Genomic DNA, 57,671 nt, shown 5'->3' with positions numbered 1-57,671 from the left:
TGACACAGGCGGGATTTACGAATCTTATGGGCGTGGTTGGCTTATTAAGCCCGAAAAGGAAAAAGATAAATATTTAGCGTATGGAGATTGGAACAAAATGAAAATCCGAGTAGAAGGCAATCATGTTACCACTTGGTTGAACGGGCATGAGATGATTAGCTTTACCGATGATAAAATTGGACAGGCCAATGGAAAAATTGCATTGCAGATACACGATGGGGGCGGTATAAAAGTATATTGGAAGGATATAAAAATAAAAGAGCTTTAAAGGCTTAAAGAAGCAATTTGTTAATTAATGCGATAGGGCCGGCATAGAAGTGAAAACTTGTATGTCCGGCCCTTGAGCTTTTTATGATTGCCTTTATTTATTCATCCCCAAAAAAAGATTTCATAATAATTTTTAAACTGTAAAATCCCATGATAATAGCTGCAATGGCCAATAACAGCCCCAAAATTAAAACGGGCCAGTACCATGGGTGCGTTTGATTTTTAAATGCTTGATATATAACGGTGGGCGCCATAAACATTAAAAGTACTGTATAGGCAAAATATTTAAGGCTTTTAAAGAAAAGTTCTCTATTGGTTCTTTTCATCTTTATAGGCATTTATGGCATTTCTAACACTTCCGTATTTTTCAAGTAAATTTGCAGCTGTGGTTTTGTCTACATTTATTTCGTCCATAATCATTTTAATTCCCCTGTTTACCAATTTATGATTGCTTAATTGCATATCTACCATTTTGTTGCCGACCACGCGGCCCAATTGTATCATTACAGAGGTGGAAATCATGTTCAATACCAGTTTTTGGGCTGTTCCAGCTTTCATGCGGGAGCTTCCCGTAACAAATTCCGGACCTACAATTACTTCTATAGGAAACTGCGCTTCCCGGGCCATTGGACTATGTAGGTTGCAGGTAATGCATCCGGTAACGATGCCGTTTTTATTGCATTTTTTTAGGGCTCCGATTACGTAAGGGGTAGAACCGGATGCGGCAATGCCAATTACAACATCTTTTTTGGAAATATTGTATTCTTGGAGGTCTTCCCAACCTTGGGTTAAAGAATCTTCGGCAAATTCTACAGCTTTTCTTATGGCTATATCGCCACCAGCAATAATGCCAATAACCATGTCGTAAGGAACGCCAAATGTTGGTGGGCACTCAGAAGCATCTACAACACCTAAGCGTCCACTGGTGCCTGCTCCCATATAAAATAAGCGTCCGCCATTTTTAAGTTTTGGCACAATTTCCTGTACCAAAGTTTCAATGGCGGGAATTACTTTTTCTACTGCTTGAGGTACACTTTTATCTTCTTGGTTTATATTGGTCAATAGTTCTTTAACCGTCATTTTTTCAAGGTGATTATATTTAGACGGTTCTTCTGTGGTTTTAGTAAAATTCATGCTTCAAAAGTAAAAATAATTACTCAATAGTATAGGTATATTTATCGGTTTCCGACAATCTAAAGTAGCCGAACGCAAAATTATCGGGATTGGTTGTATTTATAATGTTTCCCCTAACGGTAGCCGGTTGGGTTTCAAATGGGCCACCGCCTTCATTTGCCTGGGCGAGCAATGTATACATATAATTGTAATATTGTTTGGATATTCCGCTAAGGGAAATGTCCACATCTTCGCCAGACTGGATGTCTTCACTAACAAAAAATGCAAAAACCTCGTTTCCATTAACCAAACGGTCTTCTATTACGTCGATGGTATTGTCTTTTTCGGCATCAAAAGTATACATATAATAGTTTTCTTCATCGGCGGGATCGTTAAAATATGCTTTTATCTCTATGTATTCTTCTGAAAAAACATCACCGCTATTTTGTGTAACATACGTAAGGTCCGAAACCGGCAAGAGTGTCTCTTTGGCCATATAGGTTTCTCCGTCATGCACTACGGTAAGGTTATATGTAGTGCTCATTACAGGGATAAAACTATCGGTTGTATAAAATCCGGTATTGTCTTCTTCGATAAAATCAAATTGGTTCCCTTCTTCATCGGTTATATATACCGTGGCGTTATGTACCGGGGGTACTTCATCGGCATAATAAGGCGCGGTAGTGGTTAAATGTATTTGTTGAACATTACCAGAAGTGCTTTTTTCCCATTTAATGGATGCTTCTATTACCAATCTTGGTGGTGCTGTGTCAAGATCTACGTCCACAACTTCTTCACAAGAAATTAGAAACAAGGAAAATAGGAGCATAAGCAAAGGGCTTATCTTTTTTGATATATGAGATGAAAATGTAGCCTTGTTTATTATTTTGTTTAGCGAATGTATAATTGATGGAGATTTCATGACACTAAAATTTAAAATTATAAGTAATTGACGGGACAATGCCAAAAATGGAAAGTTTTACAGCTTCATTTCGTTGTTCTTCCATATTCTCCCTGAAGGTAATAGAAGCGGCATTCTTTCTGTTATAAACATTATAGATGCTAAAAACCCATTCGCCTTGCCATTTTTTATTTGTTTTAGGCTTGGGTATGTACGTGGCCGATAGATCTAAGCGGTTGTAAAAGGGAAGCCTATTGTTGTTTCTTGGGCCGTAACTGGGTATGTTTATCCCTTCGTATTCATACTGTCCGTAAGGAAAAGTAGCGGGTCTTCCGGTCTGGAAAATAAAATTGGCTCCAAAACTCCATTTATTGGTAAGCATATAAGATCCAGTAACCGATATGTCGTGGGTTTTATCATAAGGAGTAAAATACCAATCGCCATTGTTAATACCGGGTTCTGTACTGTTTCTTCCGGGGGTTCGCTGTTTAGATTCAGATAGTGTATAGGCAAGCCAGCCTTGAAGCCTGCCAAGATTTTTTTTAAGTAAGACCTCTATTCCGTAGGCTTTTGCTTCACCGTTTAAAATAACCTGTTCAATGGCATTGTTGGCAATAAGATCGGCCCCATCGATATAATCAATCCTATTTTTAATTTTTTTATAAAACGCTTCGGTTTCCAAAGAGTATGCATTGTTGTTGATATCCTTGAAATATCCAATAGCAACCTGATCCAATATTTGAGGCTTGATAAAGGGACCGCTGGGTGCCCATACATCCAGCGGGGTAGGAGAGCTGGTATTTGAAATGAGATGTAGATATTGTGTCATCCGGTTGTAACTTGCTTTAACCGATTGCGAATCGTCTATGGCATAAGATACCGCAAGCCTGGGTTCAAGGTTGTTAAATGCAGCAATGGATGTACTTTTACTTTTGCTAATGGTATCTATTGGCGTTGCTTTTTCATATATCCCGAGGTCTTGGTTATATGTTACCGGATTGTTGTTTTCATATACATTAATTTCGCTTTGCCCCAACCTGTCGAATCTGCTGAACCTTATTCCGTATTCAACAGAAAGTTTTTCCGTAATATTTTGTTCAATATCTATGTAAGCGGCAGCCTCATTGGCATATTTATCTACCAATTTAAAATAGTTGACCCCAGAGTTTTCTCCTTCCGGTTCTATTTCCCCGGGATTGAACTTGTAATAGATATTATTAACCCCGTAATGCAATTTAAGGGTATTGGATAAGTAATGTTTAAGATCGTATTTAAAGTTGAAGTTTTTAATGCCGCTATTCCAGTTGAAGCCAACAAAATCCAAACTGAGCCCATAATAGTAATCACTATATATTAAAGATAGGTTTGAAAACAGCTTATCTGAAAATAAATGGTTCCACCTTACATTTGCCACCGCGTTTCCATAAACGTTGTTAAAACTGTCGCTAATATTAAAAACGTCCCGACCAAAATAACCCGAGAGGTACAAACTGTTGTTGTCATTAAATTTGTATGAAAGCTTGGTATTGAGATCGTAAAAATAAGCAGAATTTTCATTGTTGGTAAGTTTTAGGAAAAGATGAGCATACGAGCTTCTCCCACCAATTAAAAAAGAGCCTTTGTCTTTTACTATGGGGCCTTCTGCCAAAAGACGGCTGGCAACCACGCCGATACCGCCCGTCATATGAAAATCTTTACTGTTCCCGTCCTTTTGATAAATATCCAGTACCGATGATACCCTGCCGCCATACCTTGAGGGGATTCCGCCTTTATACAGCTTTATGTTTTTTATGGCATCGGGGTTAAAAACGGAAAAAAAGCCAAATAAATGATCTGAATTAAAAATAATGGCCTCGTCCAAGAGGATTAAATTTTGGTCGGCGGCGCCACCGCGCACATTAAACCCGGAAGCTGCTTCACCGGCATTGCTGACCCCGGGGAGCAATAAAATAGATTTTATAACATCGGCTTCCCCAAGAACGGCCGGGATTTTTTTTATGGTGGCCGTTGTAAGCGTGTTTACGCTCATTTGCGGTTCTTTAATGCTAATTTTTTCGATGTCCTCTTCAATAACAACCTCATCAAGTTCTTCGGCATCGTTCATGAGGTAAAAGTCCTTTTTTACATCATCATTAATGGCTATGGTTTCCACTATATTCTTGAAACCTAAATAACTTACCTGCACTTTGTAGGTTCCGGGAGGAATGGTTATAGAATAAAAACCATAAGCGTTTGTAGATGTTCCTACGTTTAGTTCCGGGATAATGATATTTACCCCAAGAAGGGTTTCGTTGCTGGATGCTTCGGCAATGGTCCCGCTCAGCGTTACTTTTTCCTGGGCGTATGCCGATGCAATTCCGAATAAAAAGAAAAGGCAAATTTTTATGTGGTTGGTCATTCTTTTTCTTTTGGTATTAAAAATAGGACGAATAAAGAAGAAACGATAAGAATTTCACACTATTATAACAAAACTCAATAATATTTTCTCAGTTAAAGGCATTTATATTCATATAAAATTGAAAACATCTCATAACGATTTATTAAAAAAACAAGCTTTACATCTCACTATCCAAAAGCATTTTGAAAAAGTTAGAATAATCGAGTTCAGGTTAAAAAGAAAAGGCCCTCAAAAAGAAGGCCTTATATGTACAATATTAAGATGCTATGTTATTAAATTTTATCCAATATGCCATTAAATATAGCACTTGGGCGCATTGCCTTTCTTATTTTTTCAATATTAGGAAGGTAATAACCACCAATGTCTACAGGTTTTCCCTGTGCATTGTTAAGTTCTTCAACAATAGCGGTTTCTTTTTCCGTAAGTTCTTTTGCTATTGGAGAAAAAACATTTTTAAGGTCTTTATCTTCCTTTTGGGTGGCCAATGCCTGCGCCCAGTATAAGCCCAGATAAAAATGGCTTCCCCTTGTGTCGAGTTCACCTACAATCCTTGAGGGCGATCTATCGTTTTCCAAGAATTTTCCAGTAGCATCATCAAGCGTGTTGGCAAGCACAATGGCCTTGTTGTTGTTGTTTACGTTTCCATAATGTTCTAAGGAAACAGCCAGTGCCAAAAATTCTCCTAAAGAATCCCAACGTAAATGGCCTTCTTCCAAAAACTGTTGAACATGTTTTGGGGCAGAGCCGCCGGCACCGGTCTCAAAAAGACCGCCACCGTTCATTAAAGGCACGATGGAAAGCATTTTTGCACTGGTTCCTACTTCTAGGATAGGGAAGAGGTCTGTTAGGTAATCCCTTAACACGTTACCCGTAACCGAAATGGTGTCTTTTCCATCTTTAATCCTATCCAACGTAAAATAGGTTGCTTCTTCAGGCGACATGATTCTAATGTCCAAACCTGAAGTATCATGGTCTTTTAAATAAAGATTTACTTTTTTTATCAGTTCCGCATCATGGGCCCTGTTTTTGTCCAGCCAAAAAACGGCAGGGGTGTTTGTTTCCCTTGCCCTGTTTACAGCAAGTTTTACCCAATCCTGAACAGGGAGATCCTTTACCTGGCACATTCTCCAGATATCACCTTCTTCTACTTGGTGTTCAATAATAACATTTCCGTTTGCATCCAGCACTTGAACAACACCATCTCTTGCAATTTCAAATGTTTTATCGTGCGATCCGTACTCTTCTGCTTTTTGAGCCATTAAGCCTACATTGGGAACGGTACCCATGGTAGTGGGGTCAAAAGCTCCGTGTTCTTTGCAAAAATCTATTGTTGCCTGGTAAATACTGGAATAGCTGCTGTCCGGAATAATGGCTTTGGTGTCCTGGCTTTTGCCTTGAGCATTCCACATCTGACCGGAGTTGCGAATCATGGCAGGCATCGAGGCATCAATAATAATGTCGCTTGGAACATGTAAGTTGGTAATCCCCTTATCAGAATTTACCATTGCCAAATCTGGTTGTTCGGCTAATATTTTGTTAATGGTAGCTTTTACTTCTTTTTTCTCGGTATCGGGTAAAGTTTCTATTTTTTCAAGAAGGTCTCCCAAACCGTTGTTCTCTTCAACATTTATTTTTTTCAGAAGGGCACCATGCTTTTCAAATAGCTCCTTAAAAAATACCTTTACGGTGTGCCCAAAGATAATAGGGTCTGAAACCTTCATCATGGTAGCCTTTAAATGGACCGAAAACAATACATCTTTTTCCTTGGCATCTTTTACTTGTTCTTCCAGAAAATCTACCAATGCTTTCCTGCTCATTACGGTAGCATCTATAATTTCGCCGTCCAACAACTTTATTTGTTCTTTAAGAATGCTTTTATTGTTGTTGTTATCTACAAACTGAATCTTTATGCTTTGCGCATTAGGTATGGTCAACGATTTTTCGTTGGAACGAAAATCGCCACTTTCCATGGTCGCTACATGCGATTTGGAACTTGAGGTCCATGCACCCATGCTGTGCGGGTTTTTCTTGGCGTAATTTTTAACCGCTTTTGGCGCTCTCCTGTCAGAATTACCTTCTCTTAACACCGGATTTACGGCGCTTCCCTTTACACTGTCGAACCGAGCTTTAATCTCTTTTTCTTTGTCGTTTTTAGGTTCGTGCGGGTAATTAGGAATATTAAACCCTTTTGTCTGTAACTCTTCAATGGCGTCTTCAAGTTGCGGGATAGAGGCACTGATATTGGGAAGTTTAATAATATTGGCTTCCGGGGTTTTTGCAATTTCCCCTAATTCCAACAAATCGTCGGGAACTTTTTGGTTTTCTGAAAGCATATCAGAAAAAATAGCCAAAATCCTAGCGGCAAGTGATATATCTTTTGTTTCTATATCGATATTTGATGTTGCAGTAAATGCTTTAACAATCGAAAGCCATGAATAAGTAGCTAATGCTGGCGCTTCGTCTGTTTTGGTATAAAGAATTTTTGGTGTTTGTGACATTTATTTGAAGAACTAATTTTAAATTAAACTTGGCAAATATACAATTTAAAACATTTTTTATGCAATAGAAAGCTAACCAATTAGATAAAATTAGTGATAAAACAAAAGCCATGTCAATACAATGTATGTTTTGACATGGCTTTCTTAGAAATAGTTTCTTATGTGATTATGTAGATTCATTTTGAATTTTCCATAATTTATAATATTCCTATTTCTATTGAAACATCTTCAAGTTTTCTCAACAATGTAATCAAGACCTAACCCAGATGCTTCATTGTTGTTTTCTCATCCTACTTAAGCTTAAAACCTTTGTTTCAACTTTTTCGGCACTGATTTAGCATTTTTACGTGCTAAATTCAAACTTTCTGTCGGTAGTGAGGTCGTAAGACCTTTATCCTTGAGACACTTTAAAAACAACTATTTTTAAGAACATATAATATTCCTTAAAACATTATTGTAAATATAGCACAAAAAGCGAATAGGTTGCAATTTTTTAACTTTTTATTAATCAACAAGATACAAACAGGGGTTATTAACAATTGTTAATAAAAAAAGTCACGCTTTTGGCGTGACTTTGAAATTCTATTTTGAATAGGGTTATGATCTAACCTCTTTAATTCTAGCTTTTTTACCGGTAAGACCTCTAAAGTAGAAGATACGTGCTCTACGTACTTTACCTCTTTTATTGATCTCTATTTTTTGAAGTGCCGGCATGTTGACAGGGAAAATTCTTTCTACGCCTACGGTACCAGACATTTTTCTAATGGTAAAGGTTTCTGAAGCGCCAGCGCCCCTTCTTTGTATAACTACGCCCCTAAAGAACTGTGTACGTGTTTTTTCGCCTTCTTTAATTTCGTAGTAAACCGTAATGGTATCCCCTGCTGAAAATTGAGGAAAATCCTTTTTTTCTATAAATTCGTCTTGTACAAATTTTACTAAAGCTTCCATCGTGCTATGTTTATAAAAGTTGATTCAAACTAACGTTCACGATTATCGTCAGAGGTTAATCTGAAATTGGATGCAAAATTAATTATTATTCCTTAAAAAACAATCTTTTATGATTAATTTTTTATAGCTATTCTCTATAAATGGTTTATGCAGCCGGATACTGAGCATATTATAAGTGTTAATTGGGCGGTTGTAATTGTTGGTGAAAAGAAAAAGGGAATTAGTTATTTGTTAATGGTTAATTGTTGAACTTATGAACCTTTGCAACTTTGCACCTCTGGATTCTCAACAACATAGCATCGTAACAGTATAATAACCTTAAACTCTGAACTTGAAAACTTCCTTTTCTCATTACTTTATGCGACTTCTCCTTCGTCGAAGTGACCGGAACTTTGCTCGTTGATTGTTGTTAGATGAACTTTGAACCTTTGAAACTCTAGACTCTTAACAGTTCAATTAATGCGAATAATGACATAGCTACGTAACAACATAACAACGTAGTACTATAGCATAACAATGAACCTAAAACCTAACAAACTATTTAATAGGTAAAACAATGCTTGCAATAAGCTTTTTATATTCCCAATGTTATTTGTTTTTTCACTTTATGATACCTTAAAGAAGCTTTTATACATTCCTTTAATTCCATTCTAGGGATTTTCTGATTTAGTTGAAAAACTATTGCCCGCTTCCCTTCAAATTGGAATTTTTTGTCAAAAACAAACCTGAACGTATCTACTAATCTACTCGTGCATTGAAAATACATAGCATACTGGTCGGGTGTTTTATTTTTCCAATCTATTCGTAATGTACTATCGTCTTTGGTAACAAAACTTGGCTCTTCCCATTTCAAGGTTTCTTCCAAAACGATTACGTCATCCATTTCTTCTGCCGTTTCTATTATCAATTCTCTTAAATACTGCATTTTAGATCTAACAAAGTCGGGATAATGGGCAAAAACCTTTTCTACTTTTGGATCTGTTTTTAATTTCAACTTGGGCATATCATTTGTTTTTGCATAATGTTCAAAGTTTAACTCGATTATCTAAAAATCGAGCTAATCTAGAAAGCTTCATTAATTAGCTGCTCTTTTGCTGATTAACTTATAAACTTCGTCAGAAACTTTTTTCATTTTCAAGGCCACTTCTTCTTCTTGTATCGGTGTAAAAAGTGCAATGATATATTTAATTTTCCCATCGTCTACAATGCCAACATCGTTTGTATAAATGCTCCACCAGCCCGTTTTGTGGTAATACATGGCATTGTCCGGCAATCCCGCGGCAAGTTTACTTTTATCCAATTGCCCGCCGAGTAGTACTTTTAATTGCATGCTAACCCATGGGTTAACAAGTTGGTCGGTGTTTATTTTGTACATAAAGTCTGCTGCATGCAGGGCAGAGGTTTCTGTTCCCCTAATGGTATCGTACCCGGGGTCTTCAAATTGCCTGCCTAAAAATTTACGGGTAACCTCGCTCCCGTGCCAATTGTAGGCATGCATGGTTTTGTTTATGTGTTTTCGGTTGGCAAGGTCGATTAAACAATTGGCAGCCGAATTATCGCTTCGGGTAATCATTAAGTCCAACAGGTATTTAACGGTAACGGTATCTCCATTTTTGAGCAAAGGGCGGGGGTCGTTGAATATTTCTTTTGCTGTGTCTACGTCGTTTGGTGACTTTATTACATAGGTTCCGTACAGCGAATAATCTTTATTGCTTACTTGTTTCAGGATTTCCATGGCAACATACATTTTGTAAACAGATGCCGGATAAATAAAATTGTCCATATTAACACCGCCAATTACAGGTTGTTTCCCGTTAAGGTCTATTACGGCAAATGATATTTTCTCCATTCCATCCTCGCCAGCATCATAACTGCCGTCCAGTCCGGCATTTGTTATAATTTTTTCAAGGGCGTCCGTAAAGCTTTTTTCTTGCTGATAATAAGCAGGAATTTTAACTTGTGCATGCAGCATAGGCACGATAATCAAAAATAAAAAGAAGGTGAACTTTAGTTTCATGAGGTTGATTTTTATGAATACCTAAAAATAGGAATAAAATATGAGTATAAACCTCAATAGGAAACAGGGGCTAGGGAAATTGTAAATGGTTAATTGTAGAGCTTTGCACCTCTAGACTATCAACTCTCAACAATCAACTAGAAAACCCTTTTCCTCATTAACTTATAAATAGTATGCGACTTCTCCTAGCGTCGAAGTGACTAGAACCTAGAATCTATCAACTCTCAACAACATAGCATCATAACAGCGTAATACCCAATAACCATACAAAAGCACTTTTATTTTTATTCATCCAAAAGGTCCGGTCTTCTTTCTTTGGTACGTTTGTAGGCTTCTTCTTCCCGCCATTGTTCTATTTTAGGGAAATTTCCGCTTAATAAAATCTCCGGAACGGTATGCCCTTTGTAATCGGCTGGCCTTGTATAAACCGGGGGCGCCAGTAAATTATCCTGAAAGGAATCGGTCAGCGCCGAGGTTTCATCGTTTAAAACACCGGGAAGTAGCCTAATAATTGCATCGCACAACACGGCAGCACCAAGTTCTCCACCAGAAAGCACATAATCCCCAATAGAAATCTCCTTGGTTACAAATAAGTCCCTAACGCGTTGGTCGACCCCTTTGTAATGCCCGCACAATACAATTAAATTTCCTTTAAGGGAAAGTTCATTGGCTATTTTTTGGTTAAGTGTTTGTCCATCGGGAGTCATATATATAATATCATCATATGTTCTCTCTGCCTTAAGTTCTGAAATGCACTTGTCTATCGGCTCTATCATCATGACCATTCCCGCACCACCGCCAAATTGGTAATCGTCTATTGTCTTGTAATTATTGGTAGCATAGTTTCTTAAATTATGAAAATGGATTTCTACATGCCCTTTTTCTATGGCCCTTTTTAAAATTGAGGCTTCAAACGGACTTTTAAGCAATTCGGGGAGTACGGTAATAATATCTATTCTCATGGTTATGTGTTGAGTGAAAGTGCTATTTTTCTTTTTCTTTTTCTAAATCATTAAATTCTATAGATTCGTCTACTTCGCCTTTATAGGCTTTGATAAAAGCATTTTTAAAAATGCCTACAATAGTAGTAAAAATGTTTGAACCTACATCGTTTAGGTCGCCCTCAACTGGTATTTTCGTTGCCAGAGTGTCCTGTTTTTGGTTTTTAAAGATGAATTTAAAGAAACCGACAAAGCCTTCCCATGCCTTTTTGAAAATGTTGCTGCCTTCTTTGCCAAAGGCATCTACGATTTTTGTGTCGGTTAAGATGGGTTTAAAATAGCCTTTTAAATATCCGTCGTTAATTACAACTTCACTAAAAAGGTCGAAATTCCCTTTTTCAAAGTCGAACCCGGCATAGGCCAGTGTAAAGGAATTCAATGCCGTAACATTGGCTTTTTCAAGCGAAAAATCAAAGTCTATATCGGGAATTTGCTGGACGAGGTCCATTTTGCCATCCAAATTAATTTTACCTTGCCCAATGCTTATCGCCGTTGCCTTTACAGAAGATGGAAGTTCTTGCTCTTTGTCTACCACATTCCGCAAGTTTGTGGCTGTAAGGGATATTTGGTCGATGTAAAGGTCTACGTCCGGACTTTTGTTAAACTGAAGGAAGCCCACTTTTCCTTGTTCAATGGTGAGTTTGTTAATGTCTATCGGGACCAGATCGGTTAAAGCTTCGCTCCAATCTTCATTGGTAGGCTCTACCGAGTCTTTGACCTGCTCCTCGAAAATATAGGTTACCTTGGGCCTATATAAATTAATTTTGCTTACTATTTTTCCATTGAATAAAGATTTCCATTGAATGGAAATATCCGATTTTTCAAAATCCAGAAAAGGAATATTGCTTTCGCCGTCTATTTTATCCAGTTTTAACTGGTGGATTACATAGGCGCCGCGGTATAAATTAATATCGATGTCTTCCACATGCCCCCAATACCCCGGAATATCCTGAAGTGTATTGTTTACATAGCGTTTAACTATGCCGGGCAGCAATAGCCTAAAGATTATCAATATTATTACAACGGTTAAGACTATATAAGATAACTTTTTTCTTTTGGACATGTATTTTTATTTGAGAAAGTATTAAGATAAAAAAACTCCCCGAAAGGGGAGTCTAATAAAATCTTAAAATCCAAAACCTTATTTAGATTTTGCCAATTTTTGTTTGTTAATTTCGTCCTGAAGCTGCCTTCTTGCTTTTTGTTCCCTTTCAAGGGCTTTTCGTCGGTGCTCTTCGTACTCGTCTTCGAGTTCGGCCAGTGCTTTTCTTGCCTGTTGGGTAACCACATTGGCATTCTTAAACTTGTAAATAAACAACCCGAGAATGAGCGCTAAAATTGCTACAATTCCCCACATAATGCCTTTGTACGCAGGCTTGTTTATTAAAGCACCGAAAAAAGAAATGCTATCTTTTTCTTCGGTTACCGTGGTTAATTGTTGGTTTGTAGATGCCAGTTCTTTGTTTAGGCTTCCAATTTTGCCTTCCTGGGTGCCTGTTAACTGCTTGGAGGCAGCCAACTCTTTTTCGAGCCTTGCAACAGAGTCGAGGGTGTTTTTCTTCAACAGATAAAGCCAATTTTTCTTGACTACCTTATAGTCTTGATAATTGTTGGCCTTTTGGAAAATGTATTCAAACTGGTTGTTGATACTTCCCTTTGTTAAAGACAGTTCTTCCTCTTCTGATTGTTGCTGCGCGTTAACCGAAAAGATTGAAAATAGAAATAATGTGATTGCTGTTAAAAGTGTCTTTCTCGTCATCTTCATTCGTTAAAATGTTAATTTGGGGTTGCAAAGTTACGTTTTTACTGCTAACGAGCACAATATTAAGATATTGTTTTTAATAATAAAAAAATCTTCAAGGATTTTATAAAGTTCCGGGTTTTTTGTCTTTTTTCAATTTAAAGGTTTTGTATACCCTTAACCTAAAAATGATATCGTTTGTCCTTACGAGTTCTTCAAATTCCTGTTTGGTATAATGGTACGATATATTGAACTGGATTTTAAAGGTAGGGTCCACAACATATCCAACTCCCGGGGACAAGCGTATAATGTCGTTAATTTGTTTGGAGCTTTTTATATTAAAGAAAAATTCAACATCTATCGGGATATAAAAACCACGCCCTTTAGAAACGAAAAGCCCTTCAAGGTTAATGTTCCCCGTAATTTTATAGCGCAACCTTAAACCAAAAGACGAGCCATCATCCCTAAAAGGGTTGGTAAAACGTTCTTCCAGCCTAAAATAATGTAAAAAATCTATTCTGTTGGTTAGGTTAAACCCAATTTTATAGCCTTGGTAAATACGTAGCTCGAAAGCGTCGATATCATTAAAATTATGAATGTAATAATAGCCAACCCCGCTAACCAAACGCTGGTCGAAAATAAACTTTCTCAAATTAAACTCGTCCAGGGCATAACTTAGTTCGGCTTTGGTATTAAAACGGTTCCAGCTTTTTGGGCTTACGGTACGGTAGCCTATTTCGGTATTTAATTTAACCCGTTCACTAATTTGCCATCCCGGCTGGAAGGTAAACCATGCCTGCTTGGTTATATCGTGATCGTAAATACTGTCGTTTTCCTGGGCACATAAAAAATTGCCCATTAAGAATATAAAGCCAACAGATATAAAGGTTTTCGAAACAAAGGTTGGTATTATTAGCTTCATACTTAATACGTATAGTAATAAGATACTAAAATTAGCTAATAAATACGTAATATAAAAGGAGCCTTGTTTTTATTCTATGTTAAAAATGTAAGGCTCTCTTTTTATTTATCAATGAATGGAACAATCAAACTCGGGTCGGGTTTAATAGTATGTAAACCTTCTTACTTTGGCTATATATTTTGCCAACCTGATTACTTGGTGGCTATACCCATATTCATTATCGTACCAAATGTAAAGTACAATATTTTTTCCGTCGGAAGATACAATGGTGGCATTGCTGTCGTATATCGCTGGAGCGGAAGTTCCAATGATATCCGAAGAAACCAACTCATTGTTAAGAGAATATTTAATCTGTTCCACCAGATCTCCTTCCAGGGCATATTTTTTTAAGGTTGAGTTGATGGCATTTTTTGAAGTAGGCTTTTCCACTTCCAGGTTTAAAACCACCAAAGAGCCATTTGGAACCGGTACCCTAATTGCATTTGATGTTAATTTACCATCCAAACTGGGCAGCGCTTTTGCAACGGCTTTACCGGCACCTGTTTCAGTTATTACCATATTAAGTGCGGCTGCCCGGCCTCTTCTGTATTTACTGTGCATATTGTCTACCAAATTTTGGTCGTTGGTATAGGCATGTATGGTTTCTAAATGTCCTTTTACAATCCCTAGTGCATCTTCAACAACTTTTAAAATGGGCGTAATGGCATTGGTTGTACATGAAGCGGCCGAAAAAATATCGTATTTATTAGGGCTGTATTCGGCATGGTTGACGCCGTAAACAATATTGGGCACGTTTTTACCGGGGGCGGTAAGCAGGACCTTTTCTACACCTTTGGATTTTAAATGCTTGGCCAGGGATTTATCATCTCTGTAGGCACCCGTATTGTCTATAACCAATGCCTTTTTTATTCCATAAACGGTATAATCTATTTTTTCAGGGGCTGAAGCGTTTATTAAGTATACCGTAGTACCGTTGATTACAAGTGCTTTTTTGGCAATATCTATGGTTACGGTTCCCGGGAAGAAGCCGTGAATGGAGTCATTTTCGAGTAGCGAAGCTCTTTTTTGTAATATTTCTTCGGTAATTTCGCCACGGGTAACAATTGCCCTTAACCGTAGTTGGGAGCCTATGCCCGTTTTTGCCATAAGTTCTCTGGCCAAGAGCCTACCAATTCTTCCAAAACCATACAGAATTACATCTTTTGGTTCTATCTCCTTGGTTTTGTGGGCATCTTTTAACTTATTAATCACAAAAGAAACCGCATCAGAGTGATTGGTGTCTTCCAAATGGTATTCATAGGTGAGCTTCCCGATGTCTATTTTGGAAGAAGGAAGGTTCATGTTTTTTATTGCTTGGGCAATATCTACCGAATCGAAGATGGAAATGGGTTTTTGAACAAATTCCCCGGCATACTTATGCAGGTTCATAATCTCGCTCACGCTTTTATCAATCAACTGATTTCTAAAAAGAACGAGCTCAATGGCATTGTCGTACCAAAGGTCGCTTACAATTTTTATAAATTCAATAGTTGCCCGTCTACGGTCTGCTTGAAAAGCCAGTTCTTTTTCGTAGGTGTCATTTTTAATTGCCATATGGTATTTTAGTTTGTAGTGTTTTAATTTTTTTGCAAAAGTATATATTTCAAACGTTTTCGTAAAGGAAATTTCATAAAAAAAAGAGCCCTGTACAAGAAGCTCTTTTTTCATAAATTTTTAAAAAATTAAATGTTGTTGTAATTTTAATTTACTCACGAAAAACCAAACGTTCGCGTTCCCCATATTCGTTAATGTATACAATGCTCATCATTCCGTATGATTTTGCTTTGGCAACAGCTTTTTTTACATCGTCTACATTTTTAATTTTATCGTCGTTAATACCAATCAAGAGTTTTCCGTCCAATCCCAACCTTCTATTGTATTCATTCGAACCGTATATAACAACGCCATTTTGTCCATCAAAACGATCTTTGTCGGTTTTTGTCTGTTCCTGTACCGAAATCCCAATTTCATCAATGGTGTACACATAAGAGCTATTATCTAGCAAGGTAACGGGCAGCTCCATGGTATTGTTGTCTCGTAAAATGGTTAATTGTACGTTATCGTTGGGGCGTTTGCTTCTTAAATATCCGGTAAGGTCGGAGAATTTGTTTATTTGAATGTGGTCTACTTTTTTAATAATATCGCCCGGTTTTAGCCCAGCTTTGTCCGCACCGGATTTTTTAAATACTTCGGCAATTAAAATCCCCTGCGATTCATTGTAATCTTCTTCACTGTTACTTAAAACTCCTAAATCCTGTCCTTTAATGCCAAGGGTGCCCATTTGTACGTTTCCAAACTCCATGATATCATCGACCACTTTTTTTGCAATATTGCTGGGAACAGCAAAAGAATAGCCTATATAAGATCCCGTTTGTGAGGTTATGGCTGTATTAATGCCAATAAGGTCGCCGTTGGTATTTACTAAGGCACCACCACTGTTCCCGGGATTTACGGCGGCATCGGTTTGAATAAAAGACTGGAACTTGCCGTCCATTTCGTTCAAATCCCTTGCTTTGGCACTAATAATACCTGCGGTTACGGTAGAGGTAAGGTTAAATGGATTTCCCACGGCCAATACCCATTCTCCAATTTTAGAATTGTCGGAATCTCCAAAGGCAAGATAAGGAAGGTCTTCGTCTGCATCAATTTTAATTAGCGCAATGTCGGTTTCGGGGTCGGTACCAACCAGTTCGGCACGGTACGTCCTGTTGTTATTAAGGGTAACCTGCAATTCGGTAGCATTGGCAATAACATGGTTATTGGTAACAATATATCCATCGGGGGATATAATTACCCCCGATCCTGTACCGATCTGTGCCCTTGGTTGCCCTCCCGAACCATAAAAGTAGTCCATAATGCTCGATGGCCCCCTGCTGATGGTCATGTTTTTTACGTGAACCACTGCATGCACGGTTTTATCGGCAGCGGTTGTAAAATCTACATCATCGGCAGCCGTGGAGGCTGGATTATAACTTGCGGTAACGAATTTTGATTGGGCTGGTTGATTTTCCAAAAGGGGAATCTCTTTTTCAAAAGCTAATTTGTATATACCTAATGTAAGAGCGCCACCCAGCATGGATACTAGTAATAGACTCAAAAATTTTTTCATGGCTTTATCTACTATATTTATTTTAATTAACACATAAAATTACTTTATAATTCAGTGTTTTTTTCAACTTTAACGCACTTTAACAATGAAATATCCATATGCAATATTGTATATTTGTAAATTGATGAAAAGAGGTAAAATACGCTATTTCTATCCTATTTAAGGGATTGATGAATTATTGCGGGAATTTTTTTAGTTGAATTGCAATTGTTTATAAAAAAAATCCATGGCGGCGTTTTTAACAAAACCTTTAAAATCATTATCCATAACAATTAAAAAATGAAACTAGACTTTTATAAATACCAAGGCACCGGAAACGATTTTGTTATGATTGACAACCGTGAGCTAGTGTTTCCAAAAAACGATACCAAATTGATAAATTTTTTATGCGACAGAAAATTTGGTGTCGGTGCAGACGGACTTATACTTTTGGAAAATTGTAATGAAGCCGATTTTAAAATGGTATATTACAATGCCGATGGAAACGAAAGTTCCATGTGCGGAAATGGGGGAAGGTGCTTGGTGGCATTTGCCAACTTTCTAGAAGTCGTAAACGGGAGTTGTGCTTTCATGGCCGTAGATGGCATGCACCATGCAACCATTAATAATGGTATAGTTAGCCTAGCCATGCAAGATGTAAAAACCATTGATTTGTTTGATAATTATACTTTTTTAAATACGGGCTCGCCGCACCATGTCCAATTGGTGGGGAACCTTACCGAAATGGACATAAAAAGTGATGGTGCAAAATTGCGTTACGGCAAATATGGGAGCACCGGAAGCAATATTAATTTTGTAGAGCAAAAAGATTCCAGTGTTTTTGCTGTGCGCACCTATGAACGTGGCGTTGAAGACGAAACGCTTTCATGCGGGACCGGTGTTACGGCAGTAGCAATTGCTATGCACAAAACAAAGAAAACAGAAAGTTCAAGCGTAACCTTAAAAACCCCGGGAGGGGAATTAAAAGTTTCATTTGAGGAGAATGGGAGCGGGTATAAAAACATACATTTGGTAGGGCCTGCTACACAAGTATTCTCCGGTACAATCACCATATAATGATAACACTGTCTGGAAATACCATTTATTTACGTGCTCTGGAACCAGAGGATTTGGATTTTCTGTACAAGCTTGAAAACGACGAGACGGTTTGGGAGGTTAGTGAAACCTTGGCACCATATTCCAAATACATATTAAAAGAATACCTAGCCAACAGCCATAAGGATATTTTTGAGGTGAAGCAGTTACGGTTGGCTATTTCCAATTATGCCGAAACACTTTTGGGCTTTATCGACCTGTATGATTTTAACCCGAAAAACAAAAGGGCGGGAGTGGGAATAATAATTTTAGAAGAAGGAAACAGGAACAAGGGGATTGGAAGGGAAGCCCTTTCATTATTAATAGCATATGCCTTTAAACATTTAGATTTGCATCAGCTTTTCGCAAATATATCCGAACAAAACAAACCGAGCATTCAATTGTTTTCAAATTTAGGATTTGAAAGGGTCGGGATTAAAAAAGACTGGAATTATACTTCAGGAAAATTTCAAAACGAAATTCTATATCAAAAGATCAATAAATAATGTATATAAGAAAAATTTTAGTGGCCATAGCGCTAATAGGGGGGATTCTGGGCTTTATTTTTGTGTATTATGTGTACAATGCCGTTTTTTCACCAAATACAGCTTTTCAAAATGAAGAAGCCTTTGTTTATATAAAATCAGACGGTAGCTTTGTTAATGTAAAAGATCAGCTTACGCCTTTGCTCGACAATATGGAGACTTTTAGTAAGGTAGCCGAACGCAAAGGTTATGTAAGCAACATAAAAGCTGGGAAATATGCTATTAGAAAAGGGATGAACAATAACGAGATTATTAATTCCCTCCGCAGTAAAAATTTACCTGTAACACTTTCTTTTAACAATCAGGAAACATTGGCAAAGCTTGCCGGAAGAATAGCTTTGCAAATTGAGGCCGACAGTATTTCTTTATTGAATAGTTTTACGGATGTTAATTTTATGGATCACAGTCCGTTTAATAACGAAACTGCCATAGCCATGTACGTACCGAACAGTTATGAGTTTTTCTGGAACACTTCTGCTGAAACTTTTAGGGACCGCATGCTAAAAGAATACAACCGTTTTTGGAACCAAACGCGTCTGAACAGGGCAAAAGCCATAGGTTTATCACCAATAGAAGTAGTAACCCTTGCCTCCATAGTCCATAAAGAAACGGCAATGGTAGACGAGCGCCCACGTGTGGCGGGAGTTTATATGAACAGATTGAACAGGAATATCCCTTTACAGGCAGACCCCACCGTTATTTTCGCTTTGCGAAAAGAAGCCAACGATTATGATAAAGTGATAAAAAGAGTATTGTATAAAGACCTGGAATTAGATTCTCCTTACAATACCTATAAATATGCAGGATTGCCGCCAGGCCCGATAGCAATGCCGGATATTTCGGCAATTGATGCTGTGTTAAATTATGAAAAAAATGACTACCTGTATTTTGTGGCGGATGTCAATAATTTTGGGTATCATAAATTTGCCAAAACCCTTTCCCAGCATAATGTAAACAAACAAGCGTATGTAAAATGGCTTAATTCTCAGGCTATAAAGCGGTAAAATTTAACTTTAAGATTACTTTAACTTATTGGTTTTCTGATTATTAATTTTTATGTATATTTGCATGCTCAATTTTAAGCGGTTATACATGAGAGTAAATTATGTAAAATGTAAGGCTTAAAGAAATAAAAAAGCATGAGAAAAAAACAAATATTAAAATTTAATGTTTTAGTAGCTGTTTTAATTTTAGTAATTGCAGGGAGTTTAGGTTTTTCTTCATTAAAAAAAGCCAAAAAAAACGTTCATAACATTAATAGAGTAACTGAGCCTTTGGCGTATACGGTATCTTTAGAAAGCAGTGATGTAGAAGAAACCCCAATGCAGCCTCCATTTTTAGGGAAGTCGTTTAACGGGTTTAAAGAAGCATTGGCTTTTAAAGAGTCCAGAGGAGATTACTTTACGGTAAACTCTTTGGGGTATATGGGAAAATACCAATTTGGTGCCTCTACATTGAGAACAATAGGCGTTCATTCTAAATCAGACTTTCTTAATGATCCAGAATTGCAGGAAAGAGCATTTATAGCCAATCTTGAAAGAAACAAATGGGTTTTAAGACGCGATATAGAGTGGTATGTTGGTAGAACATTCAACGGTGTAAAAGTTACAGAATCGGGAATTTTGGCAGCAGCACACCTTGCTGGACCTGGAAATGTAAAAAGATATTTACGAACCCATGGAGCAAGTGGATTTGCTGACGCTAACGGCGCATCTATACGATATTATATGCGCAAATTCTCAGGGTACGACGTATCGCATGTAGAAGCTAATAAAGCTGCTAAGATATAATAGGTACAAAAGATCTTTATAAAGGCCTCAAAACAATGTTTTGAGGCCTTTTTTTTTCGTGAGACCCGAATTTCAAAAGCCGAAGGCGCATTGCAATTCGTGAGTCGAACGAACCCCGCTTTTGGGCGGGATTTATGCTTTCATTTTTGGTTTATGGCAACGATTCTTTTATGTATTTTACTTACTTTGCATGGATTATAAAAATGGTGGGTTTTTTATGAAGTTCCACCGAGGATCCTTTCCATTGTGCTACAGATTGGGTTTTAATATACTCGGTACCCAAGGTAATATCGCTGGCAACACACAACAAGGTATTTGGAGATAATGTTGTTATTAAATCTGCCAAAAGTTTATCGTTTCGATAAGGAGTTTCCATGAAAATTTGTGACTGGTTGAAGTCTTTGGAAGTTTTTTCTAGTTTTTTGATGGTCCTTTTCTTTTCAGACTTGTCAATGGGAAGGTATCCAGTAAAGGCAAAACTTTGCCCGTTCATGCCACTGGCCATTAAGGCCAAAAGGATAGAGGAGGGGCCAACCAAGGGAACCACCTGAATATTTTTTTTATGGGCTATGGCGGCAACATCGGCACCGGGATCGGCAACGCCGGGGCATCCTGCCTCAGAGATAATTCCCACATCGTAACCATTAAGGCATGGCGTTATAAAAGTAGGGATTTCCTCTGGTTTGGTATATTTGTTTAGGACTTGAATTTTGAGGGAGGGTTGAGATTTTTTAGGGCTAATCCTTTTTATAAATCTTCTAGCGGTCTTTTCGTTTTCAACAATATAAAAATCGACGTTTTCGATAACCCGTTTTATGGAAAGTGGTAATACTTCCAACGGTTCTACATCGCCCAAAGTGGTTGGGATTAAATAGAGTTTACCTTTGTTGCTGTTTGTTGTGTTCATTTGGGAAAATGATTTATAACAACCGAAGATACAAAGAAACTATAAAACTGAAATCTCTTTTACAATAATATCCGTGGCTTCGTCGAGCATTTTGTAAACATTATCAAAACCCGAAACCCCACCGTAATATGGGTCGGGGACGTCCATGTTTTCACCGGGAGTGAGTTTGTTTAAAATAAGGCGCACCTTATTTTTATCGGCTTCGTTCCTAGCTTGTTGTAGAATGTTTTTGTAGTTGTTCTTGTCCATTGCAAAAATCAGGTCAAAATCGTCAAAATCTTTACTGCTAAACTGCCTTCCCTTTTGCTTTGTAATATCAATTCCATATTTGGCAGCGGTTTGTATTGACCTAGGATCTGGACTAGCGCCAAGATGGTAATTGGACGTTCCGGCAGAATCAACAAAAACTTTTTCGGTATTTATTTTAGATTTTAAAATGCCTTCCGCAAGTGGCGACCTACAAATATTTCCCAAACATACCATAAGAACTCTAACCTGCATTACTGGGCAAATTTTTTACTGAGGTCTTCAATATATTTCCTGAATTGTTTATCGGTTTCTGCCAAGTTATCAACAGTTTTACATGCATGCAGCACGGTGGCATGGTCTCTTTTCCCTATTTGCGAACCGATACTGGCCAAGGATGCCTTGGTGTATTTTTTAGCAAAAAACATGGCCAATTGCCTGGCTTGAACAATATGGCGTTTTCTTGTTTTTGACTGAAGTGTTTCCACATCCATTTGAAAATAATCAGAAATTACCTTTTGGATGTAATCAATGGAAACTTCCCGTTTTGTATTCTTGACAAATTTTTCAACAATTTGGTTTGCCAGTTCTATGGTTACCTCTTTTTTGTTGAAAGAAGACTGAGCAATTAAAGAAATAATAGCGCCTTCCAGTTCCCTAACGTTTGATTTTATGTTTCTGGCAACGCACTCTATAATTTCTTCCGGCATCTCAACGCCATCACGGTATAATCGGTTTTTTAAGATGGAAATGCGTGTTTCAAAATCCGGACTTTGCAATTCGGCCGAGAGCCCCCATTTAAAACGGGAGAGCAAACGCTGTTCAATGTCCTGCATATCTACCGGAGCTTTATCCGAAGTTAAGATAACCTGTTTTCCATTTTGGTGCAAGTGATTAAAGATGTGGAAAAACACATCTTGGGTCCCGGATTTTCCCGAAAAAAACTGGACATCATCTATAATAAGCACATCTATTAATTGATAGAAATGTATAAAATCGTTTCGGGTATTCTTTTTTACGGATTCTATATATTGCTGTGTAAATTTTTCGGCAGATATATAAAGCACGGTCTTTTCTGGGTATTTATCTTTTATTTCAACCCCGATGGCATGTGCAAGGTGCGTTTTCCCCAAACCAACACCACCAAATACCAACAATGGGTTAAAAGAGGTGCCGCCGGGTTTATTGGCAACGGCCAGTCCTGCCGAACGCGCCAACCTGTTGGAATCGCCTTCCAGGAAATTATCAAAACTATAATTAGGATTGAGTTGAGATTCTATTTTAATGTTCCGTATTCCCGGAATTACAAACGGGTTTTTTAATTCGGGGTTTTTGTGCTTTACGGGAACATCGAGTTCCTGTGGCTGCATATTTGCCCGGTTGGAACTGGGAATACTTTCTGTAAATGGCTGTTTGTTGCCATACGTATTCTCCATTCTTATTACATATACCAATTTGGCGTTTTCGCCCAACTCCCTCGTTAAGGCAACTTTTAAAAGCTTAACGTAGTGTTCTTCCAACCATTCATAAAAAAATTTACTGGGAACCTGGATACTCAAAGCATTATCGGTTAACTTTACAGACTTTATGGGTTCAAACCAAGTTTTATATGCTTGGGGTTGTATGTTGTCTTTTATAAAATGTAGACAATTTTCCCATACGGATTCCGCAGTTACGTTCATTCTTTGATATTATTTTTTAATAGTTAGTCAGGTTTGATAGCGAATAGAATTTTAGAAATCAACTATCGTAAAAGGTTTAACAAATATGTGAACAAAAAACTGAAAAAAAAAATGAAAGGGGGTTGAATTTATGCTTTTTTTTTCGCATGCTTGTTAACTTTCTGTTCATACTTTCTTAACATACGTAAAATACATTTTTATATGGAAAAAACAAATAAAATTAACATAAGAGTTAGATATAGTGAGACTGACAAGATGGGGGTGGTCTATCACGGGAATTACGCGCAATATCTGGAAATGGCACGTGTAGAGTGGTTAAGGGAACTGGGCGTTTCGTACAGGTGGATGGAAGAAAATGGGGTTATGCTTCCGGTTGTTTCCTTGCAGCTTAATTATAGGAAATCTGCACGGTACGACGATGTTTTAACGGTGGAGGCAAGGCTTAAAAACACACCTTCTGTTAAGATTGAATTTGACTATACAATTTTCGATGAAAGTAACAAAATAATAGCCGAAGGGAATACCGTTTTGGCATTCATAAATGCTAAAACCTTTCGACCAATGAGATGTCCTGATTATATTCTTAACAAATTGTGAAAAATTTTATACTTCTGTTATATTTACTTCATAAAAAGACTCGAATGCCTTTATTGCTTGCTTGGCTTCACTTTTTCTAATGCTAACGGTTATTTTGCATGATAAATCCATTTTTTGACTTTCTATTTGTAAGTTTTTTTCCTTTATGACCCTCATAACATTATTCATGTCTTTATATTGAAATGCTATTAAATACCGGTTATCAATCGTTTTTTCTATAATAGAAGATGCTTCCAAACACATTTGGGCGGTTGTTTTATATGCGTTTATAAGTCCGCCAACACCTAGTTTCACTCCGCCAAAATAGCGTACCACAACAATAAGGACATTGGTAACGTTAAACGATTGTATTTGCCCATAAATTGGCATTCCAGCTGTGTTGGACGGTTCTCCATCGTCGTTGGCACGGTATTGTACTTGCCCGTCACCGGTACCAAGTTGCCATGCATAGCAATGATGGCGGGCACTGTTGTGGCTTGTTTTAATTTCTTCCAGGTATAATTTTATATCGTCTTCGGTAGAAACAGGAAAAGCATAACCAAAAAATTTGCTTCCCTTGTCCTTGAACAAAACTTCGGGCGCTTTTTTGGCAATAGTTTTATAAGTATCTTTCAAAATAATGCTCCTTTTTGTTTTTACAAACTTAGTAATTGTTAATAATTGCCAAGGTAAGTTACCAACACTATTTTTAAGAAAAAGGGAAGTCTTTTTTAAATAAGGATGCAATATCTTCTTTCCCTGGAATTAAGTGCCATGTATGCAGCCCAATTTTTTTGGCAGTTTCTATATTTTCTGCGGTATCGTCTATAAAAAGGGTTTCTTGGGCAATTAATTTGTTTTGCTCTAAAACAAATTCAAAGATATCTTTATTTGGTTTCCTTAAGTTTATTTCGTGCGATAAATAAAATTTTTCAAAACAGTTTTTTAAGCGCTCGTAATTGGCAGGGGTTATATTTTTTATTACTTGTTCTATGTGCAGGTCATTGGTGTTGCTAAGCAGGAACAGGCGAAATTTGTTCTCGTTGGCCAAGGTCTCGATAAACTCCATTCTATGTTCCGGGATATGTAGGATTATGGAATTCCATATATTTTTTAATCCCGTTTTGTTTTCCTTCGGAAGAAATTTTTGGTAGGCTGCTATAAACGCATCTGTAGATAAAAGCCCCATTTCGTATTGATTATTTAGTTGAATGATTTCTTTGGAAAGTTTAAAATCAGGATATTTTTCAAGAATTAAGTTCAAGGAAGTCGCTTTCTCCAAATCGATAAAGATATCTCCAAAGTCGAATATTATATTCTTGATCATTTCTGATAAATTTTTAAAACATCTTCCATAAACTGATGCTTTTCCACAGTATTGTATTTGTTCAGTAAAGGAGCTTTCGTGCCTTCTTCAATTATTGTTTTTCCTTCAAAAACCCTTGCTTCGTCCCAAATACCTTCATCTATAAAAGTTTGTAGGGTTTTGCTTCCGCCTTCAACAATAACGCTTTGCAGGTTGTTGTTGTACAATATTCCGGCTATTTGTCCTGCAATGGGGAGGTTAAAATCAATAGCTTCAAAAAGTAAGTTGCCTTGTGGCTTTTTTTTGTTTTTTTTGTCGGTAATGCAAATCGTCGGAATGCTTTCATCTAAAACAAAAGAAGCTTTCGGGATTTTCAAACTCCTATCAATTACAATTCTAATGGGCGAATTCCCTTTCCAGTCCCTAGAATTTAATCTTGGATTGTCTTTTAAAATAGTGTTCGTGCCCACTAAAATAGCGTTTTCTTCTGTTCTCCATTTATGCACAAGCTGCCGGGAAATTTCATTGGTAATCCATATGGGAGCCCTGTTTTGTGTATCTTGAAGCGGACTCACATATCCATTTTCGCTTTGTGCCCATTTTAAAATAACATACGGCCGTTTTTGTTCCTGAAAGGTAAAAAAACGCCGATTGACCTCCTTGCAGGCTTCTTCCAAAACGCCAACGGTTACTTTGCAACCGGCTTCCATTAATTTTTTTACGCCCCGCCCGCATACTTTTTCATGGGTGTCCAAAGTACCTATAACAACATTTGGAATTCTGTGCTTTATAATTAAATCGGCACAAGGAGGCGTTTTTCCGTAGTGAGAGCACGGCTCTAAAGTAACATACAAGGTGGCTTTTTTTAATAGCGTTTGGTCCTTAACCGATTGCACGGCATTTACCTCGGCATGATTTTGCCCCGCTGGGCTGGTAAAACCTTCACCTATAATTCTATCGTCAGCAACGATAACACAGCCAACAATAGGATTTGGATACGTGTTTCCAAGTCCATTTTTGGCCAGTTGAATGGCTCTTTTTATGTAGAATTCATGTATCTTCATCCCGATATTTATAGAAGCAAAAATACTATTAACCTGAGTTCGATTATTATTACAAAGTCAAAATTAATAAAAGTATTTGGTTACAAGGCAGGTTTTCTAAGGGATAGCTCGCTATCTCATGAAAAACTAACGTTAGGAAGCAGATGCTTTATTAAAAAAATTAAGCCTTGCATCTCACTATCTAAAAGCGTTTTGACAAAGTCAGAATAACCGAACTCAGGTTATTAAATCATTGTAAAAATCTTATGAACATAAGAAAAATTCAACCAACCGATAATTTACGCATGGCTGCAATAGTAAGGGAAGTTATTGTAGAAATGGGAGCGCCTAAAGTTGGTACCGCATATGAAGATAAGGCCCTGGACGATCTATTTGCCACATACAACAAAGAGAGGGCTGTTTATTTTGTAATCGAGGATCAAAACGAAATTGTTGGTGGGGCCGGGATAGCACATTTGCCCAACGAGGGGGTAACCGTTTGCGAATTGCAGAAAATGTATTTTTTAAGCACCGTAAGGGGGAAAGGGTACGGGATGAAAATGATGGAAACGTGCTTAAGTGCCGCCCGTGAATTTGGTTTTTCAAAATGCTATATCGAAACGATGCCGTATATGACAGATGCACAAAAATTATATAAAAAAGCCGGGTTTTATTATATCGATGCACCTATGGGAAATACAGGTCATTATTCATGTCCGGTTTGGATGCTGAAAGATTTGTAGCACGAATTATTGATTGTTATTTGAAGTTTATAGTGTAGGGTTAAGAGTTAACCGTTATTTGTTATATGGGAAAAGTGAAGAGTGAAAAGTGATTAGGGGGGTAGTTAATTGTTAATGGTTAAATGTTTTATGTTAGCGATATTTGAAACCTGAAACCTGAAACTTTGCACCTTTGCATTTCTCAACCCTCAACAACATAGCAACATAACATCGTAACAAGGAAAAAAGCCTGAATAATAGTGATAAGGGAAAAGTGATAAGGAAAAAGTTATTTGTTAATGGTTAACTGTTAATTGTTGAAACTCTGAACTCTGGCCTCTCAACCCTCAACAACCAACAACATAGCATCATAACAGCGTAACAACGAAAAAAACCTGAAACGAGGAAAAATGCAAGAAACCAAAAATATACAGTTAAAAGCTATAAAAGAGCAGTTTAAAAATGAGCTGAAGGAAATCTATCCGGTAGAAGAGATCCAAACCTTTTTTAATTGGTTGTGCGAATCGTTTTTGGGATATAAGCCATATCAAATTACTCAAAACAGTGATGATTATTTGGAAGGTAGAGTGAAAAATCAATTTTTATTGGCCTTAAAAGAGCTAAAGGAAGAAAAGCCCATACAATATATTTTAGGGAAAGCCTATTTCTACGGATTGGAGTTCGAAGTAAATAAACATACTTTAATCCCAAGGCCCGAAACCGAAGAATTGGTCGATTGGATCATTAAAGAAACATCAAAAGAAAAAAGCAGGCATATACTTGATATTGGTACTGGTTCGGGCTGCATCCCCATAACTTTGGCAAAACACCTTCCGAAGGCTAAAGTATTTTCGGTAGATATTTCGGGGGAAGCTATTAAAACCGCCCAAAAAAATGCTTTAAACAATGAGGTGGAAATTAAGTTCAGGGAAAAAGACATATTGCATACAGAAAGCCTCTCGGAGTTGTTTAAAGAGGAAATTAAGTTTGATGTTATTGTCTCCAACCCACCATATGTCCGTCTCCTTGAAAAAAAAGAAATAAAGAACAATGTTTTAAGGCACGAACCGGAATCGGCCTTGTTTGTAGACAACGAAAACCCACTTATATTTTATAAAAAAATAACACAATTGGCTACACAAAACTTAAAAAAAGGTGGGAAATTGTACTTTGAAATTAACCAGTATTTAGGGACGGAAATGGTACAGCTTATAAAAATGAACAGCTTTCATGAAGTTGAACTTAGAAAAGATCTTTTTGGTAACGATAGGATGCTAAAAGCTGTAAAATAAATAATAACAATAATGAAAAGTGTAGTAATATTTTGCGGAAGCAGTGAAGGAAACGATGCCATATACGGAGAAATGGCCAAAGAACTTGGAAGCACATTGGCTAAAAATAAACTTGTAACCGTGTACGGCGGTAGCAAACTTGGCCTTATGGGAAAAGTAGCCCAAGGGGCCCTGGAGAACAATGGAAAAGTAATTGGTGTTATTCCCGAATTTTTAAAAACCAGGGAAATTGTGCACACCGGAATAAGCGAAATCCGCACTACACAAAACATGCACGAGCGCAAATTGCTTATGAGCGAGCTTTCGGATGCAGTAATAGCGCTGCCGGGCGGTTTTGGCACTATGGAAGAACTTTTTGAGATTGTTACCTGGGGGCAGCTGGGCCTGCACCAAAAGCCCATTGGTATTTTAAACATTAACGGGTTTTACAACGATATGATAGCTTTGTTTAACGGAATGGTTGCCAAAGGCTTTTTAAAACAGGAAAACTACGATCTTCTTCTTATAGACGAAACAATAGATGGATTACTGACTAAAATGAAAAACTACCAACCCGTAATCGTGCCTAAATGGATTAAAAAAGAACAGACATGAAATAGTTCTATTCGGCTTGCTTAATTACTACTTATAAAATTTAGTTAATATCTGTTTGATTATCATAAAAATAAGGAGATATGAAGTATTCTCACTTATTAACTTTATTTTTGAGTAATAAACAGTATATATGAATATACCACAAACAAGTTACCCCAGAGTTGTAATTATAGGAGGAGGTTTTGGAGGCATTGCCTTGGCAAAGAAATTGGCCAAGCAGGAAATGCAGGTTGTATTGCTGGACAAGCATAATTACCATACTTTTCAGCCTTTATTGTACCAAGTATCCACCGGCGGTCTGGAACCCGATTCTATTGCTTACCCCATAAGAAAGATATTGTCTAAATACCCCAATTTTTATTTCCGATTGGCGCTGGTTGAAGCCATAGACACTGCCAAGAAAAAGGTAAATACGGATATAGGTGAATTAAAATACGATTATTTGGTACTAGCAACGGGCTCTCGTACCAATTTTTTTGGAAACAAGGAAATTGAAGCCAATAGCATGATCATGAAAACCGTACCGGAAGCGCTCAACTTAAGGAGTTTGATTTTAGAAAATTTTGAAGAAGCATTGCTCACCGATAGCTTAGACGAACAAGATGCCCTAATGAACTTTGTAATTGTTGGTGCCGGGCCAACGGGGGTAGAATTGGCAGGTGCACTGGCCGAAATAAAAAAAGGGATTTTGCCAAAAGATTACCCCGACCTAGATACGCGCAGGGCACAGATTAACATTGTACAATCTGGCGATACCATTCTTAAGGGGATGAGCGATAAAGCATCTATAAAGGCGGAAGATTTTTTGGAGGAATTGGGTGTAAACGTATGGAAAAATACCAGGGTAATTGGGTACGATGGCGATATGGTTACCACGACAACCGACCTTACTTTTAGGACCGCTACTTTAATTTGGGCGGCAGGGGTTCATGGAGAGACCGTGCATGGACTGGATGCCAAGGAACTTTTGGTGCCCGGCAACCGTGTAAAAGTAAATCAATACAACCAAGTAACGGGTTTTAATGATATTTTTGCTATTGGCGACGTGGCCTGCATGGTTACGCCAGATATGCCAAACGGCCATTTAATGGTAGCACAGGTTGCACTTCAACAAGGCGCTCATTTGGGAGATAACTTGTTGCGGTTAATCGAAAAAAAAGGTTCCATGAAGCCTTTTGCATACCATGATAAAGGAACCATGGCAACAATAGGCAGGAACAAGGCCGTTGTAGACTTGCCCCGATATAAATTTCAGGGCTTTTTTGCCTGGTTTGTTTGGATGTTTGTGCACCTGTTCTTTTTAATTGGATTTAGGAACAGGGCGGTGGTATTTATTAATTGGGTCTATAATTATGTACGTTTTGACCGCGAAGCCCGTTTAATTATCCGCCCTTATAAAAAACCAAAAATGAAGGTAAATACCATGAAACAAAAAAAGGCCTAGGCCTTTTTTTGTTTTTTATGGTCGTATTTTTTTAGTTGTGGCTATTCATCGTAAATATTTTTATAGGGGCCTCCGGCTACTTCAAAAAAAGTACCGTCTACATATCGGTAATTTTTGTCCATGGCAGCAATTTTTTCCAGATCGCTATCGGTAAGTTCTATTTCATAGCTTTCGTAATTCTGTTTTATCCGCTGCGGATTGGTAGATTTTGGTATTACGGCGGTACCCCTGCTTAAATGCCATGCAATTAATACCTGTGCCGAAGTGCAGTTATGGTCGTTGGCTATTTCTTTAATGATCTTGTTGTTAAGCAAACTAGGCTCGTTATCTTTTTTCATGCTTGTGGCGCGGTCTCCCGAACCTAAAGGAGAATATCCGGTAATAATGATGGAATTGTTATTGCAAAACTCCAAAAGTTCGTTTTGTTGCAATAATGGGTGCAGTTCCACTTGGTTTACTTCGGGTTGATGGGTGGCATCTACCATGAGGTCCTTTAATTTTTGAATGCTAAAGTTGGATACTCCTATGCTTTTTGCCAATCCGCCCTCATAAGCTTCTTCCATTTTTTTCCATGTATCTATAATGGGGGCTTCATCGGGGGTTAAAAATTCATTGGCTTTGGTAGCAAAATTTACATCGGCTTTAAAGGCAACCGGCCAATGGATAAGATAGAGGTCCAAATAATTCAACTGTAAATCGGTTAGCGTTTTTTCCAGCGCGGGAATTACTTTGTCGCTTTCATGTGCGTTGTTCCATAGTTTGGATGTTACCCAAATATCCTGTCTTTCTACAATTCCCTGTGCAAAAGCAGTTTTTAGGGCTTCACCAACTTCGGCTTCATTTCCATATGTTGCCGCACAGTCTATATGCCTATACCCGGCTTTCAATGCTTCTATTACTGCCTTTCCAACTTCACCCGGAGCCGATTTCCATGTCCCCAGCCCAATTGCTGGAAGTTTTTGTTCGTTCTTTAATGTATAGAATTTCATATAAGTGCAATTTTATTTAATTCGGTAATAAAAATAAACTCCCTCGGGGACAAGCTCACCAAACATTTATCTGGAAAAATATTTTGACTCCGAGGTAAAACCAAGAGCAACCAAATGCTCGATTATCAAGTAAAGTTCAATATAAAATCGCAAAAAAGTAGATAAGGAAAAGTTAAAAATCCTTTCTCGGATGGTGCTGATCAATTACTTTGGCTAGGTCTTTCCGGTTTAGATGCATGTAGACCTCGGTGGTGGTTATGCTTTCGTGGCCCAGCATTTGCTGGATAGCCCTTAAATCCGCCCCGTTTTGTAACAAGTGGGTTGCAAAAGAATGCCTAAACGTATGCGGACTTATATTTTTCTTGATGCCCGATTTTTCGGTTGTTCTTTTTATTACGGTAAAAACCATGGCCCGTGTTAGGCCCTTTCCCCTTCGGTTTAAAAAAACAAAATCTTCAAACCCTTTTTGAACAGGAATAAGGGGGCGTATTTCTTTTACATAAATGGTTATGTATTTTATGGTATTTGCCGCAATGGGCACAAAGCGTTGTTTGTCTCCTTTTCCGCTTACTTTTATAAAACCTTCCTCAAAAAACAAATCGGAAATTTTTAGGTTAACCAACTCCGAAACCCGAAGCCCACAACTGTACAGGGTTTCCAGCATGGTCCGGTTTCGTTCTCCTTCGGGCGTGCTAAGGTCTATTGTTTTTATAATTTGGTCTATTTCTGTTTCTGAAAGCGTATCGGGAAGTTTCCTGCCAATTTTAGGAGATTCGATGAGTTCGAGCGGATTATCGGCCCTGTAATCTTCAAAAATTAAATAATTAAAAAAGCTCTTTAAACCGGAAATTAACCTTGCTTGCGACCGCGGACTGATATTTTTTGCGGTTTCGTAAATAAAGCCTTGCAACGTTTCAGCTGAAATTTGAAGGGGCGAGTCGGTTATTTGATGCACTTCCAAGTACTTCAACAATTTTTGAATGTCCAGGCAATAATTCTCGATGGAATTTAAAGACAGGCCACGTTCTATCTTTAAATAGCTTTCATAATCGGTTATGGCATCCATCCATTTCATGCCTTAAAACTACTAATATAATTTAGTAAATGGAGATAATTTTAAAGTTATAAAATGACAAATATCATTGGAAATTGTAGCGAATGTCTTTAGTTTTGATCTAATAAACCAAAAATTATAAACATGAAAAAAGCGTTATTAACAGCAACTTTTGTAGTGGGAGCATTCTTAACAGCTAATGCTCAAAGTAGTACATCCAACAGTGCCTTGTCTGAAGGAAGTTGGTTGGTAGAGGCCAATACCAATTTTGGGAGGGCACATGCCGCCAACACAAGTTTTAGTTTAAATACTTCAGACGATTATACTGCATGGAACATAGGTTTTGAAGGCGGTTATTTTATTATGGACGACCTTGCACTTAAAGCCGGGTTGGGCTATGGCGACAGCGATAATTCTGACGGGAATTTTTCCTATAAGGTTGGCGCCAAATATTATGTAGTTTCTCAGTTCCCGGTACAGATTGACTTTAACGGAAGCACTGGAGATGATTACAGTCCGCTATTTTTAGGCCTACAAGGTGGATACGCTTGGTTTGTGGCCAATAATATTGCATTGGAGCCTGGTATCCGTTACGATATAGATATTAACGATGATGCTGACGGAGCAAGTGGATTATCACTAAATGTAGGATTTTCTTTATTCTTTTAAGAATCAAAACATTACAATTTAAAAGAGGCTTTTGCCTCTTTTTTTGTGCGAAAAAAATTTCACTTATAGAATAAAAAATATATATTAGCACTTTAAATCATTAAAAATCAAATTTAAAATGAAAAAAACTTTACTAGTACTTATTGCTATTACAGCATTTGCGTTTACTACAACCGCACAAGAATTTAAAATTGGAGCAAAAGTAGGGTTAAACATTGCCAGTTTACAAGGTGACGACCTAGAAGAATTAGATTCAAGAACCTCTTTTAACTTAGGAGCAGTGGCCGAATTCCCTATTTCTGAAAAATTCTCTTTCCAACCAGAATTATTATATTCTGCACAAGGAGCAAAAGGAGAAGAAGATGCTTCAGATTATGACGAATCTCTTTCGGGGAATATTGATTTAACAGCTAAGTTAGACTATATAAATCTTCCATTAATGGCAAAATATTATGTTGCTCCAGGTTTTAGCATACAAGCGGGCCCGCAAATTGGTTTTTTGGTATCGGCTAAATCAAAGGCTGAAGTTGGAGATTTCTCTGCGGAAGAGGACATTAAAGATAATTTTAAATCAATTGATTTTGGTTTAAACTTCGGACTTGGCTATCAATTTGAAAACGGTTTGTTTATAGATGGAAGGTATAATTTAGGGCTTTCGAATATAGCAGATTACGAAGATGGCGATGTGAAAAACGGTGTTTTTCAATTTGCTGTTGGGTATTTCTTTTTATAGAAGCCAAACCACAAATTCATAGGAACGGAAGCAATTGCTTCCGTTTTTTTATGTTTAATTTTTTACTTTTACTAAAAACTAAGCAATTCAAAGAAATATCCATGCATATTTTCAGTTCAACATTAACGTTGTAAAACATGAATGTTTCATTTGAAGATTAAAGGAAGTAAAAAAACATACATGAAATTGATCATCATAAACGGCCCCAATCTCAACCTTTTGGGAAAACGCGAACCCGAAATTTATGGTTCCGATACTTTTGAAGATTTTTACAAGAAGCTTCAAACAAAGTATAATTCGTTGGAGTTGGATTATTACCAGTCGAACGTAGAAGGCGAAATCATTAATAAATTACATGAAGTCGGGTTTGATTATGATGGCATTATACTTAATGCCGGAGCCTATACCCATACTTCGGTAGCTATTGGCGATGCCATAAAGGGAATTGCGACACCTGTGATAGAAGTCCATATTTCCAATACTTTTGGGCGGGAGTCTTTTAGGCATCAATCGTATATTTCCCCAAATGCAAAGGGGGTAGTTTTAGGTTTCGGGATGCAGAGTTACGAATTGGCCATTCAAAGTTTTTTAAATAAATAATCGATTAAAGAAATCCGGGAAATAAATTCCCAATTAAACTCCAAAAGATACAATACCAAATAATGGCACATAAAACCTATTTTAATTGGAGCACCGGGAAAGATAGTGCCTTGGCGCTTTATAAAATGAACAGCGATCCCCGTTTTTCAATAGATGCCCTTGTTACAACGGTCAATACTGAGCTAAACCGTGTGTCCATGCATGGTTTAAGGAATGAGCTCTTGGTAGAGCAGGCCAAACAAATAGGGTTGCCACTACAAACAATTGAATTGCCCGGAGAGGTTTCCATGGAAGGTTACAATGCCATAATGAAAGATTTTATGAAAAGTATAAAGGCCCAAGGATATACACATACCGTATTTGGCGATATTTTTCTGGAAGACCTTAAAGCGTTTAGGGAAACGAAATTAAAAGAAGTTGGAATTGACGCCGAGTTTCCGTTGTGGAAACAGGATACCAAAAAACTGATAAACCAATTTATAGCACATGGTTTTAAAGCAATTACCGTAAGTGTAAATGCCAAATTGCTCAATAAGTCTTTTGTTGGAAGAATTATAGATGAAGATTTTTTAAAAGATTTACCAGAAAATGTTGATCCGTGTGGGGAAAACGGCGAGTTCCACACTCTTGTTTTTGACGGCCCCATTTTTAAGCAGCCCGTAGATTTTGAAAAAGGAGAGAAGGTATTAAAGGAGTTTAAGATAAACGGCAATAAAGATGAGTGCTTTAAGGATGCTGTAAATTGGGATACGGCTTTTTGGTATTGCGATCTTTATAAAAAATAAGCCCCTAAAAATTTGGTTTTAGGGACTTATGCAATTTAAACGAAAATAGTAAAAAAATAAGTAACCAAACTCCTTTTCGGGAAGGTTGATTTTAAGTCAGGGGTATTTTATAGGAATTTATACCCAACCCCAAACTCGAAGAAATGATTGTTAAGCTCTCCTGTTTCACTTTCTTTTTGGGCAATGTTAGAAACACCCAAGCTATATCTTCCGTCTACAAATAATCCACTGTCAAACTCATATCCTAGTCCAAAGTTTACACCAAAACAGCGTCAGTAAAGTATTCGTTTAGGTTTGTGCGGCTTGTGCCCGTTGCCAGCCCTGCAAACCCGGTTTCGTATTCTCCTTGGGAATCCAGCAAAAAGCTAACCTGTGGCCCTGCTTGAACGCTTAGGCCTTTGTAAACACGGTACTTTACCATTACGGGAACATCAATGTACCTTAATTTGATGGTTATTTCATTAGAAAGAACACCATTTGCTAAAAATTGCTTATATGTTTCATGACTGCCCAACATTGAATAGAGGACTTCCGGTTGTATAGAAATTTTTTCAGACATTACAACTTCTGCAAACACTCCTCCATAAAGTCCGGTTCGGTAGTTGTTCGACATAAGCTTATTCTCACCAGAAATGGTAGACAAGCTTGTCCCTCCCTTAAGACCAAAATAAAATTCTTGAGCATTCATAGTAATTGCTGTACCTAAGCAAAGCACAGCAAGTAAAAAAAGTTTTTTCATGATTCTTAAAATTTATAAATACGGTGCAAACATATGTAGAAAATATTTATAAATAGAAAGTTTTTATACTATTTAATTTTAATTAAAATGTATGATTTTATATTTCAAAGGTTTAGAAAATAAATTTAACATTTATATATGAAAATACTTGTTTTTATTAGGTCTGTAAATGATGTTTATAGAAATAAAAAAAACTGCTTAAGGTATTTTGTCTTAAGCAGTTTTCAAGAAGTGGGTTGTTTATTTTTATAGATGAATTACTTCATCATAAGCATCGGCAACGGCCTCCATTACAGCTTCGCTCATGGTTGGGTGCGGGTGCACGGCCTTTAATACTTCATGTCCGGTAGTTTCCAGTTTTCTGGCTACAACGGCTTCGGCTATCATGTCGGTAACTCCGGCACCAATCATATGGCAGCCAAGCCATTCGCCGTATTTGGCATCAAAAATAACTTTTACAAAGCCATCGGCATTTCCACTGGCCTTGGCCTTTCCACTTGCTGAAAAGGGAAATTTACCAATTTTTATATCGTATCCTTTTTCTTTGGCCTGTTTTTCGGTTAGTCCAACAGAAGCAACTTCGGGCATACAATATGTACATCCGGGGATGTTCCCATAGTCTAATGCTTCCACGTGCATACCGGCAATTTTTTCAACACAAAGGATGCCTTCGGCAGAAGCAACATGTGCCAATGCCTGTCCCGGCGTAACGTCTCCAATGGCGTAATAGCCCGGGATATTGGTTTGGTAATAATCGTTTACCAATATTTTGTCACGGTCGGTTGCAATGCCAACATCTTCCAGTCCAATATTTTCAATGTTTGTTTTAATGCCAACTGCCGAAAGTACAATATCGGCCTCTAGAACTTCTTCTCCTTTTTTGGTCTTTATGGTTGCTTTAACACCTTTTCCAGAAGTATCTACCTTGGTCACTTCGGCAGAGGTCATAATTTTTACCCCGGCCTTTTTAAAGCTGCGCTCCAATTGCTTGGATACATCTTCGTCTTCAACGGGAACAATGTTCGGTAGGAATTCTACCACGGTAACTTCGGTTCCCATGGAATTGTAGAAATAGGCAAATTCAATACCAATGGCGCCACTTCCAACAACAATCATCTTTTTAGGTTGTTCCTTGAGCGACATGGCTTCGCGATAGCCAATTACTTTTTTGCCATCCTGTGGCAAACTTGGCAATTCGCGTGAACGCGCTCCTGTTGCTATAATAATATGGTCGGCACTGTATTCGGTGGTTTTTCCGTCTTTATCCTTTACGTCTATTTTTTTACCGGGCTTTAGTTTTCCATAACCTTCAAGGACGTCAATTTTGTTTTTTTTCATTAAAAACTGTACGCCTTTGCTCATTCCATCGGCTACGCCACGGCTACGTTTTACCACGGCTTCAAAATCTTTGTCTGCATCTTTCACCTTGATACCGTAATCGCCGGCATGTTTTAAATATTCAAAAACCTGAGCCGATTTTAACAGGGCTTTGGTTGGGATACACCCCCAGTTTAAACATACCCCGCCGAGGTTTTCTTTTTCAACTACAGCCGTTTTAAAACCAAGCTGCGAAGCGCGAATGGCTGTAACATATCCGCCGGGGCCACTTCCAAGAACGATTACGTCGTATTTACTCATATTGTAGATTTTTTAATGATCTTAATTTTTGCGGATACGAAGTTAAGCAATAAGTTTCTAAAGGGTAAATTTTTTTGAAGATTTGGCGTAGTCATTGTCTGTTTAATGCTTCTGATTATTTAGGAGTAGTTAATAGTTAATGGTTAATTGTTATTAGGGGAAAGTGAAAAGTGATTAGGGATTAGTTAATTGAACACTTTCTTGGCGATATTTGAAATCTGAAACCTGAAACTCTGCAACTTTGAACCTTTGCACCTTTGCACCTTTGAACCTCTGCAATAACAACATAACAACGTAACAACCTTGAATAGTGATAAGGGAAAAGGGAAAAGGGGTTAGGGAAATAGTTAATGGTTAATTGTTGTATGTTAGGAATATTTGAAACCTGAAACCTAAAACCTAAAACCTGAAACCAGAAACCCCTGCACCTCTGAACCCTCAACAACAAAAAACCTAACCCCAGCTTCCTGTTAAATAATTGCTAATGTTGTTTAATAAAAGCTTAATTAGTTTCGTTATTCTACATACTTCAACTATTTTCATCAAAAATATTGTACATGAAATACCATTACTACTTTTTCGTTATAAGTGCTTTCCTTGGCTTTAAAGGCTTTTCTCAGCAGTCCATTTCAGCAAAAATTATCGATTCAGCCACTCAAAAACCCGTTCCGTTCGCAACCATTACACTAAATGATAAAATTGGGGTTGTAAGTGCCGAAGACGGAATGTTTATTTTAAACATGGACCAGCCCGCAACAGAAAAAGATTCGCTGTTTATAAGCTGTTTAGGGTATCAAGAGAGACGCATTGCGGCAACACAGGTAAAAAACCCCGTTATTTATTTAAACAATGAAGACATTGAACTTGATGAAATTGTTTTGCTGAACAGGGAATTATCGGTCGATGAGATTATGGAAAGGGTAGAGGACAGCCTTGAAAAAAATTACGATACCGATTATGTGGAGCAAAAGGTATTTTATCGTGCATCGGACTATAACCATATTATTGAAAAAAACGTAAAAATAAAGGAAAGCAGCATTCCGGAAATCAATCAGGCCTTTGTTGATAGCCTCACCAATAATTATCCCAATGATTTTGCCTACCATGTGGAAATTTTAGGAAACCTTTATGGAAAAATGAAAGCAGAGGAACAACAGGTAAAACTGGATATTATAAAGGCTTGCGAACTGTATGATAAAGATAATGAACTGACTTTTGATGCCGTTGAAGAAAAATTACAGGGGATTATGCGGAAACACGTAAAGCGCGACTCTTACTTTAAAATAAAATCGGGGATAATAGGTGGCAAGACCGAAATAGATTCTTCTTTTTTTGAAGATGATGCCGATACCTTGGTGGAAGCACAACGGAAGAAGGAAAAAGAAAAGAAAGAAAACTTTTTAAAATACCGGACGGGGAGCATTTCGGGCTTTTTGAAAGATAATTTTATATATGAAGACACCGATTTTAATGTAATTCATAAATCAAGAAAATATAATTTTGAACTAAAAGCCCTTACTTACCTTAACGACGACCTGGTGTACAAACTTAGCTTTGAGCCCCGTGGAGGAGCCGATTATAAAGGGATGCTATATGTAAACGCCGATGATTTTGCGGTGATACGTATTGACTATGAAAATGTAAAACCATTGAAAAAGTTTAACCTTTTTGGGGTTTCGTACATGCATTACCAACAAAAGGGCACTTTTTTATATGCTAAAAATAACCGCGATAAATACAGTTTAAAATATCAGGAAGAAACCGAAGCGCATAAAATTGGCTTTGACAGGCCTATAAAAATCATTGAAAAGAACAAACATGTAAAAGGAAGGAGGAAACAAAACGAAGTGAGTACACATTTAGACTTTACACTAACAAATACTGTTAAAAGGGAATTAGTGGTTTTTGAAACAGACGACCTTCAACAGGCCACTTTTGATGATTTTGAGCCCAAACCAGATATAATTCCAACGTATTTGCCAAATTACGACCCGAGTTTTTGGGAAGGATACAACATTATAGCCCCCAACGATGCCATAAAACAATTTAAAAGCATGGAAAGCGACTCAAAGTAACTGGATCTTTGCTCGTTGATAGTTGTTAGATAACCTTTGCAACTTTGAACCTTTGAAATCTGAACAACATAACATCATAGTTACATAACAGCGTAACAACCTTGAACCTTGAACCTAAAACCTGAAACTCTGAACTCTGGACTCTCAACCCTTAACAACATAGCATCGTAACATCATAACAACGAAAAAAACTTGAATAATAGTGATTAGTGATAGGGGAAAAGGGATTAGTTATTTGTTAATGGTTAATTGTTGGCTCCCGATATTTGAAACCTGAACCTCTCAACTCTGGACTCTCAACTCTTAACAACATAACAGCGTAACAACCTCTAAACTCTCAACCCTTAACTCTAAACTTTGAACTAGAAACCCCTTACTTATCGGGAACAAAATTTAGTGCCACGCCATTTATGCAATGCCTTTTTCCGGTGGTATTACTTGGTCCATCGTCGAAAACGTGTCCTAAATGACCGCCACAGCGCGCGCAATGTTCCTCGTCTCTTGGAACCCCGATTTTATTGTCCACCCCATAAGCAACGTTCCCTTCAATGGCACGGTCGAAACTTGGCCAGCCAGTCCCCGAGTTAAATTTGTATTCACTTCTAAACAGCGGATTACCGCAAGCAGCGCAAACATAGGTGCCTTTTTGTTTGTTTTCCAGCAAATCGCTTGAGAAAGGCCGCTCGGTGGCTTCATGGCGAAGCACGGCATATTCATCTGGAGTAAGTTGAGCCTTCCATTCGGCATCGGTTTTGGTAATGGGGAATTGAGTTTCTTGCGAAGTTGTTTCTTTTTTGTTTTGTGCCTTGGTATTGCAACTAAACAGCGCCATACATACAAGCGATAGCATAAAATGTTTCATCTTTCTTTTTTAACTATTTACGAAAATTTTGTCGGTACCGTTTTATGTTCCTTGCATTTTTAGGGCATAAAAAAGTCCGAAGTTTTTTGCTTCGGACTTTTTTGAGGTATTAAATATAATTTTAGTTCAGTTTTTGAACCGATTTAATATTTGCGGCTTTCATTACTGCATCTATGTTAGATGTGTCAACCGAATTAATTAAATCAGAAGGGACTATAACAACTCTAAAACTTTGATTGCTCAATAAATCAGGCCCAAAAGCAGAAAAATTTGAACTTTCTATAATGATTTCTACATCGACATTAGTAAAGTTAAATCGGTGTCTTAAGTCATCACCTGTATCTGAATTAAAAAATACAGTAGGTAAGGGTTCCCATATTTTTAATCCATTTTCAATTCCTTCGAGACGGTATACAAGCATAACATCTCCTTCCACTAGGGGAGGGTCATATGAATCAGAAAAAGTATAATCATTTTGAGACGAAAAATTTATATTGCTATATTCAAAAGTTTCTCCAACTATATTAACACCATCCTCCCCCGGAGGACCTTCCGGTCCTTCTGGCCCTTCACAGGCTGTAAATGCAAATACTGATACAAATAATAATGTGAATATTTTTTTCATAATCTTTTTGTTTTTTGAGTTTATATCTATGTTTTTAACAAATGCCATGCCAAGTTTGAATAAATCTTTTTCATTTCTGGTCAGGAGATTTGAGAAAATAAAATTAAAACTTTTCTATCAATCTTTCTTAATAAACTCAACAAGTTTATTAATTACTTGGTCGTTTCCTAGTATTTTTCGGTGCCCCAGACCTTTGGTAACAATAAGCTGGGAGTTTTTTAGGTTTTTATGTATGTTTTTGGACGAGGCTATCGGAGAGTCGGGGTCATCTTCATCATGAAACAATAATACAGGAATTGCTACGTCTTTTGCTGCAATGCTGGCCGAAAAATTATTTACGTCTTCCTTGGCAAGCTTGTCAAATTCCTGCTTAAGTGTTTTGCCTACCTTATCCTTGAGCCCGAGCTTGCGGGTAAAATCGTAAATAATATCGTTTATTAAATCGCCGCTCCCGATCAAGACCATATTTTTTAAGGGGAGTCCTTTTTTTACGGCATTTAGCAGGGCCATGCTCCCGAGGGAATGACCAATGGCCGTTTCAAAAGGGCCATAATGTTTGTTAATTTCTATTACGGCATCAATAAATTCCAGCATATTGGACGTTTTTCCCGGCGATCGCCCATGCGACGGGGCATCGAAACTAACGGTACAAAAACCTTCACACAACAGCGCATCGGCTATTTTTGCCAATTGGGTGCCACGACCGCTCCAACCATGCACCAAAAGAACCTTTTTTGTATTTTCTCCATAGCTATAAACTACAATTTCCTTTTTTATTGACGGCACATACATTTTTTCTTTTAGCGCGGCAGCATCCATGGAAAGCTCTCTTTTTGGAATGGGGTGTTTTATGGGGGTTGCAAATAGTTTTTTTACAAATTTACTGGCAAGCTTTGTTGAAATGGCCTGTAAGGCTTTGGCAGAATAGGTAATTGGTTTGGGGATTTTTACGCTTTGTTGATAGTTTTCTTTCTCTTTTAATGCCATTTAGTATGAATTTGATTATGAAATGCGTAAAATTTTAATACTTTTTTTATACATTTAATACGAGCACGTGTATTTATTTGAAAATCGGTCATTTTAAAAAATACAATGGCTCTTTCTGTAAACTATAGAAAGCTCAAAAATAGAGATAATATACTAACCTTCCATGTTTATATGCAAAATAAAGAACGTGTAATTGTTGAAAATGTACAACCGCAAGTTAATAAAGGTGCGTTTTATATAAAAAGGGTGCCAGGTGAAAAGGTCACGGTAACTGCCGATATTTTTTCTGACGGGCATGATATTGTATCGGCTTCTGTAAAATACAAGGTCCAAAAAGATAAAAAATGGCGGGAAATACGTATGGCCCCTACCGTAAACGATGCATGGAAGGCCAATTTTATAGTTGAAAAGGAGGGTTTGTATGCCTATGTTGTAGAAGGTTGGGTAGATCATGCATTAAACTGGCATCACGGAATTGTTTTAAAAATAAGCGACGGTCAACAGGTACAATCCGAACTGTTGGAAGGAGCAGAATATTTGGTTGCCATAAAAAAATTGTCGCCCAAAAAGGAGCATGTTTATATTGACAACTGTATTGCCGTTTTTGGAGACAGCTCAAAATACCAACAGGCAATAACAGAAGTAAGTTCAGAAAAATTTCACGGGTTGTTGCTTGATTATCCCGTGAAGACTACCATTACCAGCTCGGCTTCATTTGGGGTTAATGTTGAACGCTTAAAGGCCCGTTTTTCAACGTGGTACGAATTTTTTCCAAGATCAACTTCAGAAGAAAAAAATAAACACGGAACTTTTAAGGATTGCGAACGGTTATTGCCCAAGGTTGCAGAAATGGGCTTTGACGTGCTCTATTTTCCACCAGTGCATCCTATTGGGGAAATCAACCGAAAAGGAAAAAACAATGCCACCAATGCCCAAAAAAACGATGTTGGTTCTCCATGGGGCATAGGCTCAAAACACGGTGGTCATAAGGCCATTCATCCCGATTTGGGCAATCTGGATGATTTTAAGCAACTGGTGAAAAAGGCAAAGGACTTCAAAATTGAAATTGCCATGGATTTTGCCCTGCAATGCGCTCCCGACCATCCTTATGTAAAAGAACACCCAAAGTGGTTTAAATGGCGGCCGGACGGCACGGTTCAATATGCCGAAAATCCACCGAAAAAATATCAGGACATATTGCCTATTTATTTTGAAACAGACGATTGGAAAAATCTTTGGGAAGAATTATTGAGCATTGCACTGTATTGGGTGGAGGAGTGTGAAATTGGAATTTTTAGGGTAGATAACCCGCATACAAAGCCGTTTAATTTTTGGGGCTGGTTGATAGCCGAAGTAAAGAAAAAACATCCGGAAGTATTGTTTCTGGCCGAAGCATTTACCAAGCCAAAAGTAATGCAGGAGTTGGGGAAACAGGGCTTTTCGCAATCCTATACTTATTTTACCTGGCGGAATACAAAAGAAGAATTAACAAGCTATGTAAACGAACTTACCAAAACAGAGCAAAAAGAATATTACAGACCTAACTTTTGGCCCAATACGCCGGATATTAACCCATATGCACTGCAAACTGCCAATGAGGCCATGTATTTGCAAAAATACTTTTTGGCGGCTACATTAAGCTCGAACACGGGCATATACGGACCTGTTTTTGAGCAAATGGTTTGCGATGCCGTTCCGGGAAAGGAAGAATACAATAGCTCTGAAAAATACCAGATACAAAATTGGGACTGGAACCTGGAAAACAAGCTTACCCGTATTATAGCCAAGATAAACCAGATTAGAAAGCAAAATACTTCTTTGCAACAGACCAACAATATTGATTTTTGCGATACCGATAATGATATGCTCATGGCGTATTATAAATACGACGACCAAAAAAGTAACGAAACATTTATGGTCGTTAACATGGATGCAAACCAAATGAAACAAGGTTGGGTAAAGATGCCCCTGCATCAACTTGGCGTACAGGAAGGACATCAACTTAGAATGGAAGACCTTATTACCGGAAGCAGTTATATCTGGGATAAAGAATGGAATTATATAGAGCTACATCCTGCTTTGCCTTTTCATTTGTTTAAAATTCATAAATAAATATGTTATGGCAAAGAAAAAAGAGACTCCAATTTTACAGCCACCGTATCAATTTGATGTGGTATGGGAGGAATTAATGGAAAACGAACCGTTTTTAAAAATATTCTTATCAGATGTGCTGGAAAAATATATTGTTAATCAGCGTTGGTACGGCGGCAAATCGAGCAAGTTAAAGTATATAGAACTACAGGAATATTTTAAAATCCAGCAGGATGGAGAGGTGTATTACGGACTTTTGTTGGACGTGAATTTTAAAGAGGCATTTTACCAGCACTATTTTTTGCCCATTGCATTTGTAACCGATGAGCGGTTTGCCCAAATGGGCGCTATCCTGCCAATTACATTAAATGGCACTGAAGGCAATATTATTGATGCGGTAAACTTGGAATCGTTCAATAAATTGGTGTTTCAAAGAATATTGAATTCAGTTCCTAACGATACCACACGTGTACGATACCATAAAAGCGAATTTTTAACCGATCGGGAATATGTGTCCTCCCGGCCAATGGGGCTGGAACAGAGCAATACTTCCATTATTATCAACGAAAAATATATAATTAAGTTCTTTAGGAGGATTTATGCAAGCAAGAACCCCGATTACGAAATGAGCCGTTTTCTGTCGGAAAAAAAAGCATTTAAAAATGTTCCTACCTATAGCGGAAGCTTAAGCATTATGGATGCAAGCAATACAAACGTGACCATTGCGCTTATGCAGGAAATGTTGCCCAATCAGGGCGATGCATGGAAATTTATGCTGGACGAGCTTCATAAAATATACAGTAACCTTGAATACAAAAGTATAAACGTATATCAGCTTCCGAAGGTAAAATTGTTCGAACGCTTAAAAATTCGCGATGTTCCACCGGAAATTATAGATTGGGCAGGGCTTAATATTTTTTTAAAGCTCCAAAAATTGGCACAACGAACCGCAGAAATGCACATTGCACTTGGGTCGGAATTTGAAGATACCGCCTTTACCCCAACACATTTTAACGACGACTATACGGTTTGGCTTAAAAACAGGCTGTTGTACCAATTTCAAAACAGGATTAACAGTGTAGAGAACAATCTGCATAAACTGGAAGGATTGGCTTTAGAGCTGGCAAACGAATTTTTGGAGCGCAAAAATGAAATAAGAAAGCAATTTGTCTCGTTCGACTGGACAAAATTGAAGGGAGAGCGCATACGCGTACACGGAGATTATCATTTGGGGCAGGTTTTGGTTAAAGACGACGATTTTTATTTAATCGATTTTGAAGGAGAGCCCGAAAGCACCATTCGCGACAGAAAGGTAAAACAACCCCCGCTCAAGGATGTAGGCGGAATGTTCAGGTCGTTTCATTATGCAATATATGCCACGATTTTTAACAATGGCAACAAATACCCATATCCGCAAGAAGACCTTTTTCATGCCGGGGAATTACTGTATCGTTATTTTATTGGCGTATTTTTGGAAACATACGTAAGTCTTATTCAAGAAAATAACCTTAATATTGGGTATGTACAGGAACGTGTTTATTTGTTGAGGTATTGCATGCTGGAAAAAGCGGTATACGAACTTGGTTACGAAATGAACTCTAGGCCAAGGTGGGCGGTAATCCCGTTGGGCGGAATTATGAGCTTGTTAAAAGAAGATGAATAATGCCGTGCTGTGCCTATGAAGAAATGAATATTGGTTTTCCAAATAATAAATAAATTAACCAACAACGCACATGAACAACGTTATTTCACATAGTTTATTTACAGATTTCGATATTGACCTTTTTAAAGCAGGGAAGCATTACAGGCTTTATGAAAAACTGGGTGCGCACCTTTTGGAGAAGGATGGTGTAAAAGGCTGTTATTTTGCCGTTTGGGCGCCAACGGCAAAATCGGTTTCTGTGATAGGCGATTTTAACTATTGGTTGGAAGGCGACCACCCGCTACAGGTAAGATGGGACGAATCTGGTATTTGGGAAGGTTTTATACCGGGCATAGAGCAAGGTACCAAATATAAATACAAGATACATTCGCACAATCAGGATATTAAAACAGAGAAAGCCGATCCCTTTGCGTTTTTTTGCGAGCAGCCACCACAAACGGCCTCTATTGTTTGGGAAGCTAAGCATGATTGGAAAGACAATAAATGGATGGCCGCTAGAAAAGATACAAATGCGCTCGACAAACCATTTTCGGTATACGAAGTCCATTTGGGATCATGGCGAAGAAAAATAGAAGAATCCGGGCGCGCCCTTAATTATGTGGAACTGGCCAATGAACTGGTAAATTACCTAAAAGAAATGCACTTTACACATGTAGAGTTCATGCCAATCATGGAATATCCATACGATCCTTCATGGGGGTACCAGCTAACCGGGTATTTTGCGCCAACTTCACGATTTGGTAAACCCGAAGACTTAATGCTCTTAATAGAAAGGCTTCATCAGGAAGGTATTGGTGTTATTTTGGATTGGGTTCCATCGCATTTTCCCGATGACGCGCATGGGTTGGGTTTTTTTGACGGGTCACATCTTTATGAACATCCCGACAAGAGGCGTGGGTATCACCCCGATTGGAAAAGCCTTATTTTTAACTATGGAAGGAACGAGGTACGCTCTTTTTTAATCAGCAATGCCATTTTTTGGCTGGATAAATATCATATAGACGGACTGCGGGTCGATGCCGTGGCCTCGATGCTTTACCTTGATTACTCTAGAAAAGACGGCGAATGGGAACCTAATATATACGGCGGAAGGGAAAATCTGGAAGCTATTTCTTTTTTAAAGGAAATGAACGAAGCCGTTTATGGTAATTTTGAAGGTATACAAACAATAGCTGAAGAATCCACTTCTTACCCAATGGTTTCTAAACCGGTTTATCTGGGCGGTCTTGGCTTTGGAATGAAGTGGATGATGGGCTGGATGCACGATACCCTAGAATATTTTAAAAAGGAGTCGGTGCATAGACGTTACCACCAAAACGACATTACGTTTAGTATGACCTACGCATTTACCGAAAATTTCATGCTGCCCTTAAGCCATGATGAGGTGGTACACGGAAAACAATCTCTCTATGGACGTATGCAGGGAGACGAATGGCAGCGTTTTGCCAACCTCCGATTACTTTATGGTTACATGTTTACACACCCCGGGGCCAATTTATTGTTTATGGGAGGGGAGTTTGGACAATCTTCTGAGTGGAACTTCCAAAACAGCCTCGATTGGCACTTATTGCAATACGATGGACATAAAGGCGTACAAAACCTAGTGGCAGATTTAAACAAATTGTACAAAAAACAACCGGCCCTGCATGAAAAACAATTTAGTGCCGAAGGTTTTCAATGGATAAATTATGGAGATTCTGATAATTCTGTACTTTCATATATAAGAAAAGGGCATGATGCTGAAAATGATTTAATAATTGTTTGTAACTTTACGCCAGTTGTACGGGAAAACTATCGCATTGGAGTTCCAAGGAATGGAAAACTAAAGCAGATTTTCAATAGCGATTTTAAAAAATACCACGGAAGTCGCGTGAGCAACGCTAAAGAAGTTAAAATTGAAGCAGTTCCATACAACGGAAGGGAGTTTTCGGCAGCTATCATTCTACCGCCATTAGCTGTAACCGTTTTCAACATTTTATAAACATCGATTTATTTATTGAACACAAATTAGTTTCTTTGTAAACTATTGAAAAAGAAATTATTATGATTACCAATACTGAACTTGAGTATAAAGGGAACCTATTTCCTGCCCAAATTATAGACCATAAAAAAGAAGTCGATAAAATAACGTTTTATACCCGGAATAATGTAGCATTGCAAATTTCATTTTTAAGGGACAGCGTTTTGCGTTTCCGCTACGCGGTGGAACAGGATTTTGAGCCCGATTTTTCCTATGCAATTTCAGAAGATGCTACGTATGGATACAACCATTTGGAAATTAAGGAAAACGACGACCATTTTGCCATGAAAACCTCAAAACTGGAAGTCAAGGTATCTAAAAAAGACCTTCGGTTGGCAATATTAGACTTTGAAGGCAATATTTTAAATGAAGACGAACTGGGCTTTCATTGGGAAGAAAGTTACGAATTTGGGGGAAACATAGTGAAAATGAGTAAGTTCTCTCAGGAATCCGAAAGTTTTTACGGAATGGGCGATAAGCCCTCTCAATTAAACCTACGCGGAAAAAGAGTGCACAATTGGGCAACCGACCAATATGCGTTTGGTAAAGACCATAATCCGTTATACAAGGCGGTCCCTTTTTATATTGGGATGCACCATAGCATTGGCTACGGAATTTTTTTCGACAATACTTTTAAAACACATTTCGATTTCTGTCATGAACGGCGCAACATTACAAGTTTTTGGGCCGACGGGGGAGAGATGAACTATTACTTTATTTACGGGCCTACCATGCCCGAAGTGGTTGGGGGCTATACCGACCTAACAGGGAAACCAGAATTGCCGCCTTTATGGGTACTCGGGTTTCACCAATGCAAATGGAGTTATTACCCCGAAAGCAAAGTAAAAGAAATTGCCAATAAATTCAGGGACTTAAAAATACCCTGCGATGCTATTTATTTGGATATCGATTATATGGAAGGCTTTAGGTGTTTTACATGGAACAAAGAATATTTCCCGGATCCCAAGCGTATGGTAAGCGAACTTGCCGAAGACGGTTTTAAAACAGTGGCGATTATCGACCCCGGGATTAAAATTGATAAAAATTACTGGGTATACAACGAAGCTGTTGAAAACGATTATTTCTGTAAAAGGGCCGATGGACCTTATATGAAAGGTAAAGTATGGCCGGGGGAATGTAATTTCCCCGATTTTACAAATCCGAAAGTAAGGGAATGGTGGGCAGGACTTTATAAAGAATTGATTGCAGACATAGGAATAAAAGGTGTTTGGAACGACATGAACGAACCTGCCGTGATGGAAGTGCCCGGAAAAACATTTCCGGACGATGTGCGCCATAATTACGACGGGCACCATTGCAGCCATAGGAAGGCACATAATATTTACGGAATGCAAATGGCAAGGGCTACACATGAGGGCGTTAAAAAGTTTACGTTCCCCAAACGTCCTTTTGTAATAACAAGGTCGGCTTATTCGGGAACACAGCGGTTTACCTCGTCATGGACCGGCGACAATGTGGCCACTTGGGAGCATTTATGGATTGCCAACGTGCAGGTACAGAGAATGTGCATGAGCGGGATGTCTTTTACCGGTACCGATATCGGGGGTTTTGCAGAGCAACCATCGGGAGAGCTTTTTGCCCGGTGGATTCAACTAGGAGTATTCCATCCGTTTTGTAGGGTCCATTCCAGCGGAGATCATGGAAGCCAGGAACCTTGGTCGTTTGATGAAGAAGTAACAAACATTACCCGGAAATTTATTGAGTTAAGATATCAGCTGCTTCCGTATTTATATACCATGTTCTACGAATATACAGAATACGGGATCCCCATGTTGAAATCTCTGGTATATTACGATCAAGAAGATACACATACCCATTACAGGAATGACGAGTTTATATTCGGGAACCAAATACTGGTTTGTCCTATTTTGGAGCCCAATTCCAAAGGAAGGCGGATGTACCTTCCGCAAGGAAACTGGTATAATTTCTGGGGCGGGGAAATCACCAAAGGAGGAAAAGAATGTTGGGTGGAAGCAGATATTGATAAAATCCCGATTTTCATAAAAGAAGGCGCCATTATCCCGAAATATCCAGTACAGCAATATGTGGGCGAAAAAGAAATAGACAAGCTTACATTGGACATATATTATAAGTTGGGAAAAGAAGAATCGCAGGTTTTTGAAGATACCGGCGATGGTTTCGACTATAAAAAAGGAAGATATAGCTTACGGATGTTTAAACTGACCGGAAAAGAAAAAGAGCTCATCATTCAACAGTTTAAGGAAGGGAAATACGAAACCCCGTATGAGGTATTTAAAATCAATTTAATAGGATTGCCTTTCAAAGTAAAATCGGTTCAGGTAGACAACGTCGAAATTCCGTTACAAGACATCATCCTCAATGGCGATACAAACATGACAATAAAAAAAGATTTCACAGAACTTCATATTAAAGGATTATAATATTTTGCTTAATTTAGTGTTGTAGGTATAACTTTGCATAAAGCAACAAATTAATATAAGAGATGAGAAAATTTATTTCCGGATTAATATTTGCCGTTTTGGTAGTTTCTTGTTCAACAAACCCTTTTACGGGTAAAAGTACACTGAACTTCCAGTCGAACGATCAAATTTTTCCAACAGCATTTGCAGAATACGATCAGTTTTTAAAAGAACACAAAGTAATTACGGGCACGGCCGATGCCGAATCTATAAAACGCGTGGGGCAGCGAATAGCCAAGGCTGCTGAGCGTTGGTTCAATGCCAATGGTTACGAAGGATATTTAAAAGATTACCGTTGGGAGTATAACTTGGTACAAGATGAAGCCGTAAACGCATGGTGCATGCCGGGTGGCAAAATAGTGTTTTATACGGGTATCTTGCCAATTACCAAAACCGATACTGGAATAGCAGTGGTAATGGGGCACGAGGTAGCGCACGCCTTGGCAAACCACGGGGCACAACGTATGAGCGCCGCAACATTGCAACAATATGGTGCTTTGGCCGGAAATTTGGCCCTGGGAATGAGCGGCAGCAGTGCACAGACCATAGAACTTTTTAACCAAGCATATGGCATTGGCTCTCAAGTAGGGGTAATGCTCCCTTTTAGCAGAAGCCATGAATCTGAAGCCGATGCTATTGGATTGCGCTTAATGGCCATTGCCGGGTACAATCCAGAGGAGGCCGTAAAATTGTGGCAACGTATGAGTCAAATGGGAGGAGAGGCGCCACCGGAAATAATGAGCACCCACCCATCTAACGAAACAAGGATTCAAAATTTAAAGCAACTGGTGCCTGCGGCCAAGCAGGAAGCCGCTAAATTTGGCGTTACCTCTTTTGAATAATGTTTTTTTAACCTTGGAAATTTTATATTTAAGTATATTTGAAAGCAAGACATACAAACATGTCTTGCTTTTTAATTTTTAAAATATGGCAATACAACTACAAAAAGGAAGCAAAAAATTATTAAATGCATGGGCTTTTTACGATTGGGCCAACTCGGTATACACATTAACTATTGCTTCTTCAATTTTTCCAATATTTTACTCTGCGTTATTTGTTTCAGAAATAAAGAAGGTACAGGCTTTCGGAATGGACTTTAAAAGTACGGCTTTAATAACATTTGTAACGGCTTTTACTTTTTTGGTAGTCTCTTTTACATCGCCCATCTTGTCTGGAATTGCAGATTTTGCAGGCAATAAAAAAGGTTTTTTAAAGTTTTTTTGTTATATCGGAGGGATAGGGTGTATAGGTTTGTATTGGTTTAGCTTAGAACATATATATCTTAGCATATTATTTTACTTTATGGGCCTAATAGGTTACTGGGGCAGTTTGGTGTTCTATAATTCTTATTTACCCGATATTGCTTACCCGGAACAACAAGATAAAATTAGCGCCAAAGGATTTTCATTAGGATATTTTGGAAGTGTTATTTTACTTATCATAAATCTGGTAATGGTAATGATTCCCGAAGATGGGGCCGCTAAAATACAGATGATGCGTTACTCGTTTATAACTGTAGGCCTGTGGTGGATATTATTTAGTCAATATACATTTTATTGGTTGCCAAAAGGAGTTTCTTCACAAAACAAAGTCACTAAAAAAGTAATTTTTAACGGAATAAAGGAATTACAAAAGGTATGGAAAGCCCTTAAGCAAGATATAAGGCTTAAGCGATATTTGTATGCATTTTTTGTATTTAGTATGGCTGTTCAGACCATTATGTTGGTAGCAGTTTATTTTGGTGAAGAGGAAATTGAATGGGGAAGTAGTGAAGCTAAAACAATGGGTTTAATAGGAAGTATTTTAATCATACAGATTATAGCTATTTTGGGGGCGTTTTTAACTTCAAGGGCATCTGCAAGATTTGGTAATATTCAAACCTTAATATTTGTAAATGTTATTTGGATGGGCTTATGTTTTTATGCCTATTTTATGGAAACACCCATGGAATTTTATATAGCAGCTGCAATTGTGGGCTTGGTAATGGGTGGTATTCAAGCATTGGCGCGTTCTACATACTCTAAGTTTTTGCCCGAAACAAAAGATACAACATCATATTTTAGCTTTTTTGATGTTACCGAAAAAATAGGAATTGTAATTGGTATGTTGATTTATGGGACAATAGATCAAATTACCGGAAGTATGCGTAATTCTATTTTGTTCCTGTTTATTTTCTTTTTATTAGGAATCGTGTTATTATTTCGGGTACCTAAGAAAAAATTGGATTAAATGTATAATAATTAAGGTAAATGAAGAAGCTAACATTTATTTTAGCCTCCCATAAACTACTTAAACCGTTGGTTAATGGTGTCTATAATTACGTTTAAACAATCGGTGGTGTAAGATTTGTCGTTCGTGGTCTGGCTCATGAATATGGCGCCCTGTATCAAACTAAAAAAGCGTTTTCCGTAAACATCCCCGGGGATGGTCTTGCGTATTTCACCGATAATTTTTCCCTTTTCGATTTCAGAAGCTATATAACCCTCGATTTTATTAATGGCGTCCTGAACTTTTTCCAATAATTCCGGGTGCATGTTTTTGGCATCTACTGCGGTATTAATTATGGGGCACCCGCCAAAATTGCTGGTAAAGTCGTAATAATTTTTATAAAACCTTACAAAATACATCAACCTTTCAAGTGGGGTATTTCCTTTTTCCATGTATTGCTCTATACGGGAAAGTATCATTGTTACATTGTAATCAAATGCATGTAATGAAAGCGTTTCCTTATTGTCGAAATTTCCATAAATGGCCCCTTTGGTAAGTCCGGTGGCTTTTGTAATGTCGCTCAAACTGGTAGCGGTATAGCCTTTTTTATTGAAAATGGGGGCAACGGTTTTAATTATAAATTGGGTAGTTTTTTCTGCTTTGGTTGTCATTGCTTTTATGGGAATTATAATCAAATATAATAAAATAATACTGAAAGGTATGTTTTTTACGATGGCACGCTTTATTTATCTGTTTTGTAACATTATATAATAAAACACCCGTGATGAAAATCACGGGTGCCTTAACTAACCAACCAACTTAAAACTAAATAATTCTAAACGAACTACCTAACTTTAATCTTAAATATTATTACTCACTAACCAAAGTGCTTATTATTCTACATAACATTCACCTGTTCAGTCGCTTAATGTTATATATTCTTACACGTTACAAGTGTTAATTTTCTATTAAATCTGTTTGGTTCCTAAAAACCAGTTCCCCATCAAATTCATCCAGTAATATAATGCTGTCTGCATTTACTTTTCCGCTAAGGATTTCTTTGGATAAGTTGTTTAGCACTTCCTTCTGTATAACCCTTTTTACGGGCCTGGCTCCATATTGTGGATCGTACCCTATTTTAGAAAGATGCATAATTGCTTCTTCGGTTGCGTCCAGGGTAATGTTTTGCTTGGCGACCATTTTGGTAATGCCTTTAAGCTGAAGGCGTACAATATCCTTGATGTTTGCCTGTGTTAACGGTGTAAACATTACAATATCGTCAATCCGGTTGATGAATTCCGGGCGCACGCTTTGTTTTAATAGCCCGAGCACTTCAACTTTAGCGGCTTCGGTTGCGCTTTCAATATCTTTGGTGGCTTCAAACTTTTCCTGGATGATATGGCTACCAATATTGCTGGTCATGATAATAATGGTGTTTTTAAAATCGGCCAGCCTACCTTTGTTATCGGTCAACCTTCCTTCATCTAAAACCTGTAAAAGAATATTAAAAGTATCTGGGTGCGCTTTTTCAATTTCGTCGAGCAAAACTACCGAGTATGGTCTGCGGCGTACCGCTTCAGTAAGTTGGCCGCCTTCGTCGTAACCTACATATCCCGGAGGTGCGCCCACCAACCTGCTTACCGAATGCCGTTCTTGGTACTCGCTCATATCGATACGTGTCATGGCACTTTCATCGTCAAAAAGATATTCTGCCAACGCTTTGGCCAACTCGGTTTTACCAACACCCGTGGTCCCTAGAAAAAGGAAGGAGCCAATGGGCCTGTTTGCGTCCTGAAGCCCGGCACGACTTCTTCTAATGGCATCAGAAACCGATTGTATGGCTTCTTCCTGGCCAACAACTCTTTTGTGGAGCTCATCTTCTAGTTTTAAAAGTTTATCGCGTTCGCTTTGCAGCATTTTGGTTACGGGTATGCCCGTCCACTTGGCAACCACTTCGGCAATGTCGTCGTTGGTAACTTCTTCCTTTATTAAACTGCTGCCGTGAGACTGTTCTTCTTGAAGCTGTTTCTGGAGCGTTTCCAGTTTTTCTTGGGCTTCTTTTATCTTTCCGTAGCGTATTTCGGCTACTTTACCATAATCTCCGTCACGCTCGGCGCGTTCGGCTTCAATCTTAAAGTTTTCAATATTCTCTTTTGTAGTCTGTATATCGTCTACAATGTCTTTTTCGCTTTTCCATTTGGCAAAGGTTTCGTTCCTGTCTTCCTTAAGGTTGGCCAAATCGGCATTAAGGGATTTCAGTTTTGTTTCGTCGTTTTCCCTTTTTATGGCTTCGATTTCAATTTCAAGTTGCATGATTTTTCTATCAAGTACATCCAGTTCTTCTGGTTTAGAATTGATTTCCATTCGTAGTTTGGAAGCTGCTTCATCCATTAAGTCGATGGCCTTATCGGGCAAAAACCTGTTTGTGATATACCGTTGCGACAGTTCTACGGCGGCAATAATGGCCTCGTCTTTAATGCGGACTTTGTGGTGGGTTTCGTATTTTTCTTTAATCCCCCTTAAAATAGAAATCGCACTTTCGGTATCTGGTTCGTTTACCACTACTTTCTGGAACCTCCGTTCCAGGGCTTTGTCTTTTTCAAAATATTTTTGGTATTCGTCCAAGGTGGTTGCTCCAATGGCACGCAATTCCCCACGTGCCAGTGCCGGTTTTAAAATATTGGCGGCATCCATGGCTCCTTGGCCGCCCCCGGCGCCCACAAGCGTATGGATTTCATCAATAAAGAGTACGATATCCCCGTCTGAAGAAGTGACTTCTTTTATTACGGCTTTTAGACGCTCTTCAAACTCACCCTTGTATTTTGCGCCGGCAATAAGCGCGCCCATATCCAAAGAGAAAATCTGTTTGTCCTTTAAATTTTCAGGCACATCGCCTTGTATGATCCTATGTGCCAGACCTTCGGCAATAGCAGTTTTACCAACGCCTGGCTCGCCAACGAGCATGGGGTTGTTTTTGGTCCTTCTGGAAAGTATTTGCAATACACGGCGTATTTCTTCATCGCGGCCAATAACGGGGTCCAGTTTGCCGTCGTTGGCCAACTGGTTAAGGTTTTTGGCGTATTTGTTTAAAGAATTGTATGTGTCTTCTGCGCTTGCAGAAGTTACACGGTCTCCCTTACGGAGTTCTTCAATGGCCGCTTTTAATCCTTTTTCGGTAATGCCTTGGTCTTTTAAAATTTGGGCAATCTTGCTTTTGGATTTGAAAATGGCCAATAACAAATGCTCAACCGAAACAAACTCGTCGTTCATTTTCTTTGCAATGATACTTGCTTCGTTCAATGTTGCCCCTGCATCACGGGACAGCATAAGTTCTCCGCCTTCTACCTTGGAAAAACTATTTAAGGTACTGTCTAAAACCTGCTTGAGCAAGGGTACATTTACGTTTAGTTTTTTTAAGATGAAGGGAAGCACGTTCTCGTCAACATCAAACAAGGCTTTAAAAATATGCTCGTTCTCTATTTGTTGATGCCCATAACCCTGCGCAATTTGCTGGGCCTGTTGAATGGCTTCTTGAGATTTTATTGTAAAATTATTTAAGTTCATATGTATTTTTGTATGTTAATTACTTTTCTTTGTTTTAGCAATTTGCGTTCCGATTTCAATAACTGTCATTTTGACATTTTTCTAAGAAAAATAAACGTCATTTTGACATTTTTATGAATAATGTAGTAGGAAAATAGATACTTTAAAGTTATGAATTTTTTTAAATCTATCTTTGGAAGCTCCGAAGAAAACAATAAAAAAAGCCTTGTATGGAATCCTTTAAATTCCATGGAACAGCTTGATGAAATTATAGAAGAATCCCGATCTGTCTGCGCGGTTATATTCAAGCATAGTACCCGTTGTGGCATTAGCAGGTTTGCATTGAACAATTTTGAAGCTTCTTACGATATTCCGGAAGCCTCGGCAAAGTTGTATTTTTTGGATATTTTAGCGTATCGGGACATATCAATTGCGGTGGCCGAAAAATTCGACATCGTTCACGAAAGTCCGCAATTATTGCTTATAAAAGGCGGAAAGGTTGTCCATAATGAATCCCATGGACAGATTGACGCCAGAGAAATTGCAAAATTTGTATAGCATGCTCGTTTACCGAAGGACAACGTCTACCGATAAGGACTTTATTTCCTTGGTTGGGAAATTAGATAAACATTTGGCCAAAAAGAATGGTGAAAATCAGGAGTTTTATGGTCAGTTTAATACCCTTGACGCCATAAAACATGTTGTATTGGCGTATAATGGCAAGATGGCCGTTGGCTGCGGGGCCATAAAGCAGTATAATCCTGAAGTTATGGAAGTAAAGAGGATGTATACCCGTGCCGAATACAGGGGTAAGGGAATTGCACTGTCAGTACTTAACGAACTGGAAAAATGGGCTGTGGAATTGGGGTTTTCAAAGTGTGTTTTGGAAACCGACAAGGATAATGCCGGGGCCATACATATATATAGAAAAAACGGATATTTACCAATCCCTAATTATGGGCAATATCAAGGTGTAGCTATGAGCGTATGTTTTGAAAAAGCGTTGTAATTACCTATTGAGGTGGTTTGTTGGGTACAAAGCAACATCCAATTCCATTTTAATATCGGCCCGCATGTATGGATTGTCTTTTTCCAACGGTACTTCCTTAAAACCATATTTTCGGTACAGATAAATGGCATTTTCCAGTTTGGTGCTGGAGTACAGGACAACTTTTTTAAACGTTTGTTCTTTTGCATGGCTTATGCAAAACTGTAATAATTTCTGACCAATTTTATGGCCGCGGTAGTTGGGAGAAACTGCCATTTTGGTAAGCTCGAATACCCCACTTTCTATTTTCATAAGGGCAAAACAGCCAACAATGACATTGTTGAGTCTCGCAAAAAATATGGCCCCGCCCTTGTCTATAATGTTTTCCTTGCAATGAAGCAGTACATCGTGGTCATGGGGTTCTACAACAAAAAACCTTTCAAGCCATTCTATGTTCAGGTTTTTAAAATCAATAGCATATTCCTGCCGGAAGGGAATTATTTCAACGTTCATTTATTTTCTTATATAATCGGATACCAAATACGCAATGGCCTTGCCCACTTGGGTTATTTCGGTATTGTTTTTTGTATTGGGTGCCGCTTCACAAATATGTATGTAGGCATTGTTTTTACTTTTTTTACCTTTAAAAACAATCTCCCGCACCATATTTAATGATAAACCAGAACTTGTCCTGGCGCTGCTGGGCATCCCTTCGATAGAGTCCATATCGATTTCCAGGCCGTATTTTTCGGTTTTTATAAAGTC

54 protein-coding genes and 1 pseudogene (2 of these 55 only partly in view) are annotated in these 57,671 nt (G+C 38.1%); 23 read left to right on the top strand and 32 right to left on the bottom strand.

The genetic code is table 11. The features are described 5' to 3' along the window. Window positions 1–268, top strand: the 3' portion of a protein-coding gene (locus PSF86_RS08285; protein ID WP_277899591.1) for a 3-keto-disaccharide hydrolase. Its footprint begins 329 nt before the window's first position; the window shows 268 of its 597 coding nt (coding positions 330–597); its start codon lies beyond the left edge, outside the window; its stop codon occupies window positions 266–268. A 97-nt stretch (window positions 269–365) separates the two neighbouring features. Here PSF86_RS08285 and PSF86_RS08280 read toward each other — a convergent pair whose 3' ends face one another. The 14 genes from PSF86_RS08280 to PSF86_RS08215 all read right to left on the bottom strand — a co-directional run bounded on the left by PSF86_RS08280 (window position 366) and on the right by PSF86_RS08215 (window position 16,954). After that, complete coding sequence (locus PSF86_RS08280) at window positions 366–593, bottom strand: DUF6095 family protein (RefSeq protein WP_277899590.1); 228 nt, start codon at window positions 591–593, stop codon at window positions 366–368. Continuing rightward, on the bottom strand, window positions 577–1,401 hold the full coding sequence (gene murQ / locus PSF86_RS08275; RefSeq protein WP_277899589.1) for an N-acetylmuramic acid 6-phosphate etherase: 825 nt from the start codon (window positions 1,399–1,401) through the stop codon (window positions 577–579). The genes PSF86_RS08280 and murQ overlap by 17 nt, the downstream gene beginning before the upstream one ends. Window positions 1,402–1,420: 19 nt before the next feature. Then, window positions 1,421–2,302, bottom strand: coding sequence for a DUF4249 domain-containing protein (locus tag PSF86_RS08270; RefSeq protein WP_277899588.1), 882 nt, complete (start codon window positions 2,300–2,302; stop codon window positions 1,421–1,423). 4 nt (window positions 2,303–2,306) lie between these two features. Beyond that, window positions 2,307–4,679, bottom strand: a complete 2,373-nt coding sequence (locus PSF86_RS08265; RefSeq protein WP_277899587.1) for a TonB-dependent receptor — start codon at window positions 4,677–4,679, stop codon at window positions 2,307–2,309. A gap of 272 nt (window positions 4,680–4,951) precedes the next feature. After that, a complete protein-coding gene (locus PSF86_RS08260; protein WP_277899586.1) occupies window positions 4,952–7,177 on the bottom strand; it encodes an NADP-dependent isocitrate dehydrogenase in 2,226 nt (741 codons plus the stop codon). Between the two features lie 597 nt (window positions 7,178–7,774). Next, window positions 7,775–8,125, bottom strand: a complete 351-nt coding sequence (rplS, locus tag PSF86_RS08255; RefSeq protein WP_277899585.1) for a 50S ribosomal protein L19 — start codon at window positions 8,123–8,125, stop codon at window positions 7,775–7,777. Between the two features lie 574 nt (window positions 8,126–8,699). Continuing rightward, on the bottom strand, window positions 8,700–9,128 hold the full coding sequence (locus PSF86_RS08250) for a DUF1801 domain-containing protein (RefSeq protein WP_277899584.1): 429 nt from the start codon (window positions 9,126–9,128) through the stop codon (window positions 8,700–8,702). Between the two features lie 72 nt (window positions 9,129–9,200). Further along, window positions 9,201–10,142: a serine hydrolase gene (locus PSF86_RS08245; RefSeq protein WP_277899583.1), complete on the bottom strand. Its 942-nt coding sequence runs from the start codon at window positions 10,140–10,142 to the stop codon at window positions 9,201–9,203. Between the two features lie 284 nt (window positions 10,143–10,426). Next, window positions 10,427–11,104 (bottom strand): tRNA (guanosine(37)-N1)-methyltransferase TrmD, encoded by a 678-nt coding sequence (gene trmD, locus PSF86_RS08240; protein ID WP_277899582.1) that lies wholly within the window; start codon window positions 11,102–11,104, stop codon window positions 10,427–10,429. Window positions 11,105–11,126: 22 nt separating this feature from the next. Beyond that, the gene (locus PSF86_RS08235) at window positions 11,127–12,206 is read right to left on the bottom strand and encodes a DUF748 domain-containing protein (protein ID WP_277899581.1); all 1,080 of its coding nucleotides are present in this window, start codon (window positions 12,204–12,206) and stop codon (window positions 11,127–11,129) included. A 78-nt stretch (window positions 12,207–12,284) separates the two neighbouring features. Beyond that, window positions 12,285–12,908 (bottom strand): coiled-coil domain-containing protein, encoded by a 624-nt coding sequence (locus PSF86_RS08230; RefSeq protein ID WP_277899580.1) that lies wholly within the window; start codon window positions 12,906–12,908, stop codon window positions 12,285–12,287. Window positions 12,909–13,008: 100 nt separating this feature from the next. After that, complete coding sequence (locus tag PSF86_RS08225) at window positions 13,009–13,806, bottom strand: DUF2490 domain-containing protein (RefSeq protein ID WP_277899579.1); 798 nt, start codon at window positions 13,804–13,806, stop codon at window positions 13,009–13,011. Between the two features lie 141 nt (window positions 13,807–13,947). After that, a complete protein-coding gene (locus PSF86_RS08220; RefSeq protein WP_277899578.1) occupies window positions 13,948–15,399 on the bottom strand; it encodes a glyceraldehyde-3-phosphate dehydrogenase in 1,452 nt (483 codons plus the stop codon). Between the two features lie 151 nt (window positions 15,400–15,550). Then, on the bottom strand, window positions 15,551–16,954 hold the full coding sequence (locus PSF86_RS08215; RefSeq protein ID WP_277899577.1) for a trypsin-like peptidase domain-containing protein: 1,404 nt from the start codon (window positions 16,952–16,954) through the stop codon (window positions 15,551–15,553). A 279-nt stretch (window positions 16,955–17,233) separates the two neighbouring features. Here PSF86_RS08215 and dapF point away from each other — a divergent pair, with 279 nt between their 5' ends. From dapF to PSF86_RS08195, 4 genes are all read left to right on the top strand, one after another. Further along, complete coding sequence (gene dapF, locus PSF86_RS08210) at window positions 17,234–18,010, top strand: diaminopimelate epimerase (RefSeq protein ID WP_277899576.1); 777 nt, start codon at window positions 17,234–17,236, stop codon at window positions 18,008–18,010. Continuing rightward, window positions 18,010–18,534 carry a GNAT family N-acetyltransferase gene (locus PSF86_RS08205; RefSeq protein WP_277899575.1) on the top strand — a complete coding sequence of 175 codons (525 nt, stop codon included), beginning with the start codon at window positions 18,010–18,012 and terminating at the stop codon, window positions 18,532–18,534. Before dapF ends, PSF86_RS08205 begins: the two co-directional genes overlap by 1 nt. Further along, window positions 18,534–19,577: an endolytic transglycosylase MltG gene (mltG, locus tag PSF86_RS08200; RefSeq protein ID WP_277899574.1), complete on the top strand. Its 1,044-nt coding sequence runs from the start codon at window positions 18,534–18,536 to the stop codon at window positions 19,575–19,577. The genes PSF86_RS08205 and mltG overlap by 1 nt, the downstream gene beginning before the upstream one ends. A 135-nt stretch (window positions 19,578–19,712) precedes the next feature. After that, entirely contained in the window at window positions 19,713–20,363 is a 651-nt protein-coding gene (locus PSF86_RS08195) for a lysozyme family protein (RefSeq protein WP_277899573.1), read from the top strand. A gap of 181 nt (window positions 20,364–20,544) precedes the next feature. Here PSF86_RS08195 and PSF86_RS08190 read toward each other — a convergent pair whose 3' ends face one another. The 3 genes from PSF86_RS08190 to dnaA are packed head-to-tail and all read right to left on the bottom strand — an operon-like array spanning window position 20,545 to window position 23,198. Continuing rightward, complete coding sequence (locus PSF86_RS08190) at window positions 20,545–21,270, bottom strand: SAM-dependent methyltransferase (protein ID WP_277899572.1); 726 nt, start codon at window positions 21,268–21,270, stop codon at window positions 20,545–20,547. Window positions 21,271–21,309: 39 nt separating this feature from the next. Next, window positions 21,310–21,771: a low molecular weight protein-tyrosine-phosphatase gene (locus PSF86_RS08185; protein ID WP_277899571.1), complete on the bottom strand. Its 462-nt coding sequence runs from the start codon at window positions 21,769–21,771 to the stop codon at window positions 21,310–21,312. Further along, on the bottom strand, window positions 21,771–23,198 hold the full coding sequence (gene dnaA / locus PSF86_RS08180; protein ID WP_277899570.1) for a chromosomal replication initiator protein DnaA: 1,428 nt from the start codon (window positions 23,196–23,198) through the stop codon (window positions 21,771–21,773). Before dnaA ends, PSF86_RS08185 begins: the two co-directional genes overlap by 1 nt. Window positions 23,199–23,399: 201 nt before the next feature. On the opposite strand from dnaA, the gene PSF86_RS08175 reads away from it, so the two are divergent. Next, window positions 23,400–23,795, top strand: a complete 396-nt coding sequence (locus PSF86_RS08175) for an acyl-CoA thioesterase (RefSeq protein WP_277899569.1) — start codon at window positions 23,400–23,402, stop codon at window positions 23,793–23,795. Window positions 23,796–23,801: 6 nt separating this feature from the next. On the opposite strand, the gene PSF86_RS08170 is transcribed toward PSF86_RS08175, so the two are convergent. The 3 genes from PSF86_RS08170 to ribD form a co-directional block, all read right to left on the bottom strand. Then, window positions 23,802–24,410: an IMPACT family protein gene (locus PSF86_RS08170; protein WP_277899568.1), complete on the bottom strand. Its 609-nt coding sequence runs from the start codon at window positions 24,408–24,410 to the stop codon at window positions 23,802–23,804. Between the two features lie 73 nt (window positions 24,411–24,483). Beyond that, on the bottom strand, window positions 24,484–25,101 hold the full coding sequence (locus PSF86_RS08165; RefSeq protein WP_277899567.1) for an HAD-IA family hydrolase: 618 nt from the start codon (window positions 25,099–25,101) through the stop codon (window positions 24,484–24,486). Further along, complete coding sequence (gene ribD / locus PSF86_RS08160) at window positions 25,098–26,144, bottom strand: bifunctional diaminohydroxyphosphoribosylaminopyrimidine deaminase/5-amino-6-(5-phosphoribosylamino)uracil reductase RibD (RefSeq protein ID WP_277899566.1); 1,047 nt, start codon at window positions 26,142–26,144, stop codon at window positions 25,098–25,100. The genes PSF86_RS08165 and ribD overlap by 4 nt, the downstream gene beginning before the upstream one ends. 245 nt (window positions 26,145–26,389) lie before the next feature. On the opposite strand from ribD, the gene PSF86_RS08155 reads away from it, so the two are divergent. From PSF86_RS08155 to PSF86_RS08140, 4 genes are all read left to right on the top strand, one after another. Further along, the gene (locus tag PSF86_RS08155; RefSeq protein WP_277899565.1) at window positions 26,390–26,866 is read left to right on the top strand and encodes a GNAT family N-acetyltransferase; all 477 of its coding nucleotides are present in this window, start codon (window positions 26,390–26,392) and stop codon (window positions 26,864–26,866) included. A 389-nt stretch (window positions 26,867–27,255) separates the two neighbouring features. Continuing rightward, entirely contained in the window at window positions 27,256–28,137 is an 882-nt protein-coding gene (prmC, locus tag PSF86_RS08150; protein WP_277899564.1) for a peptide chain release factor N(5)-glutamine methyltransferase, read from the top strand. Between the two features lie 12 nt (window positions 28,138–28,149). After that, window positions 28,150–28,731, top strand: coding sequence for an LOG family protein (locus PSF86_RS08145; RefSeq protein ID WP_277899563.1), 582 nt, complete (start codon window positions 28,150–28,152; stop codon window positions 28,729–28,731). 130 nt (window positions 28,732–28,861) lie between these two features. Next, a complete protein-coding gene (locus PSF86_RS08140) occupies window positions 28,862–30,175 on the top strand; it encodes an NAD(P)/FAD-dependent oxidoreductase (protein WP_277899562.1) in 1,314 nt (437 codons plus the stop codon). 41 nt (window positions 30,176–30,216) lie between these two features. Here PSF86_RS08140 and PSF86_RS08135 read toward each other — a convergent pair whose 3' ends face one another. Together PSF86_RS08135 and xerD are read right to left on the bottom strand one after the other, a co-directional pair. Next, window positions 30,217–31,164, bottom strand: coding sequence for an aldo/keto reductase (locus PSF86_RS08135; RefSeq protein WP_277899561.1), 948 nt, complete (start codon window positions 31,162–31,164; stop codon window positions 30,217–30,219). Window positions 31,165–31,336: 172 nt separating this feature from the next. Next, on the bottom strand, window positions 31,337–32,239 hold the full coding sequence (gene xerD / locus PSF86_RS08130) for a site-specific tyrosine recombinase XerD (RefSeq protein WP_277899560.1): 903 nt from the start codon (window positions 32,237–32,239) through the stop codon (window positions 31,337–31,339). Window positions 32,240–32,362: 123 nt separating this feature from the next. On the opposite strand from xerD, the gene PSF86_RS08125 reads away from it, so the two are divergent. The 4 genes from PSF86_RS08125 to PSF86_RS08110 all read left to right on the top strand — a co-directional run bounded on the left by PSF86_RS08125 (window position 32,363) and on the right by PSF86_RS08110 (window position 35,005). Beyond that, the gene (locus PSF86_RS08125; RefSeq protein WP_277899559.1) at window positions 32,363–32,887 is read left to right on the top strand and encodes a hypothetical protein; all 525 of its coding nucleotides are present in this window, start codon (window positions 32,363–32,365) and stop codon (window positions 32,885–32,887) included. A gap of 118 nt (window positions 32,888–33,005) precedes the next feature. After that, complete coding sequence (locus PSF86_RS08120; RefSeq protein WP_277899558.1) at window positions 33,006–33,620, top strand: porin family protein; 615 nt, start codon at window positions 33,006–33,008, stop codon at window positions 33,618–33,620. A gap of 180 nt (window positions 33,621–33,800) precedes the next feature. Then, window positions 33,801–34,220: a type II 3-dehydroquinate dehydratase gene (gene aroQ / locus PSF86_RS08115; RefSeq protein WP_277899557.1), complete on the top strand. Its 420-nt coding sequence runs from the start codon at window positions 33,801–33,803 to the stop codon at window positions 34,218–34,220. 62 nt (window positions 34,221–34,282) lie between these two features. Beyond that, window positions 34,283–35,005 (top strand): Dph6-related ATP pyrophosphatase, encoded by a 723-nt coding sequence (locus PSF86_RS08110; protein ID WP_277899556.1) that lies wholly within the window; start codon window positions 34,283–34,285, stop codon window positions 35,003–35,005. A 107-nt stretch (window positions 35,006–35,112) separates the two neighbouring features. On the opposite strand, the pseudogene PSF86_RS17850 reads toward PSF86_RS08110, so the two are convergent. From PSF86_RS17850 to lpdA, 3 genes and pseudogenes are all read right to left on the bottom strand, one after another. Continuing rightward, window positions 35,113–35,211 (bottom strand): annotated as a pseudogene (locus PSF86_RS17850) (hypothetical protein); the annotation flags it as partial. 50 nt (window positions 35,212–35,261) lie between these two features. Next, window positions 35,262–35,744, bottom strand: a complete 483-nt coding sequence (locus PSF86_RS08105; protein ID WP_277899555.1) for a porin family protein — start codon at window positions 35,742–35,744, stop codon at window positions 35,262–35,264. 246 nt (window positions 35,745–35,990) lie between these two features. After that, on the bottom strand, window positions 35,991–37,382 hold the full coding sequence (gene lpdA, locus PSF86_RS08100; protein WP_277899554.1) for a dihydrolipoyl dehydrogenase: 1,392 nt from the start codon (window positions 37,380–37,382) through the stop codon (window positions 35,991–35,993). A gap of 557 nt (window positions 37,383–37,939) precedes the next feature. Here lpdA and PSF86_RS08095 point away from each other — a divergent pair. Then, window positions 37,940–39,457, top strand: coding sequence for a carboxypeptidase-like regulatory domain-containing protein (locus PSF86_RS08095; protein WP_277899553.1), 1,518 nt, complete (start codon window positions 37,940–37,942; stop codon window positions 39,455–39,457). Window positions 39,458–39,830: 373 nt separating this feature from the next. Here PSF86_RS08095 and msrB read toward each other — a convergent pair whose 3' ends face one another. From msrB to PSF86_RS08080, 3 genes are all read right to left on the bottom strand, one after another. After that, complete coding sequence (gene msrB, locus PSF86_RS08090; RefSeq protein ID WP_277899552.1) at window positions 39,831–40,319, bottom strand: peptide-methionine (R)-S-oxide reductase MsrB; 489 nt, start codon at window positions 40,317–40,319, stop codon at window positions 39,831–39,833. Between the two features lie 121 nt (window positions 40,320–40,440). Beyond that, complete coding sequence (locus PSF86_RS08085) at window positions 40,441–40,944, bottom strand: hypothetical protein (RefSeq protein ID WP_277899551.1); 504 nt, start codon at window positions 40,942–40,944, stop codon at window positions 40,441–40,443. A 117-nt stretch (window positions 40,945–41,061) separates the two neighbouring features. Beyond that, the gene (locus PSF86_RS08080; protein ID WP_277899550.1) at window positions 41,062–41,931 is read right to left on the bottom strand and encodes an alpha/beta hydrolase; all 870 of its coding nucleotides are present in this window, start codon (window positions 41,929–41,931) and stop codon (window positions 41,062–41,064) included. A 171-nt stretch (window positions 41,932–42,102) separates the two neighbouring features. On the opposite strand from PSF86_RS08080, the gene PSF86_RS08075 reads away from it, so the two are divergent. The 6 genes from PSF86_RS08075 to PSF86_RS08050 all read left to right on the top strand — a co-directional run bounded on the left by PSF86_RS08075 (window position 42,103) and on the right by PSF86_RS08050 (window position 52,396). Continuing rightward, a complete protein-coding gene (locus PSF86_RS08075; protein ID WP_277899549.1) occupies window positions 42,103–44,043 on the top strand; it encodes an alpha-1,4-glucan--maltose-1-phosphate maltosyltransferase in 1,941 nt (646 codons plus the stop codon). A gap of 7 nt (window positions 44,044–44,050) precedes the next feature. Beyond that, complete coding sequence (locus tag PSF86_RS08070) at window positions 44,051–45,685, top strand: phosphotransferase (protein ID WP_277899548.1); 1,635 nt, start codon at window positions 44,051–44,053, stop codon at window positions 45,683–45,685. 70 nt (window positions 45,686–45,755) lie between these two features. After that, window positions 45,756–47,666 carry a 1,4-alpha-glucan branching protein GlgB gene (gene glgB, locus PSF86_RS08065; RefSeq protein ID WP_277899547.1) on the top strand — a complete coding sequence of 637 codons (1,911 nt, stop codon included), beginning with the start codon at window positions 45,756–45,758 and terminating at the stop codon, window positions 47,664–47,666. Window positions 47,667–47,728: 62 nt separating this feature from the next. Further along, window positions 47,729–50,128: a glycoside hydrolase family 31 protein gene (locus tag PSF86_RS08060; RefSeq protein WP_277899546.1), complete on the top strand. Its 2,400-nt coding sequence runs from the start codon at window positions 47,729–47,731 to the stop codon at window positions 50,126–50,128. A 62-nt stretch (window positions 50,129–50,190) separates the two neighbouring features. After that, window positions 50,191–51,009, top strand: coding sequence for a M48 family metallopeptidase (locus tag PSF86_RS08055; RefSeq protein WP_277899545.1), 819 nt, complete (start codon window positions 50,191–50,193; stop codon window positions 51,007–51,009). 85 nt (window positions 51,010–51,094) lie between these two features. Continuing rightward, window positions 51,095–52,396, top strand: a complete 1,302-nt coding sequence (locus PSF86_RS08050) for an MFS transporter (protein WP_277899544.1) — start codon at window positions 51,095–51,097, stop codon at window positions 52,394–52,396. Between the two features lie 56 nt (window positions 52,397–52,452). Here the strand turns inward: PSF86_RS08050 and PSF86_RS08045 are convergent, their stop codons facing one another. Together PSF86_RS08045 and clpB are read right to left on the bottom strand one after the other, a co-directional pair. Then, entirely contained in the window at window positions 52,453–53,046 is a 594-nt protein-coding gene (locus tag PSF86_RS08045) for a TetR/AcrR family transcriptional regulator (protein WP_277899543.1), read from the bottom strand. A gap of 286 nt (window positions 53,047–53,332) precedes the next feature. Further along, the gene (gene clpB / locus PSF86_RS08040) at window positions 53,333–55,939 is read right to left on the bottom strand and encodes an ATP-dependent chaperone ClpB (RefSeq protein WP_277899542.1); all 2,607 of its coding nucleotides are present in this window, start codon (window positions 55,937–55,939) and stop codon (window positions 53,333–53,335) included. 150 nt (window positions 55,940–56,089) lie between these two features. On the opposite strand from clpB, the gene ytxJ reads away from it, so the two are divergent. After that, window positions 56,090–56,476 carry a bacillithiol system redox-active protein YtxJ gene (gene ytxJ / locus PSF86_RS08035; RefSeq protein ID WP_277899541.1) on the top strand — a complete coding sequence of 129 codons (387 nt, stop codon included), beginning with the start codon at window positions 56,090–56,092 and terminating at the stop codon, window positions 56,474–56,476. A gap of 1 nt (window position 56,477) precedes the next feature. Beyond that, window positions 56,478–56,927, top strand: coding sequence for a GNAT family N-acetyltransferase (locus tag PSF86_RS08030; protein ID WP_277899540.1), 450 nt, complete (start codon window positions 56,478–56,480; stop codon window positions 56,925–56,927). Here PSF86_RS08030 and PSF86_RS08025 read toward each other — a convergent pair whose 3' ends face one another. Together PSF86_RS08025 and PSF86_RS08020 are read right to left on the bottom strand one after the other, a co-directional pair. Then, on the bottom strand, window positions 56,928–57,419 hold the full coding sequence (locus PSF86_RS08025) for a GNAT family N-acetyltransferase (RefSeq protein ID WP_277899539.1): 492 nt from the start codon (window positions 57,417–57,419) through the stop codon (window positions 56,928–56,930). After that, window positions 57,420–57,671 carry the final stretch of a formimidoylglutamase gene (locus PSF86_RS08020; RefSeq protein ID WP_277899538.1) on the bottom strand. 765 nt of this gene lie beyond the right edge of the window, so only the last 252 of its 1,017 coding nucleotides appear in the window; the start codon falls outside the window, past its right edge; the stop codon is at window positions 57,420–57,422.

The organism is Galbibacter pacificus, assembly GCF_029603165.1.
GTDB lineage: Bacteria > Bacteroidota > Bacteroidia > Flavobacteriales > Flavobacteriaceae > Galbibacter > Galbibacter pacificus.
The sequence above is the reverse complement of the archived record's forward strand: the minus strand, read 5'-3'. Positions and strand labels throughout refer to the sequence as shown.

Excerpts from the sequence above, each read along its gene's own strand:
- PSF86_RS08280 (WP_277899590.1), bottom strand. The coding sequence starts at position 593 with ATGAAAAGAACCAATAGAGAACTTTTCTTTAAAAGCCTTAAATATTTT.
- murQ (WP_277899589.1), bottom strand. The coding sequence starts at position 1,401 with ATGAATTTTACTAAAACCACAGAAGAACCGTCTAAATATAATCACCTT.
- PSF86_RS08270 (WP_277899588.1), bottom strand. The coding sequence starts at position 2,302 with ATGAAATCTCCATCAATTATACATTCGCTAAACAAAATAATAAACAAG.
- PSF86_RS08265 (WP_277899587.1), bottom strand. The coding sequence starts at position 4,679 with ATGACCAACCACATAAAAATTTGCCTTTTCTTTTTATTCGGAATTGCA.
- PSF86_RS08260 (WP_277899586.1), bottom strand. The coding sequence starts at position 7,177 with ATGTCACAAACACCAAAAATTCTTTATACCAAAACAGACGAAGCGCCA.
- rplS (WP_277899585.1), bottom strand. The coding sequence starts at position 8,125 with ATGGAAGCTTTAGTAAAATTTGTACAAGACGAATTTATAGAAAAAAAG.
- PSF86_RS08250 (WP_277899584.1), bottom strand. The coding sequence starts at position 9,128 with ATGCCCAAGTTGAAATTAAAAACAGATCCAAAAGTAGAAAAGGTTTTT.
- PSF86_RS08245 (WP_277899583.1), bottom strand. The coding sequence starts at position 10,142 with ATGAAACTAAAGTTCACCTTCTTTTTATTTTTGATTATCGTGCCTATG.
- trmD (WP_277899582.1), bottom strand. The coding sequence starts at position 11,104 with ATGAGAATAGATATTATTACCGTACTCCCCGAATTGCTTAAAAGTCCG.
- PSF86_RS08235 (WP_277899581.1), bottom strand. The coding sequence starts at position 12,206 with ATGTCCAAAAGAAAAAAGTTATCTTATATAGTCTTAACCGTTGTAATA.
- PSF86_RS08230 (WP_277899580.1), bottom strand. The coding sequence starts at position 12,908 with ATGAAGATGACGAGAAAGACACTTTTAACAGCAATCACATTATTTCTA.
- PSF86_RS08225 (WP_277899579.1), bottom strand. The coding sequence starts at position 13,806 with ATGAAGCTAATAATACCAACCTTTGTTTCGAAAACCTTTATATCTGTT.
- PSF86_RS08220 (WP_277899578.1), bottom strand. The coding sequence starts at position 15,399 with ATGGCAATTAAAAATGACACCTACGAAAAAGAACTGGCTTTTCAAGCA.
- PSF86_RS08215 (WP_277899577.1), bottom strand. The coding sequence starts at position 16,954 with ATGAAAAAATTTTTGAGTCTATTACTAGTATCCATGCTGGGTGGCGCT.
- dapF (WP_277899576.1), top strand. The coding sequence starts at position 17,234 with ATGAAACTAGACTTTTATAAATACCAAGGCACCGGAAACGATTTTGTT.
- PSF86_RS08205 (WP_277899575.1), top strand. The coding sequence starts at position 18,010 with ATGATAACACTGTCTGGAAATACCATTTATTTACGTGCTCTGGAACCA.
- mltG (WP_277899574.1), top strand. The coding sequence starts at position 18,534 with ATGTATATAAGAAAAATTTTAGTGGCCATAGCGCTAATAGGGGGGATT.
- PSF86_RS08195 (WP_277899573.1), top strand. The coding sequence starts at position 19,713 with ATGAGAAAAAAACAAATATTAAAATTTAATGTTTTAGTAGCTGTTTTA.
- PSF86_RS08190 (WP_277899572.1), bottom strand. The coding sequence starts at position 21,270 with ATGAACACAACAAACAGCAACAAAGGTAAACTCTATTTAATCCCAACC.
- PSF86_RS08185 (WP_277899571.1), bottom strand. The coding sequence starts at position 21,771 with ATGCAGGTTAGAGTTCTTATGGTATGTTTGGGAAATATTTGTAGGTCG.
- dnaA (WP_277899570.1), bottom strand. The coding sequence starts at position 23,198 with ATGAACGTAACTGCGGAATCCGTATGGGAAAATTGTCTACATTTTATA.
- PSF86_RS08175 (WP_277899569.1), top strand. The coding sequence starts at position 23,400 with ATGGAAAAAACAAATAAAATTAACATAAGAGTTAGATATAGTGAGACT.
- PSF86_RS08165 (WP_277899567.1), bottom strand. The coding sequence starts at position 25,101 with ATGATCAAGAATATAATATTCGACTTTGGAGATATCTTTATCGATTTG.
- ribD (WP_277899566.1), bottom strand. The coding sequence starts at position 26,144 with ATGAAGATACATGAATTCTACATAAAAAGAGCCATTCAACTGGCCAAA.
- PSF86_RS08155 (WP_277899565.1), top strand. The coding sequence starts at position 26,390 with ATGAACATAAGAAAAATTCAACCAACCGATAATTTACGCATGGCTGCA.
- prmC (WP_277899564.1), top strand. The coding sequence starts at position 27,256 with ATGCAAGAAACCAAAAATATACAGTTAAAAGCTATAAAAGAGCAGTTT.
- PSF86_RS08145 (WP_277899563.1), top strand. The coding sequence starts at position 28,150 with ATGAAAAGTGTAGTAATATTTTGCGGAAGCAGTGAAGGAAACGATGCC.
- PSF86_RS08140 (WP_277899562.1), top strand. The coding sequence starts at position 28,862 with ATGAATATACCACAAACAAGTTACCCCAGAGTTGTAATTATAGGAGGA.
- PSF86_RS08135 (WP_277899561.1), bottom strand. The coding sequence starts at position 31,164 with ATGAAATTCTATACATTAAAGAACGAACAAAAACTTCCAGCAATTGGG.
- xerD (WP_277899560.1), bottom strand. The coding sequence starts at position 32,239 with ATGAAATGGATGGATGCCATAACCGATTATGAAAGCTATTTAAAGATA.
- PSF86_RS08125 (WP_277899559.1), top strand. The coding sequence starts at position 32,363 with ATGAAAAAAGCGTTATTAACAGCAACTTTTGTAGTGGGAGCATTCTTA.
- PSF86_RS08120 (WP_277899558.1), top strand. The coding sequence starts at position 33,006 with ATGAAAAAAACTTTACTAGTACTTATTGCTATTACAGCATTTGCGTTT.
- aroQ (WP_277899557.1), top strand. The coding sequence starts at position 33,801 with ATGAAATTGATCATCATAAACGGCCCCAATCTCAACCTTTTGGGAAAA.
- PSF86_RS08110 (WP_277899556.1), top strand. The coding sequence starts at position 34,283 with ATGGCACATAAAACCTATTTTAATTGGAGCACCGGGAAAGATAGTGCC.
- PSF86_RS08105 (WP_277899555.1), bottom strand. The coding sequence starts at position 35,744 with ATGAAAAAACTTTTTTTACTTGCTGTGCTTTGCTTAGGTACAGCAATT.
- lpdA (WP_277899554.1), bottom strand. The coding sequence starts at position 37,382 with ATGAGTAAATACGACGTAATCGTTCTTGGAAGTGGCCCCGGCGGATAT.
- PSF86_RS08095 (WP_277899553.1), top strand. The coding sequence starts at position 37,940 with ATGAAATACCATTACTACTTTTTCGTTATAAGTGCTTTCCTTGGCTTT.
- msrB (WP_277899552.1), bottom strand. The coding sequence starts at position 40,319 with ATGAAACATTTTATGCTATCGCTTGTATGTATGGCGCTGTTTAGTTGC.
- PSF86_RS08085 (WP_277899551.1), bottom strand. The coding sequence starts at position 40,944 with ATGAAAAAAATATTCACATTATTATTTGTATCAGTATTTGCATTTACA.
- PSF86_RS08080 (WP_277899550.1), bottom strand. The coding sequence starts at position 41,931 with ATGGCATTAAAAGAGAAAGAAAACTATCAACAAAGCGTAAAAATCCCC.
- PSF86_RS08075 (WP_277899549.1), top strand. The coding sequence starts at position 42,103 with ATGCAAAATAAAGAACGTGTAATTGTTGAAAATGTACAACCGCAAGTT.
- PSF86_RS08070 (WP_277899548.1), top strand. The coding sequence starts at position 44,051 with ATGGCAAAGAAAAAAGAGACTCCAATTTTACAGCCACCGTATCAATTT.
- glgB (WP_277899547.1), top strand. The coding sequence starts at position 45,756 with ATGAACAACGTTATTTCACATAGTTTATTTACAGATTTCGATATTGAC.
- PSF86_RS08060 (WP_277899546.1), top strand. The coding sequence starts at position 47,729 with ATGATTACCAATACTGAACTTGAGTATAAAGGGAACCTATTTCCTGCC.
- PSF86_RS08055 (WP_277899545.1), top strand. The coding sequence starts at position 50,191 with ATGAGAAAATTTATTTCCGGATTAATATTTGCCGTTTTGGTAGTTTCT.
- PSF86_RS08050 (WP_277899544.1), top strand. The coding sequence starts at position 51,095 with ATGGCAATACAACTACAAAAAGGAAGCAAAAAATTATTAAATGCATGG.
- PSF86_RS08045 (WP_277899543.1), bottom strand. The coding sequence starts at position 53,046 with ATGACAACCAAAGCAGAAAAAACTACCCAATTTATAATTAAAACCGTT.
- clpB (WP_277899542.1), bottom strand. The coding sequence starts at position 55,939 with ATGAACTTAAATAATTTTACAATAAAATCTCAAGAAGCCATTCAACAG.
- ytxJ (WP_277899541.1), top strand. The coding sequence starts at position 56,090 with ATGAATTTTTTTAAATCTATCTTTGGAAGCTCCGAAGAAAACAATAAA.
- PSF86_RS08030 (WP_277899540.1), top strand. The coding sequence starts at position 56,478 with ATGCTCGTTTACCGAAGGACAACGTCTACCGATAAGGACTTTATTTCC.
- PSF86_RS08025 (WP_277899539.1), bottom strand. The coding sequence starts at position 57,419 with ATGAACGTTGAAATAATTCCCTTCCGGCAGGAATATGCTATTGATTTT.